At 59.2% G+C, this 55,560-nt stretch carries 54 protein-coding genes, 1 tRNA gene and 1 other RNA gene (2 of these 56 cut by a window edge); 27 read left to right on the top strand and 29 right to left on the bottom strand.

Annotated elements, in window-relative coordinates; translation table 11 throughout:
* Nucleotides 1-587: the 3' portion of a CGNR zinc finger domain-containing protein gene (locus ACLB1Z_RS17975; protein ID WP_409561069.1), read on the top strand. 88 nt of this gene lie to the left of the window's left edge; only the last 587 of its 675 coding nucleotides appear in the window; its start codon lies beyond the left edge, outside the window; it ends in the stop codon at nt 585-587.
* Nucleotides 588-643: 56 nt separating this feature from the next.
* Here the strand turns inward: ACLB1Z_RS17975 and ACLB1Z_RS17970 are convergent, their stop codons facing one another.
* Complete coding sequence (locus ACLB1Z_RS17970) at nt 644-1,621, bottom strand: AraC family transcriptional regulator (protein WP_409561068.1); 978 nt, start codon at nt 1,619-1,621, stop codon at nt 644-646.
* Between the two features lie 323 nt (nt 1,622-1,944).
* Between ACLB1Z_RS17970 and ACLB1Z_RS17965 the strand changes: the two genes are divergently transcribed.
* The 7 genes from ACLB1Z_RS17965 to ACLB1Z_RS17935 all read left to right on the top strand — a co-directional run bounded on the left by ACLB1Z_RS17965 (nt 1,945) and on the right by ACLB1Z_RS17935 (nt 10,305).
* Nucleotides 1,945-2,610, top strand: a complete 666-nt coding sequence (locus ACLB1Z_RS17965) for an alpha/beta fold hydrolase (protein WP_409563303.1) — start codon at nt 1,945-1,947, stop codon at nt 2,608-2,610.
* A 71-nt stretch (nt 2,611-2,681) separates the two neighbouring features.
* Entirely contained in the window at nt 2,682-3,533 is an 852-nt protein-coding gene (locus tag ACLB1Z_RS17960; protein ID WP_409561067.1) for an alpha/beta fold hydrolase, read from the top strand.
* Between the two features lie 67 nt (nt 3,534-3,600).
* Complete coding sequence (locus ACLB1Z_RS17955; RefSeq protein ID WP_409561066.1) at nt 3,601-4,575, top strand: zinc-binding alcohol dehydrogenase family protein; 975 nt, start codon at nt 3,601-3,603, stop codon at nt 4,573-4,575.
* Nucleotides 4,576-4,727: 152 nt separating this feature from the next.
* On the top strand, nt 4,728-5,450 hold the full coding sequence (locus tag ACLB1Z_RS17950) for a hypothetical protein (RefSeq protein ID WP_409561065.1): 723 nt from the start codon (nt 4,728-4,730) through the stop codon (nt 5,448-5,450).
* Nucleotides 5,451-7,129: 1,679 nt separating this feature from the next.
* On the top strand, nt 7,130-8,044 hold the full coding sequence (locus ACLB1Z_RS17945) for a hypothetical protein (protein WP_409561064.1): 915 nt from the start codon (nt 7,130-7,132) through the stop codon (nt 8,042-8,044).
* Between the two features lie 129 nt (nt 8,045-8,173).
* Complete coding sequence (locus ACLB1Z_RS17940; protein ID WP_409561063.1) at nt 8,174-9,610, top strand: FAD-dependent oxidoreductase; 1,437 nt, start codon at nt 8,174-8,176, stop codon at nt 9,608-9,610.
* Nucleotides 9,611-9,633: 23 nt separating this feature from the next.
* Entirely contained in the window at nt 9,634-10,305 is a 672-nt protein-coding gene (locus ACLB1Z_RS17935; protein WP_409561062.1) for a sigma-70 family RNA polymerase sigma factor, read from the top strand.
* 61 nt (nt 10,306-10,366) lie between these two features.
* On the opposite strand, the gene ACLB1Z_RS17930 is transcribed toward ACLB1Z_RS17935, so the two are convergent.
* A complete protein-coding gene (locus ACLB1Z_RS17930) occupies nt 10,367-12,712 on the bottom strand; it encodes a molybdopterin-dependent oxidoreductase (RefSeq protein ID WP_409561061.1) in 2,346 nt (781 codons plus the stop codon).
* 347 nt (nt 12,713-13,059) lie between these two features.
* Here ACLB1Z_RS17930 and ACLB1Z_RS17925 point away from each other — a divergent pair, with 347 nt between their 5' ends.
* Together ACLB1Z_RS17925 and ACLB1Z_RS17920 are read left to right on the top strand one after the other, a co-directional pair.
* Complete coding sequence (locus ACLB1Z_RS17925; protein ID WP_409561060.1) at nt 13,060-13,638, top strand: cytochrome P460 family protein; 579 nt, start codon at nt 13,060-13,062, stop codon at nt 13,636-13,638.
* 315 nt (nt 13,639-13,953) lie between these two features.
* Nucleotides 13,954-14,448 carry a YkgB family protein gene (locus ACLB1Z_RS17920; protein WP_409561059.1) on the top strand — a complete coding sequence of 165 codons (495 nt, stop codon included), beginning with the start codon at nt 13,954-13,956 and terminating at the stop codon, nt 14,446-14,448.
* A gap of 296 nt (nt 14,449-14,744) precedes the next feature.
* On the opposite strand, the gene ACLB1Z_RS17915 is transcribed toward ACLB1Z_RS17920, so the two are convergent.
* Together ACLB1Z_RS17915 and ACLB1Z_RS17910 are read right to left on the bottom strand one after the other, a co-directional pair.
* Nucleotides 14,745-14,821: transfer RNA gene (locus ACLB1Z_RS17915), tRNA-Arg, on the bottom strand.
* A 197-nt stretch (nt 14,822-15,018) separates the two neighbouring features.
* Nucleotides 15,019-15,336 carry a hypothetical protein gene (locus ACLB1Z_RS17910; protein ID WP_409561058.1) on the bottom strand — a complete coding sequence of 106 codons (318 nt, stop codon included), beginning with the start codon at nt 15,334-15,336 and terminating at the stop codon, nt 15,019-15,021.
* A gap of 240 nt (nt 15,337-15,576) precedes the next feature.
* On the opposite strand from ACLB1Z_RS17910, the gene polA reads away from it, so the two are divergent.
* Nucleotides 15,577-18,558: a DNA polymerase I gene (gene polA, locus ACLB1Z_RS17905; RefSeq protein ID WP_409561057.1), complete on the top strand. Its 2,982-nt coding sequence runs from the start codon at nt 15,577-15,579 to the stop codon at nt 18,556-18,558.
* Here the strand turns inward: polA and ACLB1Z_RS17900 are convergent.
* Together ACLB1Z_RS17900 and ACLB1Z_RS17895 are read right to left on the bottom strand one after the other, a co-directional pair.
* Nucleotides 18,555-19,052, bottom strand: a complete 498-nt coding sequence (locus ACLB1Z_RS17900; protein ID WP_409561056.1) for an MgtC/SapB family protein — start codon at nt 19,050-19,052, stop codon at nt 18,555-18,557. The two genes, polA and ACLB1Z_RS17900, sit on opposite strands and share 4 nt — an antisense overlap.
* Nucleotides 19,053-19,106: 54 nt before the next feature.
* The gene (locus tag ACLB1Z_RS17895; protein ID WP_409563302.1) at nt 19,107-20,453 is read right to left on the bottom strand and encodes a polyhydroxyalkanoate depolymerase; all 1,347 of its coding nucleotides are present in this window, start codon (nt 20,451-20,453) and stop codon (nt 19,107-19,109) included.
* A gap of 304 nt (nt 20,454-20,757) precedes the next feature.
* Between ACLB1Z_RS17895 and ACLB1Z_RS17890 the strand changes: the two genes are divergently transcribed.
* The gene (locus ACLB1Z_RS17890) at nt 20,758-22,050 is read left to right on the top strand and encodes an NTP/NDP exchange transporter (protein WP_409561055.1); all 1,293 of its coding nucleotides are present in this window, start codon (nt 20,758-20,760) and stop codon (nt 22,048-22,050) included.
* A gap of 69 nt (nt 22,051-22,119) precedes the next feature.
* Here the strand turns inward: ACLB1Z_RS17890 and infA are convergent, their stop codons facing one another.
* The 3 genes from infA to ACLB1Z_RS17875 all read right to left on the bottom strand — a co-directional run bounded on the left by infA (nt 22,120) and on the right by ACLB1Z_RS17875 (nt 23,457).
* Entirely contained in the window at nt 22,120-22,413 is a 294-nt protein-coding gene (gene infA / locus ACLB1Z_RS17885; RefSeq protein ID WP_013949510.1) for a translation initiation factor IF-1, read from the bottom strand.
* An 89-nt stretch (nt 22,414-22,502) separates the two neighbouring features.
* Nucleotides 22,503-22,709 carry a cold-shock protein gene (locus ACLB1Z_RS17880; RefSeq protein ID WP_013214405.1) on the bottom strand — a complete coding sequence of 69 codons (207 nt, stop codon included), beginning with the start codon at nt 22,707-22,709 and terminating at the stop codon, nt 22,503-22,505.
* Nucleotides 22,710-23,004: 295 nt separating this feature from the next.
* Nucleotides 23,005-23,457, bottom strand: a complete 453-nt coding sequence (locus ACLB1Z_RS17875; RefSeq protein WP_409561054.1) for a YcbK family protein — start codon at nt 23,455-23,457, stop codon at nt 23,005-23,007.
* Nucleotides 23,458-23,877: 420 nt separating this feature from the next.
* Between ACLB1Z_RS17875 and ACLB1Z_RS17870 the strand changes: the two genes are divergently transcribed.
* Entirely contained in the window at nt 23,878-24,333 is a 456-nt protein-coding gene (locus ACLB1Z_RS17870; protein WP_013949507.1) for a hypothetical protein, read from the top strand.
* A 105-nt stretch (nt 24,334-24,438) separates the two neighbouring features.
* Nucleotides 24,439-24,690: a hypothetical protein gene (locus ACLB1Z_RS17865; protein ID WP_409561053.1), complete on the top strand. Its 252-nt coding sequence runs from the start codon at nt 24,439-24,441 to the stop codon at nt 24,688-24,690.
* Nucleotides 24,691-24,699: 9 nt separating this feature from the next.
* On the opposite strand, the gene ACLB1Z_RS17860 is transcribed toward ACLB1Z_RS17865, so the two are convergent.
* The 3 genes from ACLB1Z_RS17860 to fumC form a co-directional block, all read right to left on the bottom strand.
* Nucleotides 24,700-24,930: a ribbon-helix-helix domain-containing protein gene (locus ACLB1Z_RS17860; protein WP_409561052.1), complete on the bottom strand. Its 231-nt coding sequence runs from the start codon at nt 24,928-24,930 to the stop codon at nt 24,700-24,702.
* A complete protein-coding gene (locus ACLB1Z_RS17855; RefSeq protein WP_013949504.1) occupies nt 24,930-25,157 on the bottom strand; it encodes a DUF4169 family protein in 228 nt (75 codons plus the stop codon). Before ACLB1Z_RS17855 ends, ACLB1Z_RS17860 begins: the two co-directional genes overlap by 1 nt.
* 200 nt (nt 25,158-25,357) lie before the next feature.
* Nucleotides 25,358-26,749 (bottom strand): class II fumarate hydratase, encoded by a 1,392-nt coding sequence (fumC, locus tag ACLB1Z_RS17850; protein ID WP_409563301.1) that lies wholly within the window; start codon nt 26,747-26,749, stop codon nt 25,358-25,360.
* 152 nt (nt 26,750-26,901) lie between these two features.
* On the opposite strand from fumC, the gene ACLB1Z_RS17845 reads away from it, so the two are divergent.
* Nucleotides 26,902-27,291 (top strand): GFA family protein, encoded by a 390-nt coding sequence (locus ACLB1Z_RS17845; protein WP_409561051.1) that lies wholly within the window; start codon nt 26,902-26,904, stop codon nt 27,289-27,291.
* 38 nt (nt 27,292-27,329) lie between these two features.
* Here ACLB1Z_RS17845 and ACLB1Z_RS17840 read toward each other — a convergent pair whose 3' ends face one another.
* Genes ACLB1Z_RS17840 through ACLB1Z_RS17830 form a run of 3 tightly spaced genes read right to left on the bottom strand, consistent with a single transcriptional unit; the run spans nt 27,330 to nt 28,317 of the window.
* On the bottom strand, nt 27,330-27,740 hold the full coding sequence (locus ACLB1Z_RS17840) for an SRPBCC domain-containing protein (RefSeq protein WP_409561050.1): 411 nt from the start codon (nt 27,738-27,740) through the stop codon (nt 27,330-27,332).
* Between the two features lie 35 nt (nt 27,741-27,775).
* A complete protein-coding gene (locus tag ACLB1Z_RS17835) occupies nt 27,776-27,997 on the bottom strand; it encodes a hypothetical protein (RefSeq protein WP_409561049.1) in 222 nt (73 codons plus the stop codon).
* The gene (locus ACLB1Z_RS17830) at nt 27,994-28,317 is read right to left on the bottom strand and encodes an ArsR/SmtB family transcription factor (protein WP_409561048.1); all 324 of its coding nucleotides are present in this window, start codon (nt 28,315-28,317) and stop codon (nt 27,994-27,996) included. The genes ACLB1Z_RS17835 and ACLB1Z_RS17830 overlap by 4 nt, the downstream gene beginning before the upstream one ends.
* 245 nt (nt 28,318-28,562) lie before the next feature.
* Here ACLB1Z_RS17830 and ACLB1Z_RS17825 point away from each other — a divergent pair, with 245 nt between their 5' ends.
* The gene (locus ACLB1Z_RS17825) at nt 28,563-30,029 is read left to right on the top strand and encodes an ArnT family glycosyltransferase (RefSeq protein WP_409561047.1); all 1,467 of its coding nucleotides are present in this window, start codon (nt 28,563-28,565) and stop codon (nt 30,027-30,029) included.
* A gap of 106 nt (nt 30,030-30,135) precedes the next feature.
* On the opposite strand, the gene ACLB1Z_RS17820 is transcribed toward ACLB1Z_RS17825, so the two are convergent.
* The gene (locus ACLB1Z_RS17820; RefSeq protein WP_409561046.1) at nt 30,136-30,798 is read right to left on the bottom strand and encodes an SspB family protein; all 663 of its coding nucleotides are present in this window, start codon (nt 30,796-30,798) and stop codon (nt 30,136-30,138) included.
* A gap of 104 nt (nt 30,799-30,902) precedes the next feature.
* Nucleotides 30,903-31,339, bottom strand: a transfer-messenger RNA (tmRNA) gene (ssrA, locus tag ACLB1Z_RS17815).
* Between the two features lie 149 nt (nt 31,340-31,488).
* Here ssrA and ACLB1Z_RS17810 point away from each other — a divergent pair.
* From ACLB1Z_RS17810 to pssA, 9 genes are all read left to right on the top strand, one after another.
* The gene (locus tag ACLB1Z_RS17810; protein ID WP_409561045.1) at nt 31,489-32,247 is read left to right on the top strand and encodes a CPBP family intramembrane glutamic endopeptidase; all 759 of its coding nucleotides are present in this window, start codon (nt 31,489-31,491) and stop codon (nt 32,245-32,247) included.
* Nucleotides 32,248-32,279: 32 nt separating this feature from the next.
* A complete protein-coding gene (locus ACLB1Z_RS17805) occupies nt 32,280-33,074 on the top strand; it encodes a thymidylate synthase (RefSeq protein ID WP_409561044.1) in 795 nt (264 codons plus the stop codon).
* 275 nt (nt 33,075-33,349) lie between these two features.
* Complete coding sequence (locus tag ACLB1Z_RS17800) at nt 33,350-33,874, top strand: dihydrofolate reductase (protein WP_409561043.1); 525 nt, start codon at nt 33,350-33,352, stop codon at nt 33,872-33,874.
* Between the two features lie 247 nt (nt 33,875-34,121).
* Complete coding sequence (hflK, locus tag ACLB1Z_RS17795) at nt 34,122-35,330, top strand: FtsH protease activity modulator HflK (protein ID WP_409561042.1); 1,209 nt, start codon at nt 34,122-34,124, stop codon at nt 35,328-35,330.
* 1 nt (nt 35,331) lies between these two features.
* Entirely contained in the window at nt 35,332-36,231 is a 900-nt protein-coding gene (gene hflC, locus ACLB1Z_RS17790) for a protease modulator HflC (RefSeq protein WP_409561041.1), read from the top strand.
* Nucleotides 36,228-36,413 (top strand): DUF2065 domain-containing protein, encoded by a 186-nt coding sequence (locus ACLB1Z_RS17785; protein WP_013949489.1) that lies wholly within the window; start codon nt 36,228-36,230, stop codon nt 36,411-36,413. The genes hflC and ACLB1Z_RS17785 overlap by 4 nt, the downstream gene beginning before the upstream one ends.
* Nucleotides 36,414-36,533: 120 nt before the next feature.
* Entirely contained in the window at nt 36,534-38,000 is a 1,467-nt protein-coding gene (locus ACLB1Z_RS17780; RefSeq protein ID WP_409561040.1) for a Do family serine endopeptidase, read from the top strand.
* A 45-nt stretch (nt 38,001-38,045) separates the two neighbouring features.
* On the top strand, nt 38,046-38,759 hold the full coding sequence (locus ACLB1Z_RS17775) for a phosphatidylserine decarboxylase (protein ID WP_013949487.1): 714 nt from the start codon (nt 38,046-38,048) through the stop codon (nt 38,757-38,759).
* 65 nt (nt 38,760-38,824) lie between these two features.
* Nucleotides 38,825-39,745: a CDP-diacylglycerol--serine O-phosphatidyltransferase gene (gene pssA / locus ACLB1Z_RS17770; RefSeq protein WP_013949486.1), complete on the top strand. Its 921-nt coding sequence runs from the start codon at nt 38,825-38,827 to the stop codon at nt 39,743-39,745.
* A gap of 34 nt (nt 39,746-39,779) precedes the next feature.
* Here the strand turns inward: pssA and ACLB1Z_RS17765 are convergent, their stop codons facing one another.
* From ACLB1Z_RS17765 to ACLB1Z_RS17720, 10 genes are all read right to left on the bottom strand, one after another.
* Nucleotides 39,780-41,225: a mannose-1-phosphate guanylyltransferase/mannose-6-phosphate isomerase gene (locus tag ACLB1Z_RS17765; RefSeq protein ID WP_409561039.1), complete on the bottom strand. Its 1,446-nt coding sequence runs from the start codon at nt 41,223-41,225 to the stop codon at nt 39,780-39,782.
* A 148-nt stretch (nt 41,226-41,373) separates the two neighbouring features.
* Nucleotides 41,374-43,365, bottom strand: coding sequence for a helicase HerA domain-containing protein (locus ACLB1Z_RS17760; RefSeq protein WP_409561038.1), 1,992 nt, complete (start codon nt 43,363-43,365; stop codon nt 41,374-41,376).
* A 14-nt stretch (nt 43,366-43,379) separates the two neighbouring features.
* Entirely contained in the window at nt 43,380-44,264 is an 885-nt protein-coding gene (locus ACLB1Z_RS17755; protein ID WP_409561037.1) for a sensor histidine kinase, read from the bottom strand.
* Between the two features lie 164 nt (nt 44,265-44,428).
* Nucleotides 44,429-45,148 carry an energy transducer TonB gene (locus tag ACLB1Z_RS17750; protein ID WP_409561036.1) on the bottom strand — a complete coding sequence of 240 codons (720 nt, stop codon included), beginning with the start codon at nt 45,146-45,148 and terminating at the stop codon, nt 44,429-44,431.
* 18 nt (nt 45,149-45,166) lie between these two features.
* Nucleotides 45,167-45,652: an ExbD/TolR family protein gene (locus ACLB1Z_RS17745; protein WP_024276395.1), complete on the bottom strand. Its 486-nt coding sequence runs from the start codon at nt 45,650-45,652 to the stop codon at nt 45,167-45,169.
* Nucleotides 45,652-46,335, bottom strand: a complete 684-nt coding sequence (locus ACLB1Z_RS17740) for a MotA/TolQ/ExbB proton channel family protein (RefSeq protein WP_013949480.1) — start codon at nt 46,333-46,335, stop codon at nt 45,652-45,654. The genes ACLB1Z_RS17745 and ACLB1Z_RS17740 overlap by 1 nt, the downstream gene beginning before the upstream one ends.
* A 4-nt stretch (nt 46,336-46,339) precedes the next feature.
* A complete protein-coding gene (locus ACLB1Z_RS17735) occupies nt 46,340-46,828 on the bottom strand; it encodes a hypothetical protein (protein ID WP_409561035.1) in 489 nt (162 codons plus the stop codon).
* The gene (locus ACLB1Z_RS17730; RefSeq protein ID WP_409561034.1) at nt 46,825-47,142 is read right to left on the bottom strand and encodes a hypothetical protein; all 318 of its coding nucleotides are present in this window, start codon (nt 47,140-47,142) and stop codon (nt 46,825-46,827) included. Before ACLB1Z_RS17730 ends, ACLB1Z_RS17735 begins: the two co-directional genes overlap by 4 nt.
* Nucleotides 47,143-47,156: 14 nt before the next feature.
* Nucleotides 47,157-48,776: a lipopolysaccharide biosynthesis protein gene (locus ACLB1Z_RS17725; protein ID WP_409561033.1), complete on the bottom strand. Its 1,620-nt coding sequence runs from the start codon at nt 48,774-48,776 to the stop codon at nt 47,157-47,159.
* A 234-nt stretch (nt 48,777-49,010) separates the two neighbouring features.
* Complete coding sequence (locus ACLB1Z_RS17720) at nt 49,011-49,388, bottom strand: hypothetical protein (RefSeq protein ID WP_409561032.1); 378 nt, start codon at nt 49,386-49,388, stop codon at nt 49,011-49,013.
* A 191-nt stretch (nt 49,389-49,579) separates the two neighbouring features.
* On the opposite strand from ACLB1Z_RS17720, the gene ACLB1Z_RS17715 reads away from it, so the two are divergent.
* Nucleotides 49,580-50,548, top strand: a complete 969-nt coding sequence (locus tag ACLB1Z_RS17715) for a 2-hydroxyacid dehydrogenase (RefSeq protein ID WP_409561031.1) — start codon at nt 49,580-49,582, stop codon at nt 50,546-50,548.
* Between the two features lie 222 nt (nt 50,549-50,770).
* On the opposite strand, the gene ACLB1Z_RS17710 is transcribed toward ACLB1Z_RS17715, so the two are convergent.
* Complete coding sequence (locus tag ACLB1Z_RS17710) at nt 50,771-52,120, bottom strand: amidase (protein WP_409561030.1); 1,350 nt, start codon at nt 52,118-52,120, stop codon at nt 50,771-50,773.
* Between the two features lie 241 nt (nt 52,121-52,361).
* Between ACLB1Z_RS17710 and ACLB1Z_RS17705 the strand changes: the two genes are divergently transcribed.
* Complete coding sequence (locus ACLB1Z_RS17705; protein ID WP_409561029.1) at nt 52,362-53,573, top strand: pyridoxal-phosphate-dependent aminotransferase family protein; 1,212 nt, start codon at nt 52,362-52,364, stop codon at nt 53,571-53,573.
* A gap of 173 nt (nt 53,574-53,746) precedes the next feature.
* Here the strand turns inward: ACLB1Z_RS17705 and ACLB1Z_RS17700 are convergent, their stop codons facing one another.
* Nucleotides 53,747-55,560, bottom strand: partial view of a cisplatin damage response ATP-dependent DNA ligase gene (locus ACLB1Z_RS17700; RefSeq protein ID WP_409561028.1) — the 3' portion only. The gene runs 166 nt beyond the window's last position; only the last 1,814 of its 1,980 coding nucleotides appear in the window; the start codon falls outside the window, past its right edge; it ends in the stop codon at nt 53,747-53,749.

Genomic DNA, 55,560 nt, shown 5'->3' with positions numbered 1-55,560 from the left:
AGGTTGAGTGGCTTGGCTCTGGGGAGGATCTTCTCGCTTGGCTTAAACAAGGTGGATTGGTCCCCGAGGACGTGTTGGAGGCTTTTCGGAAGAAGTCGGCTCCCCGTGAACTCGATGCGGTTGCAGCGCAAGCTCGCGACCTACGGGATTGGTTCAAGCGGTTTGTTTATAAGCATATGGGCAAGCCACTCGACGCGCGAGCGCTCCGCGAACTCCAGCCTCTTAATCAGCTTCTTGCGCGCGATGCAGAGTATGGTCAGCTGGTAGTTCGCGGTCGATCCCACGGCAGAAATTCGGTGCACGGTCACGATGTTGCGCCGGGATCGGGTTTCATGTGGCGACCACAGAGGCGCTGGGAAGCGCCCGACTCGTTGCTGTTTCCGTTGGCGCGATCTCTGGCTGATTTGATCTGCACAGAGGATTTCACCAACCTAAAAGCTTGTGAAGGGCCTGCCTGCACGCTTCTCTTTGTCGATCGGACGCGAGCTCGCGGCAGACGGTGGTGCAGCATGGCTGTCTGTGGCAATAGGGCTAAACAAGCTGCACACCGCGAGCGGACGCAAAAGGCACGAGATCAGCGTCATTGATATACGCTTTACACCGTGCCGCTGCGATTTGCGTCCGACAAACAGCGAGAAAACGATCAGTCCAATAGGGACGTTTCGAGGCTCTCAAGTTTTCCCAAAGAGTGGATCGCCCGGTATTCCATCGGATCTATGCCGTAGATCGCGCGAAACGCACGGAAAAAGCCACTTCGGTTCTTGTACCCGACCGCGCTTGCAATCTGTTCGACAGAGCGCACGTTGGCCTCCAGAAGACCGGCCGCTTTCTTCATTCGAAGTTGCCGCAATACGACCAGGGGCGGGGATCCGATAAGTTTAGTGAAGCGCTGCATGAAACTCGATCGGCTTAAACCAGCTGTGCGCGCAAGCGATTCAACGGTGTGAGAGGCTCCCGGTTCGGCGACCATCCCGGCATATGCGCGGGCGATTTGAAAATCATTCAAGATTGGAAAACGTTCGATCCAACGTTCACTAGACGTAAACGACCGCCGTAAAACTGCGATCAATACCTGTTTGATCAATGATGCCGTCATCGCCCGCGCTCCGACCTCATGGCCGATTAGCTCGCAGAGCGCCATTTTGAGGCTGAGATCAAGTCGATCGCAGGCACCGAACTGTTCGACAAGCGGCGTGGGTAAATTGCCGAGAATGTCAAGCGACGTCCCGTAAACCGTACGGATAAAGCCGCAGATCAGAAGGATTTCCGGCGCGCCGTTACCCGCAACATAACGCGTTAGCTCTGACGGGGCGGACTGCTGCACGTTCACCTGTTGGTACGTAGTTCCGTTTGACCCATTCGCTTCAATGCGAAAGGGCGTCATCGGCGGTAGGATGACCAACGTGTGCGGAGCGAGGGGAATGGGGGGGAAAGGCCCGGCAATCATTCTTCCATGACCGGCGAGATTGTAGTGCATGCCGGCGAATTCGCTCGGGGGTAACGATAATGCCCAGCCTGGCGAAACGAGACATTCAGTCAAGCTGACGAAGTCGACTTCAAGACCGGATATCAACCGGTCGAGATCCGAAACCTCGATTTTTTTTGGACGATCGGCAACCAATTTTGGACCCTCAGATCAAGTCATCACTCTAATGCCAGTGGGCATTCGGGAGGTTCTTGAGGTCATTCCTGACATTCAAAGTCCATTTCGCAGACCGGAGACGATGGCACCCATGCTCTGCGTTCTCCGGCGCCGTTGCGAAATTTCTGCACGCTGACTGATAACCTCTAAAACTTAACTTGACAAGTTACGCAACCATAAAGTAACCGCTAAAATAAGATTATAGAGGTTAGCTCCGGAGAACGGAAATCCGATGCTATTTCGCAAGACAGGCCATGATCGAGGGCAACGTGAGTAAATCGAGCGGTTGCGCAACAGTGATTATGGTTCACGGCGCTTGGGCTGACGGCTCAAGCTGGAATCAGGTCATCGCACCGTTGCAGGCGGGAAGCCTCGATGTCATCGCCGCACCATTACCATTAACGTCGTTGTCTGAGGATGTGACGGCACTCGAGCATGCCATCGAGCGGACGCAAGGTCCCGTGGTGTTGGCAGCGCACGCATATGCGGGGGCCGTGATATCCGCCACGCGGAATGAGCGCGTGAAATCTCTCGTTTACGTATCGGCGCTTGCACCGGATGAAGGCGAGACGGTCGCGGATGTCTTCTATCGTGAACCGCCACATCCCGAAGCGCCGCAGCTGGCGCCGGACGAGCATGGTCTCATCTGGATGCCGGCGGATGGGTTCGCATCAGCATTCGCTCAACATGCTTCGCCGAAGCAGAATGCGCTGTTCGCTGCAACCCAAAGGCCGATCGCAGTTGCCTGCATTCAGGAAGGCGTACGGCGCCCCGCCTGGAAAGAAAAACCGTCTTGGTTCTTGATTGCGGAAGAAGATCGCATGATCAACCCGGCAACTCAGCAATTCATGGCTGAACGAATGGGCGCGAAAATACACTCCGAGAAAGTCGATCACATGCCTCTGGTCACGGCGCCAGAACTCGTCGTGGAAATCATTCTGGAGGCGATGGGGCCCGCGCGCCCCTAACCCCAAAAATTTCCGGCAATCGCACTCCGACAACTATCAAAGCGCGTTTTCATGTCACTTTGAGGTTCCCCATGAGCAAGGTCAGCTACAAGAAAGCCGATGTCGATGGCTTCAACATCTTTTACCGAGAGGCAGGTGCTAAGGATGCGCCGACCATCCTTTTGCTTCACGGGTTTCCAACCTCCAGCCATATGTTTCGAGACTTGATCCCGCTGCTTGCGGATCGCTTTCACGTCGTTGCGCCAGATCTCCCAGGCTTTGGTCAATCCGATATGCCGTCGCGAGACACGTTCGCCTACACGTTTGATAACATCGCAGCCGTGATGGATCGGTTTACGGAAGTGATCGGCCTCCAGCGCTTCGCGATTTACGTTTTCGATTACGGCGCGCCAACCGGCTTCCGAATTGCCGCAAAACATCCCGATCGTATTACCGCGATTATCTCACAAAATGGTAATGCATACGAGGAAGGGTTGAGCGATGGTTGGAATCCCATTCGCGCTTATTGGCAGGATGCTTCTAAAGCCAATCGCGATGCGCTCCGGGCTTTTCTGAAACCGGAAACGACGATGTGGCAGTATACGCATGGCGTGACCGAAGGATCATCGGTGTCGCCGGACGGTTATACGCTGGATAATTTTTACCTCGCGAGGCCAGGCGCCGACGACGTCCAGTTGGATCTCTTCAGCGACTACAAGAGCAACGTCGCACTTTATCCGGCCTTTCAGGAGTATTTTCGGGCGTACACGCCGCCCTTTCTTGCCGTTTGGGGCAAGAACGATCCGTTTTTCCTGCCCCCGGGCGCCGATGCATTCAAACGCGATATCCCGAATGCAACCGTGAAATTCTTCGACACTGGCCACTTCGCTCTTGAGACACATGCTTCCGAGATTGCGTCGGCAATCCGGAACTTCCTCTCCTGAACACAACCATCGCAGCCGCGGACCGCATCATCGTAGGTGTGACAGAGCGGCGTCCTGGAGGTTCACTATGCGCGCGATCGTTCTCGAAAAATTCGGCGACCTCGACAGTCTTGTCTACAAAGACATTCCTGAGCCGAAGCCGGTGGCGGGTCATGTCGTGATTCAGATCAAAGCGTTTGGTATCAATCATGCCGAGATGCACATGCGGCGCGGCGAATGGCCCGAAGCTGCCGAGGTCAGTGGCATTGAGTGTGTTGGTATCGTGAAGTCCTGTCCCGGCGGCGAATTTCCCGTCGGAGCAAAAGTTGCTGCATTAATGGGAGGTCTCGGACGCACGATCAACGGCAGCTATGCGGAGTTTACGCGTGCGCCCGTATCAAATGTCGCGTCGATTGAATCCGAACTTCCATGGGCAGAGCTTGCTGCCATTCCCGAAACCTATGCAACCGCGTGGACCTGCCTCTTCCGCAATCTCGACCTGCAAAAAGGTCAGTCGCTTCTTATTCGAGGCGCGACCTCGTCGTTCGGCCAGGCGGCCGTCAACATGGCGGTCAACGCCGGCGCTCGAGTCATCGCTACCACACGCAGCAAAGAGCGCTTTGCCAAGCTCGAAGCTCTTGGCGTCCTGCGTTGTGAAATTGAAGGGCCAAATATGTCGGCCCGTCTGCCGGAAACCAAGAAGCTCGATGCGGTGCTCGATCTTGTTGGCAACAGCACGATCGTCGATTCGCTCAACATGCTTCGGCGGGGCGGCCGTGCTTGCCTCGCTGGATGGCTCGGTGGTCTTGATCCGATCCACGACTTCAACCCGCTCCTCCAAATGGCGAGCGGGGTCTATCTCACGTTCTTCGGGAGCTTCGTTTTTGGAACTCCGGGATTTCCTTTGTCAGACGTGCCGCTTCAGGACATCGCACGGGACGTGGCGGAAGGAAGGTTGCAAGCGAAGCCGTCCCGCATCTTCAATTTCGAAGACATCCGTGAAGCACATCGCGTTATGGAGGCAAATCAGGCGAACGGAAAAATGGTCGTTGTGCACGCATGAACGGAGCTTTGTTGAGAACCGCTGCAATTTTTGCCGGCACCGAGATTCGAACGGATATTCGGTTCCAAATCAGCCCTGCGATGTGATTTGCGCAGCTCAGTAAAAATCCAAAGAATTTCGGAATACACCGAAACACTGCAAGTGCAATCGCTGTGCTCGCTCTTGTTTTCGTTGCGCGTTCTGTGGCTGCGGAAAGTAGCGGTTTTTCTCCTTGGCAGGAGAGCTTTACCGGCCGGCTCGAGGCTCTAGCGGTGCTCGAAACCTTGAATGCAGATCTTCTCAGTCACGACGGCGCAACGCTAACTCTAGACCGCTGGTGTGGTGGCCACCATCTTGCGTCTTCGGCCCACGTCGTCGCCGAGCTTATCCACGGCACGGACAAGGCGCCAACAGCAGAGCAACGCCAGCTGCTCGGCGTGATGCCCTCAGAGCCGATCCGCTATCGCAAGGTGTGTCTTAGTTGTGGTGACCACGTCCTCTCGGAAGCGGACAACTGGTGCGTGCCTAGTCGGCTGACACCAGACATGACCCAGCAACTCGATCACACCAACATTGCCTTTGGACGCGCAGTGCACGCCCTCAATTTCCGTCGGCGGGCGCTTTCAGCGAAGCTTCTCTGGACGCCTTTGCCTCATAACTGGGATATGGGAGAGCCAATTCCGGAGAGGCAAGAGACTACGCTTGCGGTGCCGCATGCGGTTTTGGAGCACCGTGCCATGCTGACACTACCTAATGGGATTCCGTTCAGCCAAGTGGTCGAGACCTACACTTCGGAGGTGCTCGCCTTTCCGCAGCCGCAGGGCGCGGATCAGCGATGTCGTCGAAGCGTCAGCGCTCGTCGCTCGAAAATCGTGACTGGTGTGCTGTTTCGTTGAGGGAAGGCCCCGCAGATTCTCCGCAGGGCCTCTATAATACTAACCTTTGTGGTTTGCCGGCACGAACCGAGTGCCCGCAATTTCTTGGCATTTGGCTGCAGTCATTTCTTTGAACCCCAGCCCCTTGCAGGCGTTCTGTCCCTTGCAAGCGTTCGAGGCAGACTTGCAAGCGCTTTGGCCCTTGCAGGCATTCGCGCCGAAGCATTGGCCAGCGGCTGCAGCATGAGCAGAGGGAGCAACGACCGCTCCAGCAATAAAAAGTGCTGCCGCTGCTGTGGCAATCGTGGCGCCGGAATTTACAGAAAATTTCATTCAATCCTCCAAGAGTTGCCATTAGCCCGATCGACTAATGCGTTGAGCCCGACATTTTCTCAAAACGTCGGGCGGACGCGGCTCCTACGTTGATAGAAAGCACGCCGTTTCAGCTCGGCTGAAATATGTCCCGGCAAGATTGAGCCGACAGCTTTTTTGAGATGTTTTGTCCAGGCCTATCGTCGGGGGCCGGCCTCTGCTCCCGGATCCTGATATTCAGCGTCAGTAATGAGTTTATTTTCGAGGCTATGAAACGCATCGAATTGGATAGGCGAAACCTGTTCTCGAGCGATCGCAAGAATGAGCGACCTCGCGCAACTTCGCAATCTGATTTGGAGTTTCATCATGTCTGTCTTTCTTAGAATTGGCGTCGCGGCTATCGCATTATCTATAGCGGTGAGCACTTTGGCAGTTGCGGGTGGGCATGATGACCCGCGTGCTTGCAATGACCATGCTTTCAGACATTGCCGGTAAAATTTATCTTTGATGCCGATCTTCTTGCCAGAGGCGTTGTCGAAACTATTAGGCGAAACAGGCCATTTCGCCGGCCAAATTGACGTTAGTGCTCGGGCAGCGGTCAATTCCCGCTGCCCGAGCTTTGAAGAAATGTGCATTTCAGTAGAGGAAGCTGACGTCAATTTAAGAATTGCGATATTTGGCCCAGTTGATCGCCCGCGTGGAAACAAAATCCGAAATTTTTCGGACGAACGGCAACCGATTTCGGACCTTCAGCTTTCATCCTGATCTTATCAAATGGCTAGTCAGTTCGAGAAAGTTATCGGACCGATTGTTCTCATTGAAACAGTGCCGCTGGCCCCGTTGTGAGATGAAAAGGATCGAAAGCAAGAAATGCATCCTGTCATCGATATTGCCAATATGATGCGGGTACCGATGACGGCAACCACTGCTCCGATCATCGAGTCGAGAAAGGATTCTGGTAGCTGGCGCTATCTTCGCCAAGCCTCAGAATCCGGCGACCTCTCTTCACGAATGAAAAACATGCACGCCGATGATGCAGCTAAGGTCATCGCAGCTCAGCTACGTCGCCAAGGTGTCGCTTGCACGTTTCCGCGACACGCCCACAGGAACTCCGAAAATTCAGCGGCTAATCAAGTCGTTTGGACTTTGCGCTGCGATGAAGCCTCCTACAGGGTCCGACTAATTCCGCATATAGGGGCGCGCGTCATGACCGTAGAAGAGGATCTCAGCAGGCCTCAGGGCGGGCAGAATGGAGATATGGAGAACTCGACCCCGGCTGTAAGACGTCAGCCGGCGCGCTAGCGAGAAACCCCAGCAACGTCCTACACCGCATGTCGAGCCTGCCGGTTCGACGTTTCAACTACGGATCCGACTAAAGAGGATCGCTTATGAACTTCCGCCTCCCATTCGTTATAATCGCAGCTTGGTTGGCTGTTGCCAGCTGTCCTGCGCAATCGGCGATCGAGCCTAAGGATCCGGACCACGCACCAATCGCATCGGTCGACCGCTTCGGCGACAAAGCCGGAACTCTTTTACGGCGGTCGGCTGATAAACGTCTCCCTGGGCCGAACGAGCCGATCGACTTCGACACCCAGCCGTTGAACGCGCTTGGGTTATCTCCCCAGGGTAAGCCAGCGCTTTACTATCATCTGGATGTGCGAAGCACCACGCCGGCGCCGGTCTATATCTTGTATCGGGACGGAGAAGACACGCCCATCGCCGGGCAGCTCGATATCATAGACACGTTGCCGGGTGATCAGGGCTACAACGATTTCCGCCAAGTTTCCAAAGTGTGGGTGCCGAAGGAATACGTGCCCAATACGATAGTGGACGCAGCGTCTTTGCTGCGAGCCGGCTACAAGATGGAGAAGACAGGCACGCTGCTTAACATGGCGGTCGTGCCCGATAAATCGGTCGCGCGCATGCGCTTTAAAGGCGGAAAATCCGAGTTACAGCGCGCTTGGTATCGGGGCGAGGTCGCGAAATATTTCCTTTTCGACGAAGCGCCGCTGTCGGTATCGGACGGCGAAGTCCCAGTGTCGCCAATATACGATGGCTTCACCATTAATCCCGGGCAACCGAATGGGGGAGAAGTCTTCCACACCGAGCCAAATTCGAAGCAGACGCATAATGTCGTCGCTACTGCGCCAGGCGATGAAGGTTACTCGCCACTGTGGCTACGGGTTGTCTACGATAGCGCAGCCTGGCCGTCGGTACACGACCTCGACTCAGCGCTCAAGGCGAAGGTAGTCCCCGCCGAAACGCTCTTGATCAACTGCCCAATTGTATCGGTTGGGCAATAGCGAGCGGAAGGTGGTGACCTACCCCCGGCATCACCTTCCACTCTGTCTCCGGGAGATCCGGAAATTTCACGGCACTTCGCCATCTCTGAAGAATTTCAATCACTGATCGAACATATCTAAGAGGATTTAATGGCAACGGCCGAGCACTTCGAAAACCTAATTCTCGGTAGCGGACAGGGAGGGAAATTACTCGCTTGGCATTTGGCGCGAGCAGGACAACGCACGGCCGTCGTGGAGAAACGCTGGATTGGAGGTTCCTGTCCTAACGTCGCGTGCATGCCTAGCAAGAACGAAGTTTGGAGCGCGCGGGTCGCTCATTTGGTGAAGCGCGGCGCCGAGTTCGGCGCAATGACAGGACCGGTCACTGTAGACATGGCCAAGGTCCGGCTGCGCAAGCGAGCCATGGTTGCCCATGAGATCGCATTGCATTTGCAGAACTACGAGCAAAGTGGCGCTCAACTCATCATGGGAAGCGGCCGGCTTATTGCGGAAAAAACGCTTGAGGTCCGCCAGAAAGATGAGAGTACACGTCTGCTCACAGGCGATCGCATTTTCCTCAATGTCGGGACGCATGCCGCTATTCCAAATGTTCCCGGCCTCGAGGCTGCTCGACCCCTCACGCACATTGAAGCTCTCGATCTCGACTACGCGCCGTCTCATCTGATTGTTTCGGGTGGCGGATATGTTGGGCTCGAAATGGCCCAAGCCTATCGACGATTTGGCAGTCGCGTCACCGTCATAGAGGCAGGTCCGCAAATCGTCGGGCGTGAGGATTCGGACATCGCAGACGCTCTGCAGCAGATCCTAAGTGATGAAGGCATTCAATTTGTGCTCGGTGCCGAGTCCATTCGCGTGAGTGGCAAATCGGGCCGGGAAGTCAGCATCGTTGTTCGAACGCCCTCCGGTGATCAAACGATAGACGGTAGCGACATCTTGGTCGCAATCGGCCGCGTTCCGAACACAGCAGGTATCGGGCTTGAAGATGCGGGTGTCGAATTGGATGCAAACGGCTACATTCGAACGAATGAGCGATTGGAGACAACGGCACCCGGTGTCTGGGCGATTGGTGAAAGTGCCGGTAGCCCGCAATTTACGCATGTTTCCGTCGATGACTTCCGAATTATCAAAGATAATTTAGCTGGCGGCGCTCGCAACACGGGGGATCGGCTCATTCCGGCTTGCGTGTTTACCGATCCTCCATTCGCCCGCGTTGGATTGAGCGAAGGTGACGCCAAACGGCAACGACTTTCGGTCCGCGTCGCGGTGCTGCCAATGAGCGCCGTGCTCAGGACCGCTGCAACGGATGAAACTCAGGGCTTCATGAAAATACTAGTCGATAGGAGTGACCTCATCGTTGGATTTGCAATGGTTGGCTCGGATGCCGGCGAGGTTGTGGCAGCGGTGCAAACAGCGATGTTAGCGAAGCTGCCATATCCAAAGCTTCGGGACGCTGTGATCACTCATCTGACGATGGCCGAAGGGCTCGGACCACTCCTAGGCAAGGTTCCATCCTATCAGAGCGCGAGCCGCAAGGCGGATCATGATAGCAGTGAGATTTCACTTTAAATTATGCGAACGAGCGTTGAGCTATGGCGAACGCCGATGTTTTTGATGAGGTCGATGCAGAGCTTGAACTTCGACGTTCCACCTCCCCAAAAGAGTCCCACACACTGACAACCCCGCTAAGAGACTCAATATGGGAAACTCAAAGACGCCAAGAAGCCCGCTGCTCGACCTTGATGCGCAAAGGACTTGCGGGTGACGAAGCGGCCTATAACCAGCTTCTTACAACATTGTCGGTCCGACTGGGTGCCATTATCCGATCCAAGTCGCGGCGCTACCGAATGGCGGCAACAGACATTGATGATATTCTTCAGGAAACCCTTATTGCGGTCCATACTCAGCGGCACCGTTGGAATCCAACGTTACCTCTAATGCCCTGGGCGGCAACAATTGCAAGAAACAAAATTATCGATGAGATGCGGCGTCGCAACCGGAACCACGGTACAGCGACCAGCGACGTTTCACAAATTTTCAGCGGCGCATCCTGCGAAGAGGCAAATGCTCTTGCAAAATACGACGTAGAGCGCCTTATCAAATGCCTGCCGGAGAGAAGTCAGGAAATAGTTGCAGCTATTGCATTGAATCAGAATTCCGCGCGCGAGGTCGCAGCTCGCTTGGGAATGCTCGAGGTTACGGTCCGCGTAACCCATCACCGAAGTCTGAGGTATCTCGCCAAGAAGTTCGCAAATGGGAAGTAGCAAACTTGCCGCCGAAGCGCTGGGGCCGTCGAGTATTTTCTCTCGCGGTGGATCGAAGGCGTCACTTCGGTTCTCGCTGGACTTCGCACGGGTACGAACGGTGCGATGCGGTTCCGCTGAGGGGATCGAGTGTCTCGGTGCCGATGATTAAATTAAGATTGGCGCCGTCACTGGTGAAAGGATTATAGCCAGGCGCACCTAGCTCCTGACAAGATTGCCACCAACCATGCTCTCCGACAACCACGCGAGGATCAAGCTTGTCGTTCAAGCGCGCGTGGGCATGCACGCTGCCTTCGGGCGTGAAGATTGAGACCCAGTCGCCTTCAGAAATACCCCTTGATTTTGCAGTGTCGGGGTGCAATTCGACCTTCGGGTAAAACGCATGCTTGCGGAGGCTTGGCACCGCGCGGTGCTGCGACTGGCAGAACAATGAGTGTTTGGCGCTCGTGAGAATCAATGGGAAGCGTGCCAGAAAATCTGAGCGTGCAACGCGCCCGATCTGCGGTTCTTCGAATTCGGGCAGCGGTGCGTAGCCATGATCGAGGAAGGTTTGCGAATAGAGTTCGATTTTGCGCGAGGGCGTTGCAAAGCCACGTGCCTCACCGCACGCACCCCTCTCGGCATATTTGGCATAGCGGGTCTGCAGGGGCAGGTGGACGCCCCTTGGAGCGGCCCGCAGTTGTTCCACCGTGATGCCCGTCGGACCAAGTTGCTGGCGATAAGCGCCCTCAATTTCGCCGTTCCAAAACTGCTGGGCCAAGCCTAGATGCGAAGCAATGCCAAAGACGATCTCCGTATCTGAGCGGGCTTCGCCGGGCGGAGATACCACGGCCTGACGCAACTGAATATGCGATTGCGCCTCAGAGCTGATTTCGAATCCGATCTTGAGCGCTTCTCGTTCGAAGCACGAAGCGGCCGGGAGGACGATGTCCGCAAGTTCGGCAGTCGGGGTCATGAACAGATCGGCGTGTGCGTAAAATTCCAATGCGCTGAGAGCTTTTCGTCCCGTCCTGCTGTCCGCGTGCGCCAATAGCATATTTGATCCGAAGCCGATCAAAGCGCGGATCGCATACGGTTTGTTCTCGAGAATAGCTCGGTAGAGATCATGGGTGGTGACGCTGCCCCATCGCGCTGGTCCTAAAGGACGTTCGGTTTGGCCGAGGACATCAGCCATGGGTTTGTTCGAAATTGATTCCACACGATTAATCGGCGCCGCGCCAACTGTTGGCAAGATTACGTTCCCACCCGGCGCATCGAAATTTCCGGTAAGCGCATAAAGCAGCGACATCGCGCGTGCGGTCTGGGTGGTGTTGGAATGCTGTTCGTGTCCACTCCAGGCGTAGTAGGAAACCGGACGCGAGTGCCAGATAAGCCGTGCAGTTTCCTCAACTTGATTGGCTGGAATACTTGAAATCGTTTCAACAATTCCGGGCGAATAGCGTCGACAGAGCCGAGCATAAAGTTCGAAAACGGTGTGGCAGATGACATGACCGCCAGTAGCCTTGACGCGATACTCGCCCTCTAGAGCGACATCAGCGGTATCGACTTTGTAGCGACCGGTCGTCGTGTCGTAAGGCACCAATCGCTTCGCCGATCTGTTCCATGCAAAATAGCGATGTGCATCTCCTCCTGGTGTCACGTCGCGTTCAGTGAGCAGCCTTCCTGTGTCGGCTCGAACTAGGAGCGGTCCATTGCTCCAAGCGCGGATGAACTCGCGATCGTACCAGCCGCGTTCGATCATCACATTGGCGATTCCGAGCGCTAGGGCGCCATCACCTCCAGGTCGCACGCGCAGCCAGAGATCCGCCTTGCTGGCGAACCCCGCATGGCGTGGATCTATAACGATCAGTCGCATGTCGCGCTTAAGCGCTTCGGTAATAGCGGTCGCGTGGGTTAAACGGGAGAAGCTAGGATTGTAGCCCCAAAGGATCATGCAACCGCTTTTTGATATTTCCAGCATGGCACCGCCGAGTGCGCCGGCACCAAGACTCCCGACGCCGAAGGTGTAGCTCGTTGCCAAGGCGCGGCCCCAGCCGCATAGGTCGATACTATTAACTGCATTCGGACTGCCGAAAGCGCTCATCAGTCGCTGGACAAAAGCGTATGAATCCGCGAGCGCGGTCGTCGAGGGCGAAGATAAACTGAAGGCAACTGACTCCGGTCCATACTTCTCGGAAATTCCCGACATTGCGTCGGCTATCAATCCGAGTGCCTCATTCCAGCTAATTTGTTGCCAGCGAGGATCGGCCTCCCCTTTCGGGGTCGTCCGCCGAAGTGGGTATTTTAGTCGGTCCCGATGATAGACGAGCTCGGGCGCCGCGCGGCCCTTCGCACACAGAGCTTGGCCGGTCGGATGTGCGGTATCAGCTTCCAGAGTAGTGAAGCGACCGTCTTCGACCACCGCCATTGCACCGCATCGCGCGACACATAGGCTGCAATAGATGGGGACGCGCCGTGCATTCTTAGCCACGATCTTTCGCCTTAGGACAAATCCGATATCAATTATTCGGGAAAAGCTCCGTTGTTGCAGGTTGGTTTCAATATTCAAGGGTCGGAACGCGGAGGCACTTCAGGACTATCGGCACCAACTTCAGGACTCTCGGCTGAAGCCAATATTTTAAACGTGAGAAGCATTTCGGGCTCGCGGGCCAATAAAGTCGATGCTCTCGCGCGAACTCACATTAGGGCGGAATTCAAGGTCGTCGGCCCCGTGCGTTCAACTTCCCGATATAACCATTCGCTTAGGGAAATAATATGAAAACACCCTACAAAGTAGCAATAGTTTTTGCCTGTGTGGGTGCGGTCGGCGCGCTCTCGACGGTGTCTAGCAGCCAGGATGCTACCTCAAATAAGACGGAAGCTCTTGTCGACAACGCCGGTAATTTGAAGGTCCCGTCTAATTACCGCGCGACTTACGAATATCTAGGAAGCTGGGCAGTTGCTGACGACAAGGGCCAGGAAGGTTCGAAGCAGATCCATACAGTTTACGCATCTCCGGGAACGATAGAAGCGTATCGAACGAGCGGCAAATTTCCGGACGGCTCAGCGCTAGTGAAGGAGGTCTTTGCCGCGAAAACCCAGCCGATGACGACCGGCACCGTAAGCCATGAGGATAAGTTGCAAGGTTGGTTCATGATGGTCAAGGACGATAAAAACGCTCACCCCGAAAACAATCTTTGGGGAGATGGTTGGGCGTGGTCGTGGTTCGACGCCAGCAATCCTAACAAGACAACGTCGACAAATTACAAAAACGACTGCAAGTCATGTCATGAGCCCGCGCAGGCGACAGACTGGGTTTACACGAACGGCTACCCATCACTGCAAAAACAGTAAACTTCTTAGAAGGAAGTCTCCTCGTTTCATTGCCCGGAGAAAGCCGCCGGTCTGAGAGATGAGAAGCGCAGTGACTATCAGTGCCAGAGCGGAAATTGCAAGATAGACGCTGCATAGCGCTTTGACTGCTTGGTCTTTAGCAGGCGACGACTTCGCTCGTAATCGATCGCTCCGCGAAATTTGCTGAGATCGTTTGGACGCAGTTCCGCTGGCAAACGCCTCATGTCGGAGCCCGGCCATTTTTCTTTTCAAGCCTGTTCCGCTGCGCTGCCCAGGCGGCGCGGATCGGCGCCTTCGTTTCAACAGGAGAACACTATGAACTTTATCGTCGATGCGCTTAGCCGTTCGGGACTGCTCCGGCGCGATCTCGATTATCACCTACTCCGTGCCTCGATGGTGATTATCTTCGCGTGGTTCGGATATGATAAATGGTTCGAATCTGAAATCAGAGGACTACTTCCATTGATCAGCCACGGCCCTTTTATCTCCTGGACGATTCCAGTCTTCGGCATTCGAGGCACCGGCTATTTTCTAGGAATGTCCGAATGGATCTTCGGTTCGTTATTGTTATTGGGGTTTTGGAATAAGAAATTAGGCGTGCTCGGGGCTCTCGGTTCTTGCTGCACATTCCTTGCTACCTTTACGATACTGCCATTCGCTCCTGGTGCGTGGGACCCCGCTGCCGGAGGTTTTCCAGCCATGACAATTGTTTCGGCCTTTCTTTTGAAAGATCTCGTTTTGTTGGCTGTCTCTGTCTATTTGCTGAAGCAGGATGTCTCGCGGGTGCTCGCGGCGCGCGAAGAGGCCTAGTGATTTGCCCGCACCGTTGAAAGGAAACTCAGGCGAGGGTGCCAAGAGAATTAACATGGCTCGAGCCACCCTTCCTTCGGGCATCGTTATACCTGTCTTGCTCAGGACCTCGTCGGCTCGCTCGAACTCGGCCAAGTATCTCGCGATTGCGGTATCGGTCTCGCCTAGGCGTCGCAACAGCTTCGGCGAGATCGCACAATAGTTCGCTAGATCGGAGGAATTTTCACGCAGCCACTCTGCAAAGCGACGTCAACCGTGTGGCGGCGAGTTACTTGTTCGAATCCCGCTCGGTGAAATGGCGCACCCGAGAGGATTCGAACCTCTGGCCTCTGCCTTCGGAGGGCAGCGCTCTATCCAGCTGAGCTACGGGTGCTTCGGGCGAGACTGATAGCCCATTCGAAGGTCGGCCGCAAACGCCATGCTGCGCAGCCCAGGCCGCAGAACCGGCGATCCTCGGAAAATTGAGGTGAGGCGGGACGCCTCACCCGGCTTCCTGCCAGAGCGGCGCGAGCTACAACCCGGGAGTTCAGGCGCCGAAGCCCTTCGTCACAAGCCCTCAATACTGGCCGCTCAATACCGGCAAGGCTTGGCGACGACGACACACTTGGCGAGCAGGATCGCGCCCTTCTTGCAATCCCATTGCTTGTTCTGGGCGTTGTAAAAATCGGCATAGCGGCGGCCATAGAGACGGGCGACCGTGTACTTCCAATTTTCCCGCGCCTCGATCCGCGCTTTCTCGGTACCGGCACCTAGGATACCCGTTGCGGATGCCGTACCTTCGACCGGCGGTCGGCAGCGCGGCAGGGCGCTGGCGTCAGTGGCCGCAAGGCCGGAGGCCATGGCGCCAGCAGTGACGGCGAGGGCAGCGAGTTTGACGGTCGTGCGCATGACAAATACTCTCCCAAGAGCGACGATTTGCAACTTTGCCGGCCGGTATTTAGATAAGGACCGGCGGACTTCAGCCATGGGGGCGACCCGCTGTCAACGGACGTCTGACCCAAGCAACAGAATGTTCCGATAGCGTGGGAAAATGGCCGCGATTTCGCGGCGAAGCGCATATTCCGAGGCAATTCGATAAACGACGCGCAACCGCAACCGGGCGCTTCCGCCATGGCCAACAGAGAAACAATGCAGCAAACGAAAATTGAATCTCCTTCAGCTTCAGAACTGGCCGAGACCGTACCGGTCGCCAAAGGAAGCCACGTCTATCTGATCGATGGATCAGGCTACATTTTCCGCGCCTTTCATGCCCTACCGCCACTGACGCGACCGTCGGACGGCTTGCCGGTCGGCGCCGTCCACGGTTTCTGCGCCATGCTTTGGAAGCTGCTGCGCGAGACGAAAATCTCTGAAGCGCCGACGCACTTCGCGGTCATCTTCGATGCCGGGCGCGAGACGTTCCGCAACGCTATCTATCCCAAGTACAAGGCGCAGCGGCCGCCCCCGCCGGAAGAACTGTTGCCGCAATTCCCGTTGATCCGCGATGCCGTCAAAGCCTTCAATGTCGCTTGCATAGAGCGCGAGGGCTACGAGGCCGACGATCTGATCGCGACTTATACCAGGCTCGCCGTCGATGCCGGTGGCGACGTTACGATCGTGTCGTCCGACAAGGATCTTATGCAGCTCGTGCGTCCTGGCGTCACGATGTTCGACGGCATGAAGTCGAAACGCATTGGCCGAGACGAGGTGATCGAGAAATTCGGCGTGCCGCCCGAAAAGGTTATCGATGTCCAGGCTCTGGCAGGTGACTCGGTCGACAACGTTCCGGGCGTGCCCGGTATCGGCATCAAGACGGCGGCCGAACTCATCACCAGCTACGGCGATCTCGATACGCTTCTGGCGCAGGCCGGCGAGATCAAGCAACCGAAACGGCGGGAAAAGCTCATCGAGTTTGCCGAGCAAGCCCGCATCTCGCGCCAACTCGTCTTGCTGAAGGACGACGTTCCGCTCGATACCGTCATCGAAGCGCTCGGCGTGCGCGAGCCGCATTCGGATGCCCTTCTAAGCTTCCTGCGCACGATGGAATTCAACACGCTGACCAAGCGTATCGCCGAAGCGCTGGGCACCGAAGCGCCGCCGCCTCTTGCCGTATCAGTCGGTGCGAGCGTGAAAGCTAAGCCGCAAACGCTTTCCGACAAGATCGAAGATTTAGAAGAAGAAGCTGCATCGGAAGATGCCACGCCCGCCGCTGCAGTGGCGGCCGGTAGCGCGCTTGCGCGCGGCGCGCAGGTCGACCGGTCGCGTTATCAGACCGTCACAACGCGCGCCGAGTTGGAAACATGGATCGCCAAGGCGCAGAGCGCAGGCCGCGTCGCCTTCGATACCGAAACCTCGCGGCTGAGCGCGACGGAAGCTGATCTCGTCGGCTTTTCGTTGTCCGTGACGCCGGGCGAGGCTTGCTACGTTCCCGTCGACCACCAGTCCGGCGGCGGCGATCTCTTTGGCGACGGCAAACGTCCGCCTCAACTCGCCGTTGCCGAGGCGGTCGCGCTGATGAAGCCGCTGCTCGAAGACCCATCGGTTTTGAAAATCGGACAGAACATCAAATACGACGTGCTGGTCCTGAAGCGTTATGGCGTCGAGGTCGCGCCGTTCGACGATACGTTGCTGCTCTCTTATGCGCTCGACGGCGGGCGCGGCCAGCACGGTATGGACGTTCTGTCGGAACGCCACCTGGGCCACACATGCCTGTCGTTTTCCGAAGTCATCGAGCACGCGCCCGGCGCCAAGAAGGCCGACAAGTCGTTCGCCGGCGTTCCAATCGACAAGGCAACCGAATATGCGGCCGAAGACGCGGACATCACGTTGCGTCTCTGGATGGCACTGAAGCCGCGCCTCGCCGCTGAGCACATGGCAACGGTGTACGAGACGCTTGAACGACCACTCGTCCCCGTGATCGTCGCGATGGAGCACGCAGGCATCAAGGTCGATCGCGATATTCTCGCACGACTTTCAAGTACATTCGCGCAACGCACTGTGCAGCTCGAAGAAGAGATCTACGGCCTCGCCGGTCACAAGTTCAATCTCGGCTCACCGAAACAACTCGGCGAGTTGCTGTTCGATCGCCTGAAACTTCCCGGCGGCAAGAAAACAAAAACCGGCCAATGGGAGACGCGCGCCAACCTGCTCGATGATCTCGCCGCCAACGAAGACCTTCACGGCGACGCCCGTCGCCTCGTCAACACGATGCTCGAATGGCGGCAGTTGATGAAGCTCAAGTCGACGTACACCGACGCGCTGCCGACTTATATCAATCCAGAAACGGGCCGCATTCACACTAGCTACGCGCTCGCCTCCACGACGACTGGGCGCTTGGCATCGTCCGAGCCGAACCTGCAGAACATTCCGATCCGCAACAAGGAAGGCCGCGAAATTCGCACGGCTTTCATTGCGGAAAAAGGCATGAAACTCGTTTCGGCGGACTATTCGCAGATTGAATTGCGCGTGCTCGCCCACGTCGCCGACATTCCGCAGTTGAAGAAGGCTTTCGCTGACGGCCTCGACATTCACGCCATGACCGCGTCAGAAATGTTCGGCGTGCCCGTGAAGGATATGCCGGCCGAAGTTCGTCGCCGCGCCAAGGCGATTAACTTCGGCATCATTTACGGTATCTCGGCCTTCGGCCTAGCGAACCAGCTCAGCATCAGCCGCGAGGAAGCAGGCGATTACATCAAGACCTACTTCCAACGCTTTCCCGGCATTCGCGACTACATGGATGCCACGAAGAAGCAGGCGCACGCGCACGGCCATGTCGAAACGATTTTCGGACGCCGCATCCATTATCCTGAAATCAACACCAAGAACCCGTCGATGCGTGGCTTTCTTGAGCGTGCCGCGATCAACGCGCCGATCCAAGGTTCCGCCGCCGACATTATCCGCCGGGCGATGATCCGCATGCCGAATGCTCTCGAGGTGGCAAATCTGTCATCAGCGCGCATGCTGCTGCAGGTCCACGACGAACTGGTCTTCGAGGTTCCGCAAGATAAGGCTGAGCTGCTGATCAAGACCGCACGCCACGTGATGGAGACCGCAGCCGAGCCTGCGATCAAGCTTTCCGTTCCGATCCACGTCGATGCCAAGGCCGCGGACAATTGGGATGAGGCGCATTAATCCCCGTCGCGCGACTTGAACGTGTCCTCCTCGGGCTGATCGGGAGGATCGTCGGGCTTTGTCCAAAAGCGCGATCCAAGGAAGTCGAGGACCAGCACTGCTATCGCAAGCGCGGACGCGGCAACCGCCAATTGCAGCTCGCCGAGGCCGCACAACAGGCCGATTGCGGCCGTGAGCCAAATCGTGGCCGCCGTCGTCAGCCCTTTGACGTTCCGGATCTTGTCGCCGCGTTGAAGAATGACGCCTGCGCCGAGAAAGCCGATACCGGTCACCACGCCCTGCGCGATACGGCTGAACGCTGCTGTGTCACCCGTGCGCTCACCGGCGAGGGTAGCGATGCACGCACCGAGACTGACGATCGCCATCGTCCGGAATCCGGTCGGCATGCGTCGCAGGTCGCGTTCGAGGCCGATGACGCCGCCGCACAGAACAGCTGCTACCATGCGCCATACGACTTCACAGTAGTCGAGAGGGGTTGTCAGAGGAGTTGTCATGTGAATCCCATCCGAGACAGAGATGAGGTCAGCACGACATGACTGACCTTAAAGCTATTCGCCGGCGGAAGCAGGCGAATGCTGGCCATTCACCTCATCAAGAACTCCGTTCGCCTTAGCTCGCCAATCGGGCGCGACGTCCGGCGTATCCTTCAGCGCGCGATACGGTCTCGGCATCTTCGTGCTCTTGCCGCCGGTCAGTCGCTTGTAGTTGATCGTGCGGATGAACTCGCGAATGCGTGGCTGGATTTCGGTGCGCCAGCGCGTGCCGTTGAATACGCCGTAATGCCCAACGCCGGACTGCACATAATGAATTTTCTCGTCCGTCGGTACGCCGACGCAGAGATCGTGCGCCGCCTCCGTTTGTCCTAGTCCGCAAATGTCGTCACGCTCGCCCTCGACCGTCATGATCGCGGTCTGGCGGATCGCTGCGCAATCGACCAGTTCGCCGCGGTGCATCAGTCTCCGATCAGGTAACAGATGCTCTTGGAATACGATCTGGACTGTCTGCAGATAGAACTCGGCCGTGAGATCCATCACTGACAGATATTCCTCGTAGAACGTCTGATGCTGCTTGACGCTGTCGCAGTCGCCTTTGACGAGGTTGTTGAACAGATCGACGTGCGCATTCATATGCCGGTCGAGGTTCATCGTCATGAAGCCGGTGAGCTGCATGAAGCCCGGATAGACGGGACGCATGAAACCAGCGTGCGGGAAGGGCACCGTCGAAATGACGTTGTTCTCAAACCACGCAAGCGACTTTTGTGCCGCCAGATCGTTGACCTTCGTCGGATTGCGCCGGGTGTCGATCGGCCCGCCCATAAGCACCAGAGACGACGGCTGACACTGCTCGCCGCGCGCCGCCATCACGGCCGCTGCGACGAGTGCCGGAACGGCCGGCTGACAAACCGCAATGACGTGCGTGTTGGTGCCGATAAAACTCATGAACTCGATCAGGTAATCGACGAAATCGTCGAAATCGAACTGGCCGGAGGCGAGGGGAACGTTCCGCGCGTCTGACCAATCGGTGATGTAGACATCGTGCTCGGGAAGCATGGCTTCGACCGTGCCGCGCAGCAGCGTTGCGTAGTGGCCCGACATCGGCGCTACGATCAGCACCTTCGGATCGTGGCGTTTGCCGGTGACCGTTTCGTCGCGCACAAAATGGATGAGGTTGCAGAATGGCTTGGAGAGCGCGATTTCTTCGCTGATCGGGACTGTAAGACCCGCGTGCTGCACATTCCTGATGCCGAACTCAGGCTTCCCGTAGCGGCGCGTAATGTTTTCGAACACCTCGCACGCAGCGATCATGTTTTTGCCGGCAGTCGTGTACCCCATTGGATTTAGTGGCCATCCAAGCGTCTGCCTCAAGGCCTGGACGCCGAATCGCACCGGGGACATGAACGCATGGGCCATTTCATAGGCGTAATAGTTCATATCAATCCCAACCCTTTGTTTTATATGGTCTTTGGGGGCTTCGACCACGTCGCAGTGCAGCGCGTTGTTGCTGCATTGCATAAGTATAGAACGATTACACATCGTCACAATCTAGAAATAGTTCATGAGCCTAACGATTAAGCACCCCGTGCATAAAGGGTACACTTGGTGCTTCACGATTGCGGTGCACCATCATAAAGACGCGCGCCCTTGATTGATTGTTCCGTTTTAAGCAAAGACCGTACCATCGTCGGTACCGCGGGGAACAATGCTAACAGAACAGTCTGGGTCGCCGCGGCTGTGGTTGCGCCGTTTCGTTAATGTTCGGCCTGACGAGGTGGCGGCACTTCTCGCGTCCTTCGCGATGTTTTTCGCGTTGCTGTCCGCCTATTATGTCATCCGCCCGGTGCGCGATGAAATCGGCGTCGCCTTAGGTAAGGATTCGCTCCACCAGCTTTTTACCATCGTCTTCTTCGTGATGCTGGCGCTGGTGCCGCTCTTTGGCTTTATCGCTGCCCGCTTTCCGCGCCGCTACGTGCTGCCCGCGATCTATGCATTCTTCGTCGCCAATCTGGTTGCCTTCTGGCTGGTGCTGAGAGCGGCACCGGAACATCACGCGGCGCTGGGAACGTTTTTCGTATGGGGCAGTGTCTTCAATCTTTTCGTCGTGTCGCTGTTCTGGAGCTTGATGTCGGAGCTCTGGTCGCACGACGCGGCGAAGCGGCTTTACGGCTTCATTTCAGCCGGTGGCACCGCAGGCGCGCTGGCCGGTCCTCTCATTACGCAAGGGCTCGTGCGCATTTTCGCGCCCGTCGATCTGATGCTCGTTTCGGCGGTCTTGCTGTTGGCCGCGATGATCGCGAGCCTGCTGTTGCGCCGTATCAAACCGCCGGAAGCGACGGGTGGTGAAACCGAGCCCGCTGGCGGCGGCATTCTCGACGGCGCCATCAAGGTCTTCACGACGCCGATGTTCGCTCGCATCGCGCTTTTCATTTTCATCGCGAACGTCATCGGTACGTTCTTCTATCTGGAGCAGGCGCGCCTCGTGGCAACGTCGATCTCGAGCAACGCCGACCGCGTTCTATTTTTCTCCGGCCGCGATCTTGTCGTCAGCATCGTGACGTTCCTGATCGAAGTGTTTGGCACGGCACGCATTCTGAAACGCTTTGGCGTGACGGCGGCGTTGCTCGCATTGCCGGTGACCGGCGCGATCGGTGTGCTGATGTTGTCGTTCGATGCTGCGCTCGGCATCGTCGCCGCCGTCATGGTCGCCGAGCGCATCGTGGCGTTCGCGCTCGCCAACCCCGCGATCAAGCTGATCTACACGCTCGCGAGCCCGGACGAGAAATACAAGGTGCAGAATTTCATCGACACCGTTGTGTTTCGCGGCGGCGACGCAGCATCAGGCTGGCTCTATGCGTTGCTCGGCGGAGGCCTTGGCTTTGCCGGAGGCGCAATGGGCGCCGTCGCCGTTCCGCTTGCCGCCGCTTGGTTGTGGATCGCGCAGCGCCTCGGCGCAGATCACAAAAGACGGGCCTCCGAGATCGTCACTCGCGCCTGAGCAGCGCTTCGGGGCCGTCAGTAGATAGACGCTGCGTCGCCGTGATGACGGTGCAGCCGTTGGTCTTGATTAGCGTCCGCCGCGGCGCGGAGGTCCGCCACTCGTGCGCGAGGCGCCAGAAGCATCGCCCATCGGCGGGCGTCCGTCCTTGTGACGGAAATTGATGCGGCCCTTGGTCAAGTCGTAAGGCGTCATCTCGACCGTCACGCGGTCACCAGCGAGAATGCGGATGCGGTTCTTCTTCATGCGACCGGATGTGTAGGCAATCACTTCATGCCCATTGTCGAGCTTCACGCGGCAGCGGGCGTCCGGCAGAACTTCGTCCACCACGCCTTCGAACTCGAGCATCTCTTCTTTCGCCATTCGATCTCCGAACGTTGTTTGTTTTCAGAATAAGAAAAGCGGGGAGCAGACGAGCTGCTCCCCGCATGAGTGGAGTGGTTTCGAAAACCTTAGAGCGGACGCAGGTTCACAGCAGCGATTTTGCCGTTACGTCCACGCTCGGTTTCGAAGTAGATCTTCTGGCCTTCGCGGAGCGACTGAAGGCCTGCACGCTCAACAGCGGAAATGTGGACGAACACATCGTTCCCACCTTCTTCCGGCTGAATGAAGCCATAGCCCTTCTGACCATTGAACCACTTCACAGTCCCGTTCGACATCAATTGCCTCCAAAGCAAACATAAATTCCCCGGTTAAACACCGGAGGCTAATCAAATCGCGCGATGGAGACGTCTTAGGGCAGGCGGTAGCGCTGGTAAGAGTAAGCCAAGGCGTGTTCGACGGCGACTTATATGCCTTGGTCCTGTGAGAAAGGCAAGATCGTCGCAGCCTCCGGGCACCCCCTTCCGAGATCAAAATAGCTTTGAAATGCGGGGCGTTTCCGATCGTCTTCGCAAACCATATGCGGCGCCCGGAGGAAAATCAGGCGGGAAACCATATTCCCGCCTTCAACCTTTAGCTGCGCCCGCTGGCGGCATTGAGCGCCACGAACCGAGGCCCGACGTCGACGTGAATATGGTCCATGTCCCGGTAGGTCATGACGCCCCCGTTCCGGTGGTTGGCGATAAGCCAACGCACGACCTCAGCCTTGCGGCCCGGCACGCGGAAATCGATCGCCTGCCCCGAGGCATGACGGGACGGCCGTCCCGTAGCGGCAATGCGAGCGCCCGGCCGGCAGGTGGAGACGATCTGGACGTTGCCAAACTGTCCGCGGATACGCGCGAGGAGGTTGCGAGCCTCCGATGTCAGACACGCAGTCGATGTACCGGAGCCGCGCGCGATCTTGCGGCTCGTCATGGCCCGATCTCGATAGTGGTCGCCGTCGTCGCTGTCCGGCCTAGCGTCGGCTACACCCGACGTTGTGGCGGCAAGTACAAGAGAAAGCGCGGCAATCGTTCCCTTACGCATGGGAAGTCCTCGTTTGGTTGACTGATGGGAAAAAGCCCAATCGGGGTCCGCTCCGCGTCGGTGCGACGCGGCTCTGGCGAGCTCAAGGCTCGAACGGCCAAGCGATTGGGATAAGCAGGGAACCGCGAGCGCCAGCCCCCCGACGCGCCGCCCCCGTTTCAAATCTCATTCGAGATTGCGGTGCCCATCCTGTGGATAAGCGGCACCTTTTGTGCGGCGCGCACTGAAAGCCGTAGCGAATAGGCGAAAATGAGGCCGTTCGCGTCGCCGAGGCCGGAACCGTTGCCGCATGCGGACAATGCCAGCCCGAAATCCGCATTTTGAGCATCGGACAATGGATTTGGCCGAACAAGCAGAGTAGCAAGACAGTGTGGGGAGCGTCACACGTAAAAAGGGGACATCTGGAAGGGGGACACGGCCATGAATGTCTTGAAGAGCTTGGGTTTGGGCTTCATCGCGGGAGTGATCGCCGCCGCGACCGTGCAAGAGGCGATCAGCTGGTTTTTCGTTCACTACTGGACCGGGTGGGATGCCGAGCCTTGGAGCCTTCGGCCGATGCCGAGCCTCCTTATTCCTTCGGTTGTGCTGCCTTGGATGATTGGCAACGGCATCACCGCCGGGCTTTGGGGCGCACTCTTCGGTTTTCTCCTGGGTTGGAAGCCGATCGGCATGATGACGATCCGCGGCGCCATCCTCGGCCTTTTCGGTCCGGCACTCATCGGCGCATTCATCGTCGTGCCGTACCTCGCCGGAAAACCTTCGCCGCTGCTTGAGGGTGACGTCAGTCAGATCGTGCCCATCCTGTGCATGTCGGCAGGATTCGGCGCGGTCACGGCGTGGTTTTACGGCCTCTTCAGCTGGGGCAGACTGCCCTAGGCAATTTCGGCGCGGCGGCTGTTTATCCGTCGCGCCAATGCTTACCTCCGGAGCGGCGCGACTCCCGTTTGTAACGTGAGCAGCGCATTTTAAGCGAGGTCGGGCATGCGAAGATCATCGATTGCACTAGCCTCTGCCGTTGCAGCCTTTGCCGTCTCATCACCGGCAGAGGCGACGCATAAGCCGCGCTCCAAAGCCAAGCATAGCTGGCAGAAGCCCGCGTCCCGCGCTGACCGTGATTGCGTGCCGATCAATGGCCGCTTTGGTTATTATGGCAATCCGTGGTGCGACACCGGCTCGTCACGGCCTCCCGACATCGAGTTCCGCGAGCGCCAGCACCTGCAAAAGCAACGCTGATGAGGTGCATTAGCGATCGGCCAATGGCTGCGCGCGCGCTTTGAGCCGCTCCAGCAACCAAACGCGCACGGCGCTCGAAAGCCCGGCTTCACCACGCGTTTTGTCTATGGAATTGATGAGACCTGCGAGCGTCATACCGTCTTCCGCCGCGGCTTCCTTGAGTGCGACCCAGAACGCGCTCTCCAGCGAAATCGACGTGCGGTGGCCCTGGATCGAGAACGAGCGCTTCTCAGGCCTCATTACGAGGCGGTGCTGGGATCGAAGTCGTCAGCATCTTCCGCCGGACTGTTATCGTCGCGCCGCGCGCCGTCGAGTTCGCCTTGCGTTTTGCGCTGCTGCGCATCGGCGAGACTGCGTTCAGCCTTCGATTGCCCGTACTTAAGCCGGTTCTCGTGCGCCTCCCGTTCGCGGTCGGCGCGCTCGCGGGCTTTACGGACCTTGTTGAGATTGATGATCTCGGCGGTCATAAAATGCTCTCCGCATGGGATGCAAATCGCATCCTGGCTTCGCGCTATTTTAGGAGCACCTGCGCAAAGTCGTCAAACACTCGCGCACATTTTATTGCGCGAGTGCCGTTCGGTCGCAACGCGTTTCGGTTTCAGCATTCGTTCAGAGACGTCGCCGGTGTGCCTCAGCGGACGCACACAGATAGAACGATTTTAAATCGTCACTCCGGTCCGATCATTTTTTCCGGACGCACGATGGCATCGAACTCTTCGTCTGTTACATAGCCGCCGCCGACGGCTTCCTCGCGCAGCGTCGTGCCCTTTTTGTGCGCGGTTTTCGCGATCTTGGCCGCGTTATCGTAACCGATCTTCGGTGCGAGCGCCGTCACAAGCATTAACGAGCGCTCGAGCCCCGCCTTGATGTTGTCTTCCCGCGGTTCGATGCCGACGACGCAGTTGTCGGTGAACGATACCGCTGCATCGCTCATCAGGCGGACTGATTGCAGGAAGTTGTACGCCATCACCGGATTGTAGACGTTGAGTTCAAAATGACCCTGGCTGCCGGCAAACGAGATCGCGGCGTTGTTGCCGAAAATCTGAATGCAGACTTGGGTCAGCGCTTCGCATTGCGTCGGGTTAACCTTGCCCGGCATGATCGACGAGCCCGGCTCGTTTTCAGGTAGCGACAACTCGCCGAGACCCGAGCGCGGACCCGATCCGAGTAGGCGGATATCGTTTGCGATCTTGAACAGGGACGCCGCAACCGTGTTGATCGCGCCGTGCGTGAAGACCATAGCGTCGTGCGCGGCGAGCGCTTCGAATTTGTTCGGTGCCGACTTGAACGGCATGCCGGTGATGGTCGCAATCCGCTCCGCAACCATTTCCGCGAAGCCCTTCGGTGCATTGAGCCCGGTGCCGACGGCGGTGCCGCCCTGCGCGAGCTCCATCAGCTTTGGCAACGTTTGCTCGATGCGCTCAATGCCGTTTTCTACCTGCTGGGTATAACCGGAGAATTCCTGACCGAGTGTCAGCGGCGTCGCATCCTGCGTATGTGTACGCCCGATCTTGATGATCTTCGCCCACGCGTTGGCCTTGTCGTCGAGCGCGCCTTGAAGCTTCTTGAGCGCCGGGATCAGCCGGTTAACGACTTCTTCCGAGCACGCGATATGCATCGCAGTCGGATAGGTGTCGTTCGACGACTGGCTCATATTGACGTGGTCGTTCGGATGCACCGGCTTCTTCGAGCCCATCTCGCCGCCGAGCATTTCGATGGCGCGGTTCGAGATCACCTCGTTGGCGTTCATGTTCGACTGCGTGCCAGAGCCCGTCTGCCAGACGACGAGAGGAAAGTGCTGGTCGAGCTTGCCGTCGATGACTTCCTGCGCCGCCTTGACTATAGCGTCGCCGATTTTTTGGTCGAGCCGGCCGAGCGCCATGTTCGTCTCGGCTGCAGCGCGCTTGACGATGCCGAGCGCACGGACGATCGGGGCCGGCTGCCTTTCCCAGCCGATCTTGAAATTGCCGAGACTGCGCTGGGCCTGCGCACCCCAATATCGGTCCGCAGCAACGTCGATGGGCCCGAAGGTGTCGGTTTCAATGCGCGTCTTGGTCATGAGATCGGTCCATTCTTCGTTCGGATGCCGGAAAATGCGTGCTTCGTCGCGCATGGAAGCCGCTTTGTCGAGTTGTTTCGAATGCGACTACGGGGTTAACTTCTCCATTCGTCGCTTTTCCCGTAAGTCGAGCCGCCAGGGAGAATAGCGGAATGCTGGAAGGATCCTGTCACTGCGGCGCTGTGCGCTGGACGTTCGACGGCGTCCCGCAGGATGCCACCGCCTGCAATTGTACGGTCTGCCGCCGCTACGGTGTACTTTGGGCCTACGACTTCGAAAATGAGCGCATCCGCGTCTCGGGCCAGACGAAAGATTACGCCCGCGGCAAGGCCCTCGAATTCCACTTCTGTCCCGAGTGTGGATGCGTGGCCTATTGGCGCGCATGTTTCGCCCAGGAAGACGGCCGCCGCCGCATCGCCGTAAACCTTCGCCTCACCGAGCCTGACGCAATCGCCGCGATCCCGATCGATCACTTCGATGGTCTTGTGAGTTTCGATGACCTTCCGCGCGACGGACGCTGCATCCGCGATATGTGGTTCTAGCGGCGGCGACGCGGCCGGAAGGTATCATCAGATTGGCGCTATTTTGTTTTCGCGAGCACGCTGTCGAGATTGTCGAAGAACTTCGACCAGCCGAACTTCGCGCCTTGATACGCCTGCTGCTGATCCGGCCGGAAGCCAGACTGCTCCATGCGCAGACGCGTCCCCGTAGCCGTCGGCGTAAGCGTCCACGTCACGACGCTCTCAAGACCGTAAGCTGCCCAGGTGTACGACAACGAAGTATTCGGGTCGACGACCAGAACCTTGCAATCGACGGCGCCCCAATCGGCGCGAAGATTGAAGCGATGATCGACCACCGGCACGAAGTCGTTCTGCATCAGCCACTCTTCGATTAGATGCGGCTGCGTCAGCGCCCTCCAGATCTTTTCCGCCGGATAGGGAATATCGCGCTCGATGACGACGGACAGCGTTTCGCTCGCAGTCTGCTTCATGGGGCGTCCTCTCATTTTCTTCGTTGCGATGCGTGTCATTGAAGGGCATTGGCCCTCCGGCGTGATTTCGCCATGTAAGGCAGAGCGAACATGTAGAGTCCGCTAAACAGCAGCAAAAAGAGCGGTGGCAATGGCGAATAAGTAATCCACGCCGGAGGCTCGCCCCAAATCCGCACAACGAAATTGGCGATGACCGTCAGAGTGAATGCAATCGACAGCCAGCGGTGAATTTGCCGAACCCACATGTTGAGAGTCATTGGTCCATCCTCTTCAGCAGGTCTTCGAGTTGATCAAAACGGCTCTGCCAGAAGCCGGTCATCTGGCTCGTCCAGTCGATGAGCGGAGCAAGCGCGCCGACCTTTGCGCTGTAGTGCGTCTGCCGGCCTTCATGCCGGTCGCGCACGAGCCCGGCATCTTTCAAGATGCCGAGATGTTTCGAAACGGCTGGCTGCGAAATCCCAGCTTGCGCCGTCAGCACACTGACTGTTTGCTCTCCATTACGGCACAGGCGCTCGAAAATGGCGCGCCGTGTGGGATCGGCGAGTGTGCGAAAAAGAATGTCGTGAGTGCCCTGCATCGCAATCCATAACCTATTGGCTATGAATAAATACATATCTGACTAGTTATGTATCAGTCAAGCGCCAAAGGAGGAGGAGTGATCAATGACATGAGAAGATGAGAGAGAGGTTGCGCAAGCCAGTGCGTACGCGGAACACGTGTCGTGTTACAGGATCGTATGACCGATGACCTGATTTTGCCGCCAGGAACGGCAATTCCTCCTGGCGTCATTTTGCAAAACCGTCTCGGGGCAATTCAAAAAGCATGTCAGACGAAATCGTCGGGTTGGCCCAAGCCAAAGGTTGGCGCGCGCTGCGTCTTCCGCTTCTCGCTCAGCATTCAAAGAGAATATTCAAACTGCTAGCCCATCGCAGCGATGCGATAGCCCTCATCATCGCCCTGGCGCTCATCGTCTCCGTGCCGCAAGCGCTCCTTCACGGATATCACTACGTCGAAGGACTAACTGTCACCGTGGCTCAAAGCGCCTTGGATGACGGGAATTGGTTTAATCAGCATATGTACAATCTGCGCTGGATAGAGCGGCCTATGCTACTGTCCTGGGTTATTGCCGCGCTGAGTATGCCGTTTGGCCAGGTGTTCCCGTTTATCGCGCGTCTGCCCGTGGTGCTTTCCCTCGTCGCGGGCACCGTTCTGATCTGGCGCGCAGTACGACCGAATGCCAGTCCTGAAGCTGCAGGCTTTGGGGCCCTGCTGTTTTTGGCCTGCCCGCTTGTCATGAGATACTACGTGACGTCCGTGGCGGACCTTCCGCTAGCGGTATTATTGTTTGGCGCTTTTCTGGTGTGGTGGAATGCATATGTCGCCGACCGGCTAACGGTCGGTCGCTGGATTATCATTGGAGCTATCTTAGCGATCGCCGCCCTTATGAAGGGTCCGCAACCGACGGCATATTTCTTTCTCGGTATCTTCGTCTTTCTCTCGTTGACCTCAGGGTGGCGTCAACTTCCTGGCCTCATCCTCGCCGGCTTTATCGCAACGGTTCCAACTGCGTTGTGGTATGCCCATGTTTTCGTCGCCGGAGATCAAGGCGAATGGCTGCGCTACACGCGGCTTTCGTCCAACGGCGTTGTGTGGCCTCACCCGTTTGCGAACGGCGCCGATTTCTTTTTTGAATGTTTGCCGGCTGCAATGCTGGCGGCGGCTCTTCCGTTTGCCGACTTCAGCGCTATGGAAACGAAACCTCGCCGGCACTTCATCCTTGCTGTCAGCTGCTATGGTCTGACGTGCACTTTGGTTGTTCTGTTCTGGCCGGCCGAAGTTAACCCGCGTTACATCTTGCCTGCGGTGCTACCCTTGTGCGTTCTTGGGGGCGTTGCATTTGATGCCTTGTCGAAACGAATGGCGCCGTTCGTTGCGACAGCCGGTGTGCTCGTCGCCGCTCTGTTGGGATACGCGATTTACCACTCGATGAGCGACGTGTTCCTGACGCCGGGATATATTCGTTCAGAAGTCGACGGCGCGAAAATCGCAACGCTCGTGAAGGAAGCGCCAGGCCCAGTCTATCGAACGGGCTGGCATGTGGCCTTGAACGAACTTCCGTATGTGCACGTCCCGGTGATGACGATAACGCCCAATCAAATAGCAAAGATTACGAGACCGGCTTGGCTTGTCGCGCCGGAGACTGATGCGCGCGCCATGCTCGCTCGAAGCCACGGACTAATGACATCGGTTCTCGCGTTTAACCACTTCGCGTTGCTTCGATTGAACTAGCAAGAAGCCGGCATCGACCGACGAAATGGGAGCATCAATCCGATGCTCTTATCGGCTGCGGTTTGCTCGTTTCGAACGATAATCGAGAGCGGCCGTCAAAGACGGCTCACTTCTTCCTGAACTGATCCAAGCTCAGAATTTTTGCGCCGCCGCTTTCGGGCTGTTTATCCGCCGCATCTTCGTCGCCGTCGCCCGGCAGGTTTTCTCCGGCGCGCGCTGCAGGCTCCGGATTGGGCGGCAGCACTTCCACCGGTTCGACTGCCGTCAGCGTAGAGACGTTTTGCGCATCCTTTTCGGCGGCGCGGGGCTTGCGCGGTGCGCGCGGCTTCTTCGGACGCGGCGCTTCGGTGCTCGCGTCATCGTAAGTTGCGTCGATGGCGCGAGGCGAAGAGGCAGCCTCCTGCTCGTTCGTTTCTTCATCGAACTGCAGGCCGTAGCGTACGCTCGGATCGATGAAGACCTTGATCGCCGCGAACGGCACGACGAGACGTTCCGGAATGCCATCGAACGTCAGCTTCACTTCGAATCGTTCGTCGGAAACGATCAGGTCCCAGAAGCGATGCTGGAGGACGATCGTCATCTCGGTCGGATATTTTTCCTTGAGCCGCTTCGACAGGATCACGCCCGGAGCCTGCGTTAGGAAGGAAATATAAAAGTGGTGGTCGCCGGGGAGTCCCGTCTTGACGACCCGTTGCAGAACGGCGCGCACGACCCCGCGCATCGCCTCCTGCTGCAATTTCCCGTAATCTATGGACGGCCCCGATGCCATGCCTCAGCCTTCGATCCTACTTGAATTCCATCTGACCTCTGAAATCAGATTTCCCGTCCCGTCAAGCCCGCGCCGTCAAGTTTACCTCGGCGCACAGGCGGAAAGGTGGAGGGCTTCTGTTGCCCGGTGCCCTCCGGACCGCGCCTTACCCTGCTAGGGGCAAGGGCTTCAAGTTCAGGCTAGTCGCGCTGCATTACGCAGCGAGAGCGGCCTCAGCATAGTTGTCATTGGCAACTATTCTGTATGACCCGATAACGGTGGTATCATGCCGGGCAAAAGCTAAGTCCTTTACACCTTCGTCGATCCTATTTCGCCCCCATAACAGCTGGGCCTTACGGCCGGTGCTCGCCGGGAAACCCAACGAGATCACCGGGCCTTGCGGCCGGCTCCCCGGAAGGGGAGTCGCAAGGCCCAGCGTAAATGGTGGAGGCGCCGGGTACCGCCCCCGGGTCCGATCGGCTTATTACGACCGCGTTTATCGCCATAGCTGGCAGAGCCAGCACCATTGAATATAGGGGGCAATGCTTACGAAAAAAAGCGTTTCGGTGACCTAGTTTCGCTCGCCCTGAAAACCTGTTACCCGCTGTGACGGCTGGGTGACGATCAACCGGCTCAGGCGGACCCCCCGGAGGCCGTATTTGCGTGGGTGTTTCGATGCGACCGCCGCCGGAAAGAAGCAGATAATCCCCCGTGGAAAACATAATTCAGACCTGGAAAGGTGTGGTCGTCACGGCCGTTCTGGCTGTCGCGATCATCGTCCTGGCCACCGGAGCCGGGTATGGAGCAGCCTGGCTGTTCGACGTCTGGGCTCAAATTCATGAGCCTCGCGCATTTGCCGCAGGCGAGCTTGAGGCGCTGCTGACCGGCCGCGTCGCGTCTTCGCTGTTCGCCTTCCAGGTGGTGACGGTCGCCTCGGTCCTGATGGTCAACGCCTACGGACGCCGGACGACGGGCGCCAGCGCGTTGAGCTTTGCCATGCCGCGCGGCGGAATCTGGACGCTTTTTCTCGCCGTCATTGCCCTAGTCTCACTGGCGACCTGCTTCGCCTCGCTCGTCTTCGTGTTCAACCCGGATGCGTTGCGCCACGATTTGCAGCCGTTTTCCGAGATGATGAAGTCTCGGACCTGGTGGCTCATCCTGCTGGCCGCCGGCATTGGCGCACCGTTGGCGGAAGAATTGCTGTTTCGTGGCCTGATCTACGGCGCGCTGCGGCAATCGCCGCTAGGCTTCGCGGGGGCGATGGTCATTACAGCGGTCGCGTGGGCCTCCCTCCACGCCAACTATTCGCTTTACGGTCTCGGCGCGATCACGCTCATCGGTCTTTACCTGGCATGGCTGCGCGAGCGCACCGGCAGCCTGCTGACCCCGATGGTCTGCCATGGGTGCTACAACTCATTGATCATTCTGCTTATGGTCTTGGCGCCCGATAGTGCGCTGACTACGGGCTGAAGGTCGTCTCAGAATCGCATAAGTCTGACCCCATGCAGCAATACCTCGATCTTCTGCGCCGCGTGCGCGACCACGGTACCGAAAAGACTGACCGCACCGGCACCGGCACGCTGTCCGTCTTCGGTCATCAGATGCGCTTCGATCTGGCCGAGGGCTTTCCGCTCGTCACGACCAAGAAGCTGCATACGAAGTCGATCATCGTCGAGCTGCTATGGTTCCTCGCCGGCGCGACGAACACACAGTATCTGAAGGAATATGGCGTCAGCATCTGGGACGAGTGGGCAGACTCGGAGGGCAATCTCGGTCCGGTCTACGGCAAGCAATGGCGAAGCTGGGAAGCCGCCGACGGCTCGACCATCGACCAGATCGCGAACGCCGTGTCTGATCTGAAGCGCAATCCGGATTCGCGCCGCATCATCGTGACGGCCTGGAACCCCGGCGACCTCTCGAAGATGGCGCTCGCGCCGTGCCACTGCCTGTTCCAGTTTTACGTCGCCGACGGCAAGCTCTCGTGCCAGCTTTATCAGCGTTCGGCCGATATTTTCTTAGGCGTGCCTTTCAACATCGCGAGCTACGCGCTGCTGACGATGATGATGGCGCAGGTGACCGGGCTGAAGCCGGGCGAGTTCGTGCACACGTTCGGCGATGCGCACCTTTATCTCAATCATCTCGAACAGGCCGACCTGCAGCTTTCGCGTGAACCGCGCCCGCTGCCGACGATGACGATCAACCCGGACGTCACCTCGATCTTCGATTTCAAATACGAAGACTTCACGCTGTCGGGCTACGACCCGCACCCCCACATCAAAGCGCCCGTCGCGGTTTAAGCTATCTCCACATCGTCATGCCGACGCAGGTCGGCACCCAGGCAAGCATCAGCAGACGCTTGTTTCGAGTTGACTGGATCCCGGCCTTCGCCGGGATGACGTTGCTGGGTCTCCGTCCACGACGGCCGGCTAGACGAATGAGAGGCGTCGCGGACAAACGAAAAGCTCGGCCGGCTCAGCGCAGCAGAGTCGCCGGCACCGACAATCCCGCGCTTTGCGGCCGGCTCCCCGCAGGGGAGTCGCAAAGAGCAAACAAATAATGCTATGCCCCGCCGATGAATGACACATGCATATCCCTGATCGTCGCCGTTTCGGAAAACGGCGTCATCGGCCGTGACGGCGCGCTGCCGTGGCGGCTCTCGTCCGATCTGAAAACATTTCGCCGCCTGACGATGGACAAGCCCATCGTCATGGGCCGAAAAACGTTCGACTCGATCGGCAAGCCGCTGGACGGCCGCGATAATATCGTCATCACGCGCGATCCGGCTTTCGAGGTAGCAGGCGTCTCGACCTGTGAGTCCGTAGCCGACGCGCTGACGCTCGCCCGAGTGCTCGCCAAAACCCGCGGCGCCGACGAGATCATGGTTATCGGCGGCGTTCAGGTATTCGAGGCCGCGCTTCCCGTTGCAGATCGAATTTATCTGACCCGTGTTCACGCCGATGTCGAAGGCGACCGCCATTTCGGCGCGCTCGATGCAGCCGAATGGCGCGAGTTAAGCCGCGAGCCGCTGCCCCAAGGCCCGCGTGACGACCACGCCGCAACGCTCATTGTTTACGATCGCCAAAAGCAGGACGCCTGAAAAGCCTGGCCGCCCTTGAAGGCGCGTGCCGAGGCCCCAAATTGCGATTAGCCAAACCAACGGGAAATTTGCGAACGTCGGGGCCCTGCCCTATAAGCTGCGCAAATCCCGGTTTTATCTACGTTGCTCAGGCCTTTGCAGTGCGTGTGTTTACATCCGGCGTCACCACGGTGCCGCCACATCTCGAAAAGGCCATTGGGGGGCACGATTTTAATCTTCAGCTCAAATTCGAAAGAGGCCCTGATTTATGCCCTGGAGTAGTCAAGGCGGTAGCGGCAGCGGTGGGGGAAACGGCGGCCGCAAAGGTGGTGGTGGTCCGTGGGGCCAAGGGCCATGGGGACCGCAGGGCGGCGGTGGCGGCGGGAAAGAACCGCCGGATCTCGATGAAATTTTGCGTCGCGGCCAGGATCGCATGCGTCAGGTGATGCGCGGTGGCGGCGGCAACGGCAGTGGTGGCGGTAGCTTCGGCGGCGGCGTGCCCAAACCGTTCCTGTTCTTTATTGCGATGCTCGTTCTGGCGGGCGTCGTCTTCTACGGCTTTTTCTTCCGCGTGAACCCGGACGAGCAGGGCATCGTCCTCCGCTTCGGCAAGTATGAGCGCTGGGTCGGCCCCGGCCTCAATTGGCGCTTGCCGTACCCGATCGAGGAAGTGCGCCTGCCGAAGGTTACGCAGCAGCGCACCATCGAAATCGGCGCCGGCCGCAGCGTCATCGGTGCGCGCGACAGCGGCTTGATGTTGACAGGCGATGGCAGCGTCGTTGACGTCCGCTTCGTCGTCTTCTGGCGCATCAGCCCTGACAAGAATGAAGCCAACGGCCAGACCGGCGTTGAGGAATTCCTGTTCAACATCGCACAGCCGGAAACGACGGTGCGCGAGGTTGCTGAAAGCGCGATGCGCGAAGTCGTCGGCCAGTCCAATCTGCAGCCGCTGCTGACCGGCGGCCGTCAGGCGACGCAGGAAGCCGTGCAAAAGCTCATGCAGAAGACGCTCGATTCCTATGGGGCCGGCATCAAGATCGACCAGGTTCAGCTGAAAGAGGTCGATCCGCCGGAAGAAGTCATCCGCTCGTTCCGCGAAGTTGCAGCCGCGGCTCAGGAAAAGGAAACGCTGATTAAGCAGGCGCAGACCTATGCCGATCAGGTGGTGCCGCGCGCCCACGGTGATGCCGATCGCATCATCGCCGCCGCCGAGGGCTATCGCGATCAGACGGTCGCGGAAGCAACCGGTCAGGCCGCCCGCTTCCTCAAGGTCTACGATGAATACAAGAAGGCGCCCGACGTAACGCGCGAACGGCTCTATCTCGAAATGCAGGAGCGCGTGCTCTCCGGCGCCGACAAGATCATTCTGGACCAGAAGAGCAACGGCCAGGGTGTCGTGCCGTTCTTGCCGCTGGAGCAGCTCCAGCGCCGCCCGAGTGACGATCAGACCAGCACCGATACGGATGGAGCGAAATAACATGCGTGCGTTCTTCGCTTTCATTCTCGCCGTTATCGGCGTCGCAGCGGTGGTGCTCTATTCCTCCGCGTTCATCGTCCACCAGAACGAGCAGGCGCTTGTCCTGCGCTTTGGTAAGGCGCAACCCGCGATCACTCAGCCGGGCCTGCATTGGAAGATGCCGTTCATCGATACGGTCGAGAAATTCGACAAACGTATCCTCGATCTCGACACGACCGAGCAGGAAGTGACGGCGTCCGATCAGCAGCGTCTCATCGTCGACGCTTACGCCCGCTATCGCATCGTCGACTTGCTGAAGTTCTATCAGAACGTCCACGACGAGGATCGTGTCCGCGAAGTTGTCGGCCCGCTGATCGAATCTGAAATCCGCCGCGTGCTTGGCTCCGCGACCTTGCAAGAGGTCGTGAAAGACAAGCGTGAATCGCTGATGAAACAGATCGCGGATCAGGTGAATACGGAAGGCCGCGACTATGGCCTCGAAGTCGTCGACGTCCGAATCAAGCGCGCAGACCTGCCGCAGGAAAACCTCGTCAAGGTTTATGACCGCATGCGGGCCGACCGTGTTCGCGAGGCGACTGAGCTTCGCGCCCAGGGCGAAGCCGAAAGCAACCGCGTTCGCGCCAACGCCGACAAGGATGTGACGATCATCAAGGCGACCGCCACGCAGAAGTCGGACGAAATCCGCGGTGACGGCGAGGCCAAGCGCAGCCGCATCTTCGCTGAAGCCTTTGGCCAAGATCCGGACTTCTTCCGCTTCTATCGGTCGATGCAGGCGTATACGACGGCCCTGAAGCCGAGCGATACCCGCATGCTGTTGTCGCCCAACAGCGAATTCTTCCGGTACTTTGAGGATCCTAACGGCAAGCCTCCCACTGCGGCTGCTCCCGCGCCCCAGCGATGAACGACCTCCTGGCGGGACTGGGCGTCGCCCTTGTCCTTGAGGGTCTCTTATGGGCCGCCGCGCCCCAGTTTGCGCGGCGGACCGTTGAAGAGATTGCGAATTTCTCCACCGGCCGCATCCAGATCTGCGCGGTCGCCGCAGTGGCCGTTGGCGTATTTGTAGTCTGGCTCGCGCGGGGATAGGCAACTTATCCCCGCATGCTGGCGATATGCTACCTTGCCATGTTCACGCTTTGATGTTGGGCGAGCTAGCATAGGTCCGCGGCGGTCCTCGGGTGCCGGTCAGACTTGGAGTTCCTTGCAATGACGAAGAAAGTATCGGCGCTTCTTCTCGGCTTGAGTTTGAGCCTGGGATTGTTGAACGTGCCAGGCGCCTGGGCTGAGACGTTCCAATACGGTCCCGCGTCTGTTGCTCCGCTGGCCAAGAAACTCTCTGATGCCGTCGTCAACATTTCGACGTCGCAGACCGTGAAGGGGCCGGCAGGCGTGCCGCTGCCGAAGGTGCCGAAAGGTGCGCCATTCGAAGACTTCTTCGATGATTTCTTCAACAAGCGCGGCGGCGTTCCGCACGGCGACCGCAAGATTTCCTCTCTCGGGTCCGGCTTCGTCATCGACGGCAAGGAAGGCCTGATCGTCACCAACAACCACGTCATCGAGGGCGCGGAAGAGATCGACGTAAATTTCCACGACGGCTCGAAGCTGGTCGTCGAGAAGGTCATCGGCCGCGATACCAAATCCGACTTGGCGCTTCTGAAGGTTTCACCGAAGAAGCCGCTGGCAGATGTGAAGTTCGGTTCCTCCGACGCCATCGAGGTCGGCGACTGGGTCATGGCGATCGGCAATCCGTTCGGGCTCGGCGGCTCGGTGTCGATGGGCATCATTTCGGCCAAGAGCCGCGACATCAATTCCGGTCCGTATGACGACTATCTGCAGACCGACGCAGCCATCAACAAGGGCAACTCCGGTGGTCCGCTGTTCAACATGAACGGCGAGGTGATCGGCGTGAACACCGCGATCATTTCTCCGACCGGCGGCTCGATCGGCATCGGCTTTGCCGTGCCGTCCGACACTGTCTCGAACGTCGTCGAGCAGTTGAAGCAATACGGTGAGGTTCGCCGCGGTTGGCTGGGCGTCAAAATTCAATCGGTGACCGACGAGATCGCCGAAACGCTCGGGCTTGATGAAAACGAAGGCGCGCTTGTCGCGGCCGTCACGCCGGACAGCCCCGCCTCGAAAGCCGGATTACAGCCGGGTGACGTCATCCTGAAGTTCGACGGCAAGGAAGTGACGAGCATGCGCGGCCTGCCGAAGATCGTATCGCAGGCGCCCATCGGTAAGGCCGTCGACGTCGAGCTGCTGCGCAAGGGCAAGCAGGAGAGCACGAAGGTGACGGTCGGCCGTCTCGAAGACGATGACGATAACGCCAGCGATCTCAAAAACGACGAGGGCACGGAAGACGAAGATCCGAAGGGCTCGGCCATTATCGGAATGCGCCTGTCGCCGCTGACCGATGAACTGCGCAAGAAATATGGTTTTGACGCCAAGATCGCTGGCGTCGTCATCGAAGCCGTCGATCCGCAAAGCCCGGCCGCAACGAAGGGGCTGAAGGCAGGTGACGTCATCGTCGAAGCGGCCCAGGACACCGTGTCCGATCCGCAGGATGTCGCCAAAAGCATCGAGAAGGTGAAGAAGTCCGGTCGCAAGGCCGTGCTATTGCGCGTCGAGGATTCGAAAGGGGATCTTCGTTTCGTCGCCGTACCAGTGTCGTAACGGGTGTGCTATCGCCATCTGAAAATTCACGCCAGGAGAGAATTGGTGTCTGAGGGTCACGGCTTACTCGATACGATCTTTGACCAGCTTTCGCCCGTGCATCCCGATGGACACAAGTTCATCGCGATCGCCGCCGCGGTGACGCTGCTGTTCTTCTTTCTTTATCCACCGCTCGGCTGGCTTTGCGCCGGCATCACGGCATGGGTCATCTACTTTTTCCGCGACCCGCTGCGCGTGACGCCGCTTCGGCCCGGCCTCGTCGTCTCGGCCGCCGACGGCAAGATTTCCGGCATCGAGAAGATCATTCCGCCGGCAGAGCTTGGTCTCGGCTCCGAGGAACGCGTCCGCATCTCGACGTTCCTGTCGGTGTTTGATGTTCACATCAACCGCTCGCCGGTCGCCGGCCGCATCATTCGCTCGCTCTATGTTCCGGGCAAATTCCTGAATGCCGCCCTCGACAAGGCGAGCGAGGACAACGAGCGGCGCATTCTCGTCATCGAAACGCCGACCGACGGCGATGTCGGCGTTGTCCAGATCGCGGGCCTCGTCGCGCGGCGCATTGTGACGTTTTCTGATGTCGGCGACGCCGTCGGCGTGGGGCAGCGATTCGGCCTGATTCGCTTCGGTTCGCGCGTCGATATCTATCTGCCGCCCGGAAAAACGGCTCTTGTCAGCATAGGCCAACGTGCAGTTGCGGGCGAAACCGTTTTGGCGGATCTTCACTCGCCGGAGCCGGAACGGGAGGCGCGTCGCGCCTAGAGGCTGGACGATCGCGTCGTTGACGAAAAGCGATGTCAATTCGGCATGGGGGCAAGGAGGCTGCCATGGAGAACGATGAGCCGTTTATCGAAACCGAAACGCGCCGCCGCAGACGCCGATCGCTGTTTCGCCATCGGCGCGTTCCGGTGCGGATGCTCGTCCCGAATTTCTTCACGCTGCTCGGGCTATGCGCTGGTCTGACGTCGATCCGCATGGGCATCGAAGGCCGCTGGGATCTCGCCATCGCCGCGATTGTCTTCGCCGCCTGCCTTGACGGCATCGACGGCCGCATCGCGCGCCTGTTGAAAGCGTCTTCGCGCTTCGGCGCCGAACTCGACAGCTTGGCCGACTTCGTCAACTTCGGCGTCGCGCCCGCCTTCCTCATTTTCAACTGGGGCCTTGGCGACCTCAAAAGCGCGGGCTGGATCTGCGTTATGATTTTCGCTCTGGCCTCCGCTCTGCGTCTCGCGCGCTTCAATGCAGCCCTCGATGACGATCGGCCGAAGTGGCAGTCGAACTATTTCATGGGTATGCCGACGCCCGCCGCCGCCATTGCGGTGCTGCTGCCAGTCTATCTCTTTCAGCTCGGTCTCGATGAAACGAAGTCGCAGTGGGCGTTGAAAATCGTGCTCACCTACACCGTCTTCATAGCCTTCATGATGGTGTCGAACATTCCGACCTATTCCGGCAAGCTGCTCGGAGAGCGTGTCCGCCGCGAATGGGTGTTGCCGATCTTCATCGTCGCTATCGGCGTCGTCGCATTTCTCTTCACCTATCCCTACGAGACGTTGACGGTGCTGACGTGCCTTTACCTCGGCTTCATCCCGCTGAGCTGGCGTGCATTCCGCGACAAGTGCGAAGGTGAGGGGGCCGCGTCGGCTGCCGCTGCTTCTCCGGATGCATCTCCGCCGGGAGACACATCGGGAAAGCCTGAGACGACGACAGGCCGCATCTTCGCGTTCCGTCCGAACGATCCGGGAAAATAAGAAGTTTTTCGAGCGCGGATATATCCGCGCTCCGCTACTTCGTCTCTTCGGGCTGGCGATTGTAGATGTCGTCGGTGCGCTGAATGTCGTCCTCGCCGAGGTACGACCCGATCTGCACCTCGATGATCTCGACGGGAACCTTGCCGGGGTTCTGCAGCCGGTGCCACTGCGTCGCAAATATGTAGACGCTCTCGTTCTCGCGAACGAGCTGTTCCTTATCGCCGATCGAAACCTGCGCCGTACCTTGCACCACGATCCAATGCTCGGAGCGATGGTGATGCATTTGCATCGACAGCTTGCCGCCGGGCTTGACGTGCAGCAGCTTGACCTGGAAGCGCGGTCCGATGTTCAGCGTCTCGAAGTAGCCCCACGACCGATAGTTCCGCAGGTGCTGTTCCTGCTCCTTGCGGTTCGACAGCTTCAGGCGCTGCACAACTTTCGAAACGTCCTGCGTGCGGGTCTTGTCGGCAACGAGCAGCGCATCCGGCGTGTTGACGATGATGAGATCGTTGAGCCCGATCGTCGACACGATCGACTTCTCGGAGTGGACATAGCAGCCGGATGTATCTTCCAGCACGGCTTCGCCCTTGATGAAGTTGCCCTTGTCGTCGCGCGGCGCGATATCCCACAGCGACGACCACGAGCCGACGTCGTTCCAGCCGACATCCATCGGCAGGATCGCGGCCTTGTTCGTCTTCTCCATCACCGCGTAGTCGATCGAGATGTTCGGCGAGGCCGCAAAGCTCGTTTTATCCAGCCGCAGGAACCCGAGGTCTTCGCTGGCGCCCGCGAGCGCCGCGCGCGCGGCGTCCAGAATGCCCGGTTCGTAGCGTTCGATCTCGGCGAGGAACGTCTTGGCATTGAGCGCGAAGATGCCGCTGTTCCAGAAGTACGAGCCGTCCGCCAGATAATCTTCGGCGGTGGCGCGGTCGGGCTTTTCGGCAAAGCTCGCAACCTCGAAAGCGTCGCCGTCAAATCCTGACAGCGCCGCGCCGCGCTTGATGTAGCCATAGCCAGTGTGGGGCTCGGTCGGCGTGATGCCGAAGAGAACGAGCTTACCCGTCTCGGCCACGGCGGCGGCCCGCCGGATGTTCTCCGCAAAGAGCGCCTCGTCGCCGATGACGTGATCGGACGGCATGACGGCGAGGATCGCACTGGGATCGTCCCGCAGCGCGATCAGCGCCGCAACTGCAATCGCCGGCGCCGTATTGCGCGCGATCGGTTCAAGAATGATGGCCTTGGGCTCGATGCCGGCGCGGTCGACTTCCTCGCGCACGAGAAAGCGATGATCGTTGTTACACAGCAGGATCGGCGCCTCGAAACCGGCCTTCTGCGGCAAGCGCGCCAATGCCGAACCCAGAAACGATGTGTTCTGACCATTAAAGAAGCGAATGAATTGCTTCGGATACATCGAGCGCGACAGCGGCCAAAGCCGCGTCCCCGAACCACCCGACAAGATCACTGGATAAATGGTGCTCATGGAACAGTCTAACCCCGGTTAAGAGAAATAAACTTAAATCTCAATGGCTTGTTGAACAAGGCACCAAGATAGCGCGGAAACATGACAGTTTCCAAGCGGTTCATTTTGGATAATCGACCGGGAACAGCGTTTTCGGACGAACGCGATATCAGGAGCGCGCCAGCCGTTCGCGCAACGATCTGAGCGTATCGAACGTGCTCGCCGCAGATGGCGCCATCGGCTTAGCTGGCGGTGCGGAAGATGCAGCGTTGTGCATCGGCGCAGCACCTTCAGACGGCGCTGCCGAAGTCTCGCGGCGGACGATCGAGCTGTTCGGACGCGTCGTTGACGCCGAACCGGGATAGGGCGGCGGCATCGTGGCCGGCCGATATCCGGCGGGTTCCGGAGCGAGGTCGTGGGCGGGCGCTTCCACGGGCTGCGCGCCATGAAGACCGAGAGCATCGGCCATCATCGCAAGCTGAGACGACGCACCGTCGGCCGTCACCGGAATGGCCGATGCGCGCCAACGTTCGACGATTTGATCGAGGAAGCCTTCGTCGTTGAGCGACGTCTGCCAGCGCTTCGAGAAAACTGCGGTCGAAGACCGCGGTAGTCCGTGCTTCGGCAATTCATCGAACTTGATGCGGACAGGCAGCGCCATACCGTCACCGAAGGCGATGGCTTCGCGTTGCCCGAGCGACGGCAGGAATTCCAGCAAGCCCGAGCCGGTGTCCGCGACAGCCGATTGCACGATCGCCTGGTCGCGGTCGTTCGACATGCGCAGCGCGAACACGGTATTGCACTGGGACAGGATTGTCGGATCGATTTCCGCGGGGCGCTGCGTGACGATGCAAAGCGACGCGCCGTACTTGCGGCCTTCCTTCGCGATCTTCGCAATCGAGCGTTTGCACGGTTCGAACCCGAGCGCCGAGTTCGCCGGAACGTAACGGTGCGCTTCCTCGCAGACGAGCGTCACCGGCACCTGGCCTTCGCTCCACAGCGCGAAGTCGAAGGTCATGCGGCACAACACCGACACGACAACGTTGACGACTTCCGACGGAATGCCGGTCAGTTCGAGAATGGTGATGGGTTTGTCGTTCACCGGCACGCGGAACAGGCGGCTCAGCACCTGTGCCATGGAATCATAGACTGTCCGCGAACCGAACATGAAGGCGTAGCGGCCATCCTGCGACAGCGTCTCGATGCGGTTTTTCAGAACGCGGTACGGCGCGAGATCCTTGCGATTTTCGAGCTTGCCCATCCGTTCGTCGATGAGTGATAGCAAGTCCGAGATGCGATAGGGAACCGGTGTATCGACCGTATAGCGGCTCGCGTCTCCCAGTCCGCGTCGGCCGCGCGGAGGCTCTCCGGCGCGCCCCGTCGCGTAGCGCGTTTTTGCGATCGGGATGAGATCCTGCAGCACCTCGATTTCGGTCTTGCGATCGCCATCGCCGACTAGAACCTCCACCATCTCCTCGAACGTCAGGAGCCAGTAGGGCAGCTGCATGTTGCGCGGAGAAATTACCTCGGCCCACTCGCGGAATGCGGTCGCGTATTCGTTATGCGGATCGAGCAGGACGATATGAGCCGCCGGGTTCTTTTCGACGATGGAGCGCAGGATGAGCGCCGTCGTGCACGACTTGCCCGTGCCGGTCGTGCCGAGAATGGCGAAATGCTTGCCGAGCAGTTCGTCGACGCGCACCATGGCCGGAATGCTGTTGTCCTGGCGAATGGTTCCGACGCGCACCATGGCCGAAAGATCGCCGCAGAACGTCGCCTCAAGCTCCGGCTTTTGGGCCAGCCGTACCCTGTCGCCGAGGGCTGGATAAGCCGTGACGCCCCGGTTGAACGTCGTTGAACTCTCGGATTTTGCACCTGCTAGCTCGCCGACGAGTCCCAATTCCGCAATCCACACCTCGCCTTCACCCTCGCGCTGCGAGGGCACCGGAACGCTCAGTGCAGAAACAATAGCAAGAACAGTCGTGCGCGACGTATCGATGGCAAGAAGGGTGCCCATTTCAGGGCGGTGCTCCGGTGACCGGCAGCGCAGGTCGCCGCCCCCGTCAAGCAGCACGATGGCTTTCGAGCCGGTGACTGAGACGATACGGCCGATGGAGAGGTCGGTGCCGTTCGTGGGAGTCGGGGTGCTGATGCTTGGCATTCAGGATCCGGAGGTCAGGGGGACGAAGCAGCGCTGAAAGTCGATTGCGACGAAACTATGGGGCTGACGCTGTCGCTCGCCGGGAATGCCATGACGACATCGGTTCCCGAGCCCTTCTTCGACCTGATCTCGATGACGCCGCCGTGCAACTCGACGAGAGCCTTGGCGATCGGCAGACCGAGGCCGACGCCTTCGCGCCAGCGCGAGCGGCCACTATCGACCTGCCCGAATGGCGTCATCGCGATATCGATTTCTTCGGCCGTCATGCCCAGCCCGCTGTCGCGGATGGCGATGATCGTGCCGCCGCTCACACTGCGATGGGCGATCACCTCGACGATGCCGGTCGCCTGCGTGAACTTCAGCGCATTCGAAATGATATTCATGAAGATCTGGCGCAGCTTTGTCGCGTCGCCGCGAACGGCCGGCAGATCGGCGGAGATATCCGAGCGAAGGTCGACATGCGCCTCGCTCGCCATCATCTGATAGGCGTTGACGCAGCCCGAGAGAATGCTCCCGACGTCGATCTCTTGCGCCTCGAGCGTGTACTTGCCGCTCTGCATCTTAGAGATGTCGAGTATGTCGTTGATGACCGAGAGCAGGTGCTCGGCCGCGTCATGAATGAGGTTCGCGTAATCGACGATGTCTTTGTCGGCGAGCTTGCGCTCATCGTGCTGCGACAGCAGCTTCGAAAAGCCGATGACGGTATTGAGCGGCGTCCTGAGCTCATGGCTCATGTTCGCGATGAATTCGGATTTGATCTTGCTTGCGAGTTCGGCCTGAATGCGGGCCGACTGCTCTGCGGCGCGGGCACGATGGCGCAGAACCGCGTCGCTCAAGAGCGAGGCGTACTCGTCCATCAACGAGTTGGATTTGACCTGTCCAACCGACCCAAACATCATCGACTGAGCTCAACGCGATTACAATTGCTCGGCTCAACTTATCGGCGACTGCCTAACTCAAGGTTAATCACAGTCCTCAGCGCGCAGGCGCGCGAACGAAATCATAAAGATTGCGTAAAATTGTAGGCATCGCGCAGGCGGGGATTCGAGAACGCCGGCCGGCGTTACCGCATGATGAATTTGAACGGCTGCGTGAAGGCAAGCGGCTTGACGCTGACATCCGGCGGGATCGGCGGGAACGGCGCAGCGCGATCGAGCGCGTCGGTCGCCGCGTCGTCAAGCTGCTTGAAGCCCGAGCTTGTCGCGATCTCTTTCGACAGGATGTGGCCATCGACGCCGATCGTGTAGCGGAGCACCACCGTTCCCGATGCGGGAACGCGCGGGTTGCGCTTCGCCTTTTGAACGCGGTCGTTGATTTGGCTCATGTAGCGTCCGAACGCCTTGGCGTTGCCGCCGGACGCTTGCCCGGCGCTGCGGACTTCAAGAACGGCGACCTGGGCCGGCTGCGTGATCGTTTGCACCACTTCCGGCGGCGGAGGCGGCGTATCGGGCGGCGGCGGCGGTTCTTCCGTCTTGACGACTTGCTGCTCGACCGTGCCCTCGGGTGACGAGATGACGTCGCGCAGCTCGTCCGGCTTCTTTTCTTCCGGCGGCGGCGGCGGCGCAGCCTGCATCGCAGAGATTTCGGGGATCTCGCGCGTCTCCGAAGAATCGCCCTTCGTAACGCCCTCGTTCGACTCGGCGCCCTGGACCAGCATCACGTCCATGCCCTTGCCCATGTCCATGGCAGGCGCACTGGTATCCATGAGATGCGGAAGCATAGCGTAGCCGACCGCCCCGTGAATGATCAGGGCAAAGAGTATGGCGGCAATTCGCAAATACATCCCGGGCGGCTCTCGTCGTCAGTTGTTGGCCGTGGCCCCCGATGGGGGGGCACCCGATGCGGCGGACGACGACGATGGCGCCGGTTGAGACAGCAGCGACACTCGGGCGTAGCCCGAATCACCGACGCGTCCCAAAAGCTCCATCACGTCGCCGTAGGGAATCTTCCGGTCGGCGCGAACGTAGACGACCGCGTCGCCTTCCTGAGCCTTGATCTGCTCAAGCCGCGGCACAAGCGTATCGCGCGTCACTTCTTCGTCGCGAATGTAGAGCTTGCCGTCCGGCGCCAGCGAAACGACCATCGGCTTTTTTTGTGCACCGATCTTGGAAGCGGTCGTTTTCGGCAGTTCGAGCGGCACGCCCTGAACCATCAGCGGTGCAGCGACCATGAAGATGATCAGCAGCACGAGCATGACGTCGACGAACGGCGTGACGTTGATTTCGGCGAGAGGCTTATAGCCTCCGTCGTCATCACCCCCAGAACCATTGCCAACAGCCATGCCCATTAGTTCGCGCCCTCCAGGCCGCGCCGGGACATTGTCCGCGCGATACCGACGATCGCCGGCATGACCCGATCGGACGCACGTCCGAGCGCGACTGTGATCTGGTTATAAAAAATGACCGCCGGAATGGCGGCAGCAAGGCCGACCGCGGTGGCAAATAACGCCTCGGCGATACCCGGGGCCACGACTGCAAGGCTCGTGTCTTTCTGCTGCGCGATCGCCGTGAACGAATTCATGATGCCCCAAACGGTGCCGAAGAGACCGATGAAGGGTGCAGCCGAGCCAATCGTCGCCAGAAATGGCAGTCCTTGCTCGATGCTCTTGAGCTTGCGTTTGACGGCGGCGCGCATGGCGACTTCGAGACGGTCGCGCACTTCGCCGGTGGAAGCATCGTTGCCGGCTTCGCTCCATTCGGTGCGTGCCGCTTCGCCAACCGCACCGATCAGGCTTGACGCCCGCGCTTCCGGCAATTTAGCGGTCACACCGCTCTTTTCGAGCTTGGTGATCTCGCGGTTGACCATCCACACGCGAATGAGCTTCTCGAACGCCATGGCCCAGCAGATGACCGAGGCGGCCAGCAGGCCGAGGATAATGCATTTCACGACGATATCGGCGTGATGAAACAGCCCCATGATCGATAGATCTTTGGCGGCGATTTCCGCTGACATCACATATAAGGGGTTCATCGCGTCACTTCGAAAGTTGAACTTTTGTCAGGGAAGTCGTCTTGAGCTGATCGAGACAGCCGGAAACAGGCCCTGACTCGGCCTTGCACTCCATGACGTCGTTGATCAGAAACGATCCGATCTTGTCGCACTGAATCCCGTCGATCTCGAACAGCTTGACGGATTTCTTCTTTGCCCTGAGCGGCGCCAGATCGATCGAAAAGCGCTTGCCGATCACGCCATCGGTCTGAAACAGAACGAGGTCGATCTTGTACGACTTGTACGTTGTCTCAGCAGGGTTATCGACCACGATATAGGCACGACAGCCCTTCGAGGAAGCTTCGAGCTTATTCAATTCTACGTGGACACCGGCGCTCGGGGCTGCGGGAGCTTCTTCCGCATGCGTCGTCGAAGCGGGAGCGGCATTGGGATCGGCATTTGCAAGTGTCGCCCACAGACATGCGGGAAGAACAAGCAGGCAGGAAAGCGAGAAACGCTTCAGGGTTCTGATCACGCTAAGGTTTCCATTGCGTTTAAATTGAAATTCCCCAAACGCGTGTAGCCACTTTGGCCCGTTGTTGCCAGTGTGAAATTCGTAAGGCTGGCCAGTTCCGTCAACGCGATGAGTTTTCGATTTAGAACAATTTTCAGATGCGGCAGCGGCCTAAGCGAAGCTCGATTTTTGTCGTCGCGGCGCACCAAGAATTTTTCCCGAATTAACACGGGAAAAGCTCCCGCGCGACGATTTGAGCTGTTATGTGCGCGCCGTCCCGTTGCGTTGGAACTCAGCGATTTGAATGCGAGCATGATCGCCAGCGCTTCGCGCACGACGTCGGGCGATTTCAAGCGGCGTGGGCGACGGCAGGCAGCCGAGCCGCGCGGCGGATCTCGTTGAACATGGCAGCGAAGGTCATGAAGCCGGCGTCGCGGTCATCCGAAATATCGGCGAGCACCGCCCCCGCGATCTTGCGCTGGTTCGCTTCGAGCAGCGCCACGGCCTTCTTGGCAAGCGCGCGCGGTGTCCGGTGCCAGGCCGTGAGGAACACGATCTGATCGGCGAGATCGGCCAGAATTTGCGCGTCGTCCGCTTCGAGTAACGGCGGCGCCGAGATGATGATCGTCGGGAAGCGTGCCTTGAGGTGCTGGAATGCCGCCGTGAACGCCACCGAACGAAGTGCAGACGGCATCGCCAGCGGGATCGGTGCCGAGCCGCACGATGGCAGGAAATGCAGTCCCGTCAGGTTGTCGCGCAGAATGACGTTCTCGACCGGCGCATGCGACGCGATTTGATCGAGCAGCCCTGGCGGCGCATGCGGGGTCAGCTCGCGGCTGAGCACCTTGGCGTGAAAATCGCAATCGACCAGCAACGTCTTTTGTCCGTCGACCGCCAGATGATGCGCGATGTTCGATGCGAATGGCTCAGCGCCTTCACCGGTCAGCGCCGATACCGTGAGGATCACGCTCGGACCGTCACCATTGGCGCGCGCCTTGAGCGCGTCGCACGCCGCACGAACGGCTTCCGCATAACGGCATCCGGGCTCAGCAATGATCAATCGCGCCCGGCGCATCGCATGCGTGGCTTCATCGTCGTGCGTCACCGCGGGAAGCGACGTCATATGCGGACAGGCGAGCATCTGCTCGACCTTTCGGGTACGCAGTCGCGTATCGCGTTCGAGCAGAACAGCAAGCATCAGCATGAGCAGAAGCGTTGACATCGCCACCGTCTCAGCGATGCGGACGCGTTTCGGCCCCGCTGGCACATCAGGTATTTTTGCGGCCTCAACGATCCGCGAGCCCGTCAGCGTCCGCGTCAGTCCATAGCGATCGAGAAGGGAAGCAAAAACCTTCTCCGAAGCGGTCGGTTCGGCCGATCGTTTCTCTGCGCTGCTGTTCGCGGTTGCTTCAGAAAGCAGCTCGGCGATGTAGCGCGCCGCGACGGCATTGGCGATTTTCGCCGCCTTCGCCGCATCGTGCGATGAGATGCCGATATTGATCAAAGACGAATTGTGAACCCGTCGAACCGACAGCCGCGTTTCCAGTGCTTCGCGCGCTATGGCATGTGGATCGGAGTTACCGAGGGGCGACATCAGCCGCGAGAGCCAGGACCGCGATTGGAATTCCGGATCGGCCGTCAGATCCATCGCCGTCACCACGTTATCGAGCAACGCAGGCGAGGTCATTCTCTCGATCTGTTTCTCGACCTCGCGGCGTTCAAGTTCGAATGCCGCCGGTGGAGACGTTTTCGGCTCATCAGCCGATGGCATCGCCCGTCCAGGATCGACCTGGATCAATACGAATGCCGCATAACGGTCCGGAACGAACGCCACGACGGCCCAGGCGATCAATCCTATCACCAACGGGAAAAGCGCCACGGCCTTTGCCCGCTTGACGACAGCCACCTTGGCATCCGCAAGGGCGGACCGAAAGCGATGATGGTCGGCGCGTGCGCTGTGTTCGGCCATGGCCTCAGTTCATTTCCCCGCAGCGCCGGCGCACCCCATTGCCGAACGCTCTCGTGATCGGCGAAGCCGACTCACTCCGTCATTGTCACGATCAAAGATGAACAGGATGTTGTTGGTTAAAGGGTGCGCAGTGTATCTGCATGCCTAAAGCTGCTGCCAGTGCGCCTCATCCACCGCCATCCCGCCGCAGGCAGGGATAAGGTCGAACCATAGCGCGTCGGAAGATCGCCCGGCTCAGCGCGCCGCTAGCGAAAGCGTCGCACTGCCCTGGCGAACGTCATAGGCACACCGCGCCGCGCCGCCCGTCGAACTCAGGATCAACTGCGGATCGCGAAAACGCTGGTTCCACCGTGGGTTCTGCGTATCCCAGATCGCGACGTCGATGTCCGGATTGCCTATAACGGCTTCGGCCTTCGATGCCGTACCCCACGCAGAAACGCCGTCCTCGCGCGCATCCGTGCCCCGCTTCAGCGCCATCCGGCGACAGATCTCGATGGCATGGTCGCGATAGGCATCCACCACGGCATCGCTCATGGCGACGCGATAGGTATGGTCCTGGAACCAGACCTTGCCGACTGCCAGCAGGATCAAACCGAACAAGACCGTACGCATGACAACGCCCTGGACGCGAAAACCTAAATTTCCCTCGCGGCCGATCATGCCTCCGTTATGGTGAAAAAAGCGTTGTCCAGCGGCAGGTTGCGGTGCAGCGGAGCGACTTGCCGGACTTGTCAGTTGCGCTTTGGTCGGGCACAAGCGTGCCGGCGAAAAACATCCGAATGTCCGGGAGGACCCCTCACGTCATGTCTAAGAAGAAGATCCTGATTACGTGGCCTCTGCCCGAAGCCGCCATGGCCCGCGCCCGCGAGACCTACGATGTCATCGCACATGGAGATAATCCGAAGATCACTGTCGACGAGATGCTCGAGACGGCGAAAACGGTCGATGCCATCCTTCTCACCCTCAACGAGAAGTGCCCCGCTGCGGTGATCGAAAAGATCCCCGAGAACATCAAGTGCATCTCGACGTTCTCGATCGGCTTCGACCACATCGATCTCGAAGCCTGCAAGAAGCGCGGCATCAAGGTCGGCAACGCCCCGCACGGCGTGACGGTCGCCACCGCCGAAATCGCGATGCTGCTGCTTCTGGGCTCGGCGCGCCGCGCTTCCGAAGGCGAAAAGATGATCCGCACGCGGTCGTGGCCGGGCTGGCAGCCGCTGCAACTCGTCGGTCAGCGCCTCGACAACAAGAAGCTCGGCATCTACGGCTTCGGCAAAATCGGCCAGGCCCTCGCGCAGCGCGCCCGCGGCTTCGACATGGAAATCCATTACTACGACATCTACCGCGCGAAGCCCGAGGTGGAAGCGAAGTACAACGCCACCTACCACGACAGCCTCGACAGCCTCTTGAAGATCTCGCAGTTCTTCTCGATCAACGCTCCGTCGACGCCGGAAACGCGCGGCTTCTTCAACAAGGCAACAATCGAGAAGCTGCCGCAGGGCGCCATCGTCGTGAACACAGCGCGCGGCGATCTCGTCAACGACGAAGACACGATTGCAGCACTGAAGTCGGGTCGCTTGGCCTACGCCGGCCTCGACGTTTTCGCCGGTGAGCCGAAGATCAATGAAGGCTATTACGACCTGCCGAACACGTTCCTGTTCCCGCATCTGGGCTCGGCGGCGATCGAAGCACGCAACCAGATGGGCTTCGAAGCGCTCGATAACATCGATGCGTTCTTCGCCGGCAAGGAGATGCCGTTCAAGCTCGCTTGAGCCTGAACGCTCGCAAATGTTTTTACGAAATGGCCGGGCTCTCCCCGGCCATTTTGTTTTGCATCATGCTGGGGTTCCGGTGCCTCCATCTCCTCGTGCCGATGGAGGTCGGCACCCAGACAACGATCAACATACGCGGTGTATCGGGTTGGCTGGATCCGGGCTGCGGCGGGATTACGACAGAGGACGAAACCGGCGCGGCAATTTTCGGGGACAGTTCGCCTACGTTCTCCGCCCGCGCTCTTTCATCATCCACGACGCGACGCCGAGCAGGCGTCCGCTGTCTCCGCGCGCGCCAACGAGCTGCACGCCAAGAGGCATCGCATCGACGGTCAGCAGCGGTAGCGAGATGCACGGCAGCTTGAGATAGGTCCACAGGCCGTTGAACATTGGGCTGCCCGTGCTCTGCAGTCCGACCGGCGCGATGCCGGGGGCTGCAGGTGTCAGGATGGCGTCGTTGTGGACGAAGATCGGTCGCAGCGCCTCGCACAACGTTTCCTGCTTGCTGCGCGCGTCGTCGTAGCTTGTCGCCGAGAACGACCGTCCCTCGGCGATCACTTCCTTGAGCTTCTCCGACACGCGGTTCGGATGCGCATCGGCGATCGGCCCGTAGTTGCGCGCGATATCCGAAAACTGCACGATCTGCTGCAGGCGGATGATGTGCTCGAAGCCCGCAGGCAATTCCGTTTCGGTGACCTCGATGCCCTGGAAAGTCGAAGCGAACAATTCGATCGCGGCGCGCATCTTCTCGTCGCCCTGCGCCCAAGCTGGCGATTTGATGAACGCCAGCCGCCGCGGCGCCCGTGATTTCGCGTTTTGCATCGCCGACATCAACTGCGGATCGTGGCCGATCATATCGCGGTCAACCGTATCGAAACCGCTGATGCAGTCGATCAACAGCGCTAGGTCGTCGACCGAGCGCGCATAGCCGCCGATCGTGTCGAGCGGCGCCGACTGTTCGAGAACGCCGGTGCGCGACACGTATCCGAACGTTGGTTTGTAGCCGATGACGCCGCAATAGGACGCGGGCCTGATGATCGACCCGGCCGTCTGCGTACCGAGCGCAATCGGCACCTGAAAATCGGCGACGGCAGCGGCCGAACCGGACGACGACCCGCCCGGCGTTCGTTCGAAATCGTGCGGATTGCGCGTTTTGCCCGGACCGAAGAACGCGAATTCCGTCGTCACCGTCTTGCCGAGAATAATCGCCCCAGTAGCCTTCAGTTCGGAGACGACGAAAGCATCCTCAGTCGGCTGACGGCCTGCGAAAATCTCAGAGCCAAGCTCCGTCGGGAAGTCTTTGGTGTCGATGATGTCCTTGACGCCGACCGGGATGCCTTCCAGCGCCCCCAACGGCTCGCCGCCCGCCCGCCGTTGGTCGCTCGCACGGGCCGCCGCCAGCGCAGCGGCGCTATTGAGATGTGCCCACGCGCCGATTTCCGGCTCGCGCTCGGCAATCCGCTTGAGACAAGCGCCGACAAGCTGTTCCGATGTCAGATCGCCTGCGGCGAGCGCCTTTTGCGCCTCGACCGCCGTCAGACGGACAAGACTGCCTGGTTCACTTGCATACATTTCAGTATTTCGCCCCATGTCCGGGTGACATGCGCCCACCAGCGCTTCGATGCAAGTGGCGCGCCTCCGACGTGCTTGTTATTACGGGAAAGAACCATTTTTTCCTGTTCAAACAGTCACCAGGACAAAATGCGCAGTACAGGCGCGAAAATCGGTCTTCGGGCCAATTGTATCCGGAACGGTTCGGTACTAGGACACCCGCGGAGACGAACAATAATAAGACTCTTTGAGGACTACGCGAATGTCGACAAGCCACCGCCGCCCCGGCCGCCACTTTTTGCAGATCCCGGGGCCGACCCCCGTTCCGGAGCGGATTCTGGCCGCGATGGCGCGTCAGGTTCTCGATCACCGCGGCCTTGAGTTCGGAGAACTCGGCCGTCGCGTGCTCGGTGGCATCAAGGGACTGTTCAAGACCCAGGGCCACGTCATCATTTATCCCTCGTCCGGTTCGGGCGCCTGGGAAGCGGGTCTCAGCAACACGCTGTCGCCCGGCGACAAGGTGCTGATGTGCGAGACTGGGCAATTCGCCGTGCTGTGGGAAGCCATGGCGCGCCGGCTCGGTCTTGAAACGGAAGTCATCTCGACCGACTGGCGCATTGGCGCCGATGCCAACGCCATTGAGAAGAAGCTGCGCGAAGACACGAACAAGAAGATCAAAGCCGTCTGCGTGGTCCACAACGAAACCTCGACCGGATGTCTGACGCGCCTCGATGAAGTACGCAAGGCGATCGACGCCGCGGGCCACCCCGCGCTGCTGATGGCCGACGCGATCTCCTCTCTGGCCGCCGCCGACATCCGCCACGACGAGTGGGGCATCGACGTCACGGTGTCCGGCTCGCAAAAGGGCATGATGCTGCCGCCGGGCCTGTCGTTCACCGCGATCAGCGCCAAGGCCATTGAGGCGTCGAAAACCGCCCAGCTCAAGAAGTCCTATTTCGCATGGGACGACATGCTGTCGATGAATTCGACTGGCTACTTCCCGTACACGCCGGCGACGAGCCTCCTCTATGGCCTCGCCGAAGCGATCGACATGATCAACGAGGAGGGCCTGGAAAACGTCTTCGCGCGTCATCGCCGTTTGGCAGAGGCAACCCGTCGCGCCGTCCGCGCCTGGGGTTTTGAAATTCAGTGCCGCGACGCGAAGTATTATTCGCCCGCCGTCACGACGGTGCAAATGCCCGAAGGCCATAACGCCGATGCGTATCGCAAGATTGTGCTCGACAACTTCAACATGTCGCTCGGTACCGGTCTCAACAAGATCGCTGGCAAGGCGTTCCGCATCGCGCATCTCGGTGACACCAACGAGCTGACGGTGCTCGGCGCGCTGACCGGCGTCGAGATGGGCTTCGAGTTGGCAGGCGTTCCCCACAAGAAGGGCGGCGTCGCCGCTGCGATGAGCTACATCGCCGAGACGGCAAATCCTGCGGAAGCCGCCAAAGCCGCCGCCGAGTAAGCGATCACCTCAACAAATGTCATCCTCGGCTTCCTGCCGAGGATGAAGCGTTTTTATTGCCGTCAGCCCGGCGCAGCCGGGATCCATCCAAGCAAGACACACCAAATTTTCTGACGCGTGTCTGGGTGCCGACCTCCGTTGGCATGACGGAGCGGATCGGGCCGGGTAAATATTTACGCGAGACGTGATTGCTCCGCAGCCGTTGCGGCCGTCGCGCCCCCGATCAACCGCAGAACACTTTCCAGAGTGTCGGCTTCGGCGGCGGGCTTGTCCCAGCGGATGCGATGAATCCGGGGAAACCGCATCGCGACGCCTGACTTGTGCCGCGTCGACGGCTGCACGGCATCGAACGCGACCTCGAACACAAGCTGCGGTTCGACCGCGCGCACCGGCCCGAACGCTTCCGTCGTATGGCCCCTGATCCATTTGTCGAGTTCGAGCAGCTCTTCGTCGGTAAAGCCTGAATAGGCTTTACCAACCGGAACGAGTTGCTTCTCGCCGTTGTCGTCCGTCTTCCAGACGCCGAACGTGTAATCTGAATAATACGACGACCGCTTGCCCGATCCGCGCTGCGCGTACATCAGCACGCAGTCAAGCGTCAGAGCCGCGCGCTTCCACTTGAACCATTCGCCCTTGACGCGGCCCGCCTGATAAACGCTCGCGCGCCTCTTCAACATGAGGCCTTCGATACCTTCCGCCCGCGCCGACGCCCATAGCTCGCCGAGTTCCTCGAACGTCTTGAACGCCACGAGCGGCGACACATCCGTCAGCGGCGGATGATGTTTAGCGTGCCACGCTTCGAGCCGCGCGCGCCGGTCTCCGAACGACAGCCCGCGCAAGTCTTCTGCTCCATCGAATAGCAGATCGTAGAGCCGCACATGCGGCGGATACATCTGCATCATCTTCGCTGTCACGGTCTTGCGGTTGAGACGCTGCTGCAAGTCGTTGAACGGCGCGATGTCGCCGTCGCGCATAACAAGCAATTCGCCATCGACGACGCAATCGTGCCCCTGAAATGCGCTGCGAATTTCGGGAAACGCGCCAGAGATGTCATCGCCCTGGCGAGAGAACATTTTCACCTCGCCGCCACGCGCCGCGATCTGCACGCGAATGCCGTCCCACTTCCATTCCGCCGAAAAATCTTCCGGCGAAAGCCGCGGCCAATCTTCTTCCTCGATCGGATGCGCAAGCATGACCGGCCGAAAGACGGGCTTGGAACCAGGGTCCGGACGCCCGGCTTCACCATCGAGCCACCGAAAGAGATCGAGATAGGGCGGCGTCAGCGCGTGCCAGATCTCTTCGATCTCGGAGACGTCGCGCCCGTAGCATTCCGCCAAGGCCGTTCGCGCCAGACGCGCAGATACGCCCACGCGCGGCGCGCCGCCGATGAGTTTCAAAAGCGCCCAGCGGCCGGTCGCGTCGAGCTGATCGAGGAGGTGTCCCAGGCACTCGGTGCGTTGCGCAGTCGTACCGTCCGCCATCGCCTCAATGACCGCGCCGAGGGCAAGCTCCGGCGGCTCACCGGAGTTATGTCCCGCTTCACCCCACCCCCGACCCCTCCCCGTCAAGGAGAGGGGAGAAGTGGGAACGCCCATCGTGGAGGGCAGGTGAGAGTTCCCGTTGTTACTCTCTCCTTCCTTTACGGGGAGAGGCCGAGGCGCGGAAACATTCGGCGACGGCTGCCCCTCCCCCCAGCCCTCTCCCCGCACGCGGGGCGAGGGAGAAGTGAACGATTCCCCTCCCCCTTGCGGGGAGGGGCTAGGGGTGGAGGACTGACGAGCGGTGGGGGTGAGATCCAGAACAAGCTGCTTCGGCTTTTCCGGCACGTCATCTCGGGTTTCGACAGCCTCTGAAACGTCCGGCGTCGCAACGACAACCCGATCATCCGGCCAGAGCAGCGACACCGTTTCCGCCGTGTCGCCGACGTAGTCACGCGACAGGCGGTAAAGCACCGGATCGACGAAGCGCGAGACGAGATCGCTCAGCA

The organism is Hyphomicrobium sp. MC8b (assembly GCF_905067615.1).
In the GTDB taxonomy this organism is placed as follows: Bacteria; Pseudomonadota; Alphaproteobacteria; order Rhizobiales; family Hyphomicrobiaceae; genus Hyphomicrobium_B.
This window is presented reverse-complemented; position numbering and strand designations above follow the sequence as displayed.

Excerpts from the sequence above, each read along its gene's own strand:
- fumC (WP_409563301.1), bottom strand. The coding sequence starts at position 26,749 with ATGACCAAGACGCGCATTGAAACCGACACCTTCGGGCCCATCGACGTT.
- ACLB1Z_RS17840 (WP_409561050.1), bottom strand. The coding sequence starts at position 27,740 with ATGAAGCAGACTGCGAGCGAAACGCTGTCCGTCGTCATCGAGCGCGAT.
- ACLB1Z_RS17860 (WP_409561052.1), bottom strand. The coding sequence starts at position 24,930 with ATGAGGCCTGAGAAGCGCTCGTTCTCGATCCAGGGCCACCGCACGTCG.
- ACLB1Z_RS17955 (WP_409561066.1), top strand. The coding sequence starts at position 3,601 with ATGCGCGCGATCGTTCTCGAAAAATTCGGCGACCTCGACAGTCTTGTC.
- ACLB1Z_RS17765 (WP_409561039.1), bottom strand. The coding sequence starts at position 41,225 with ATGAGCACCATTTATCCAGTGATCTTGTCGGGTGGTTCGGGGACGCGG.
- ACLB1Z_RS17940 (WP_409561063.1), top strand. The coding sequence starts at position 8,174 with ATGGCAACGGCCGAGCACTTCGAAAACCTAATTCTCGGTAGCGGACAG.
- ACLB1Z_RS17755 (WP_409561037.1), bottom strand. The coding sequence starts at position 44,264 with ATGATGTTTGGGTCGGTTGGACAGGTCAAATCCAACTCGTTGATGGAC.
- ACLB1Z_RS17805 (WP_409561044.1), top strand. The coding sequence starts at position 32,280 with ATGCAGCAATACCTCGATCTTCTGCGCCGCGTGCGCGACCACGGTACC.
- ACLB1Z_RS17920 (WP_409561059.1), top strand. The coding sequence starts at position 13,954 with ATGAACTTTATCGTCGATGCGCTTAGCCGTTCGGGACTGCTCCGGCGC.
- ACLB1Z_RS17825 (WP_409561047.1), top strand. The coding sequence starts at position 28,563 with ATGTCAGACGAAATCGTCGGGTTGGCCCAAGCCAAAGGTTGGCGCGCG.
- ACLB1Z_RS17845 (WP_409561051.1), top strand. The coding sequence starts at position 26,902 with ATGCTGGAAGGATCCTGTCACTGCGGCGCTGTGCGCTGGACGTTCGAC.
- ACLB1Z_RS17865 (WP_409561053.1), top strand. The coding sequence starts at position 24,439 with ATGCGAAGATCATCGATTGCACTAGCCTCTGCCGTTGCAGCCTTTGCC.
- polA (WP_409561057.1), top strand. The coding sequence starts at position 15,577 with ATGCAGCAAACGAAAATTGAATCTCCTTCAGCTTCAGAACTGGCCGAG.
- ACLB1Z_RS17900 (WP_409561056.1), bottom strand. The coding sequence starts at position 19,052 with ATGACAACTCCTCTGACAACCCCTCTCGACTACTGTGAAGTCGTATGG.
- ACLB1Z_RS17875 (WP_409561054.1), bottom strand. The coding sequence starts at position 23,457 with ATGCGTAAGGGAACGATTGCCGCGCTTTCTCTTGTACTTGCCGCCACA.
- ACLB1Z_RS17880 (WP_013214405.1), bottom strand. The coding sequence starts at position 22,709 with ATGTCGAACGGGACTGTGAAGTGGTTCAATGGTCAGAAGGGCTATGGC.
- ACLB1Z_RS17925 (WP_409561060.1), top strand. The coding sequence starts at position 13,060 with ATGAAAACACCCTACAAAGTAGCAATAGTTTTTGCCTGTGTGGGTGCG.
- infA (WP_013949510.1), bottom strand. The coding sequence starts at position 22,413 with ATGGCGAAAGAAGAGATGCTCGAGTTCGAAGGCGTGGTGGACGAAGTT.
- ACLB1Z_RS17780 (WP_409561040.1), top strand. The coding sequence starts at position 36,534 with ATGACGAAGAAAGTATCGGCGCTTCTTCTCGGCTTGAGTTTGAGCCTG.
- ACLB1Z_RS17720 (WP_409561032.1), bottom strand. The coding sequence starts at position 49,388 with ATGCGTACGGTCTTGTTCGGTTTGATCCTGCTGGCAGTCGGCAAGGTC.
- ACLB1Z_RS17725 (WP_409561033.1), bottom strand. The coding sequence starts at position 48,776 with ATGGCCGAACACAGCGCACGCGCCGACCATCATCGCTTTCGGTCCGCC.
- ACLB1Z_RS17870 (WP_013949507.1), top strand. The coding sequence starts at position 23,878 with ATGAATGTCTTGAAGAGCTTGGGTTTGGGCTTCATCGCGGGAGTGATC.
- ACLB1Z_RS17935 (WP_409561062.1), top strand. The coding sequence starts at position 9,634 with ATGGCGAACGCCGATGTTTTTGATGAGGTCGATGCAGAGCTTGAACTT.
- hflC (WP_409561041.1), top strand. The coding sequence starts at position 35,332 with ATGCGTGCGTTCTTCGCTTTCATTCTCGCCGTTATCGGCGTCGCAGCG.
- ACLB1Z_RS17855 (WP_013949504.1), bottom strand. The coding sequence starts at position 25,157 with ATGACCGCCGAGATCATCAATCTCAACAAGGTCCGTAAAGCCCGCGAG.
- ACLB1Z_RS17710 (WP_409561030.1), bottom strand. The coding sequence starts at position 52,120 with ATGTATGCAAGTGAACCAGGCAGTCTTGTCCGTCTGACGGCGGTCGAG.
- ACLB1Z_RS17895 (WP_409563302.1), bottom strand. The coding sequence starts at position 20,453 with ATGTCCCCGGTGCGATTCGGCGTCCAGGCCTTGAGGCAGACGCTTGGA.
- ACLB1Z_RS17760 (WP_409561038.1), bottom strand. The coding sequence starts at position 43,365 with ATGCCAAGCATCAGCACCCCGACTCCCACGAACGGCACCGACCTCTCC.
- ACLB1Z_RS17820 (WP_409561046.1), bottom strand. The coding sequence starts at position 30,798 with ATGGCATCGGGGCCGTCCATAGATTACGGGAAATTGCAGCAGGAGGCG.
- ACLB1Z_RS17930 (WP_409561061.1), bottom strand. The coding sequence starts at position 12,712 with ATGGCGGTGGTCGAAGACGGTCGCTTCACTACTCTGGAAGCTGATACC.
- ACLB1Z_RS17835 (WP_409561049.1), bottom strand. The coding sequence starts at position 27,997 with ATGACTCTCAACATGTGGGTTCGGCAAATTCACCGCTGGCTGTCGATT.
- ACLB1Z_RS17800 (WP_409561043.1), top strand. The coding sequence starts at position 33,350 with ATGAATGACACATGCATATCCCTGATCGTCGCCGTTTCGGAAAACGGC.
- ACLB1Z_RS17750 (WP_409561036.1), bottom strand. The coding sequence starts at position 45,148 with ATGTATTTGCGAATTGCCGCCATACTCTTTGCCCTGATCATTCACGGG.
- ACLB1Z_RS17705 (WP_409561029.1), top strand. The coding sequence starts at position 52,362 with ATGTCGACAAGCCACCGCCGCCCCGGCCGCCACTTTTTGCAGATCCCG.
- ACLB1Z_RS17910 (WP_409561058.1), bottom strand. The coding sequence starts at position 15,336 with ATGCGCACGACCGTCAAACTCGCTGCCCTCGCCGTCACTGCTGGCGCC.
- ACLB1Z_RS17890 (WP_409561055.1), top strand. The coding sequence starts at position 20,758 with ATGCTAACAGAACAGTCTGGGTCGCCGCGGCTGTGGTTGCGCCGTTTC.
- ACLB1Z_RS17715 (WP_409561031.1), top strand. The coding sequence starts at position 49,580 with ATGTCTAAGAAGAAGATCCTGATTACGTGGCCTCTGCCCGAAGCCGCC.
- ACLB1Z_RS17740 (WP_013949480.1), bottom strand. The coding sequence starts at position 46,335 with ATGAACCCCTTATATGTGATGTCAGCGGAAATCGCCGCCAAAGATCTA.
- pssA (WP_013949486.1), top strand. The coding sequence starts at position 38,825 with ATGGAGAACGATGAGCCGTTTATCGAAACCGAAACGCGCCGCCGCAGA.
- ACLB1Z_RS17960 (WP_409561067.1), top strand. The coding sequence starts at position 2,682 with ATGAGCAAGGTCAGCTACAAGAAAGCCGATGTCGATGGCTTCAACATC.
- ACLB1Z_RS17945 (WP_409561064.1), top strand. The coding sequence starts at position 7,130 with ATGAACTTCCGCCTCCCATTCGTTATAATCGCAGCTTGGTTGGCTGTT.
- ACLB1Z_RS17785 (WP_013949489.1), top strand. The coding sequence starts at position 36,228 with ATGAACGACCTCCTGGCGGGACTGGGCGTCGCCCTTGTCCTTGAGGGT.
- hflK (WP_409561042.1), top strand. The coding sequence starts at position 34,122 with ATGCCCTGGAGTAGTCAAGGCGGTAGCGGCAGCGGTGGGGGAAACGGC.
- ACLB1Z_RS17965 (WP_409563303.1), top strand. The coding sequence starts at position 1,945 with ATGGTTCACGGCGCTTGGGCTGACGGCTCAAGCTGGAATCAGGTCATC.
- ACLB1Z_RS17745 (WP_024276395.1), bottom strand. The coding sequence starts at position 45,652 with ATGGGCATGGCTGTTGGCAATGGTTCTGGGGGTGATGACGACGGAGGC.
- ACLB1Z_RS17830 (WP_409561048.1), bottom strand. The coding sequence starts at position 28,317 with ATGCAGGGCACTCACGACATTCTTTTTCGCACACTCGCCGATCCCACA.